This is a genomic window from Bradyrhizobium sp. CB82 (assembly GCF_029714405.1).
Taxonomy (GTDB): domain Bacteria; phylum Pseudomonadota; class Alphaproteobacteria; order Rhizobiales; family Xanthobacteraceae; genus Bradyrhizobium.
In genome coordinates this window covers 343,955-400,494 of sequence record NZ_CP121651.1, presented here as the reverse complement: position 1 = coordinate 400,494, position 56,540 = coordinate 343,955, and the positions used below count along the sequence as shown (strand labels likewise).

General features: G+C 60.2%; 51 protein-coding genes and 7 pseudogenes (2 of these 58 running past the window's edge). 23 read left to right on the top strand and 35 right to left on the bottom strand.

The genetic code is table 11. The features are described from left to right. A protein-coding gene (locus tag QA640_RS45805) for an IS1182 family transposase (RefSeq protein ID WP_283043836.1) crosses the window boundary here: on the bottom strand, nt 1-693 show its 5' portion. It extends 747 nt beyond the left edge of the window; 693 of the gene's 1,440 nt are visible here — the first part of the coding sequence; its start codon is at nt 691-693; the stop codon falls past the left edge of the window. A gap of 115 nt (nt 694-808) precedes the next feature. After that, a complete protein-coding gene (locus QA640_RS45800; RefSeq protein WP_283043835.1) occupies nt 809-1,099 on the bottom strand; it encodes a cupin domain-containing protein in 291 nt (96 codons plus the stop codon). A 230-nt stretch (nt 1,100-1,329) separates the two neighbouring features. Here QA640_RS45800 and QA640_RS45795 point away from each other — a divergent pair, with 230 nt between their 5' ends. The 3 genes from QA640_RS45795 to QA640_RS45785 all read left to right on the top strand — a co-directional run bounded on the left by QA640_RS45795 (nt 1,330) and on the right by QA640_RS45785 (nt 5,960). Next, the gene (locus QA640_RS45795) at nt 1,330-2,604 is read left to right on the top strand and encodes an IS256 family transposase (protein WP_283043834.1); all 1,275 of its coding nucleotides are present in this window, start codon (nt 1,330-1,332) and stop codon (nt 2,602-2,604) included. 256 nt (nt 2,605-2,860) lie between these two features. After that, nucleotides 2,861-4,237 (top strand): CoA transferase, encoded by a 1,377-nt coding sequence (locus QA640_RS45790; RefSeq protein ID WP_283043833.1) that lies wholly within the window; start codon nt 2,861-2,863, stop codon nt 4,235-4,237. A 121-nt stretch (nt 4,238-4,358) separates the two neighbouring features. After that, entirely contained in the window at nt 4,359-5,960 is a 1,602-nt protein-coding gene (locus QA640_RS45785) for an FAD-binding oxidoreductase (RefSeq protein ID WP_283043832.1), read from the top strand. Between the two features lie 391 nt (nt 5,961-6,351). Here QA640_RS45785 and QA640_RS45780 read toward each other — a convergent pair whose 3' ends face one another. Next, nucleotides 6,352-8,130: an adenylate/guanylate cyclase domain-containing protein gene (locus tag QA640_RS45780; RefSeq protein ID WP_283043831.1), complete on the bottom strand. Its 1,779-nt coding sequence runs from the start codon at nt 8,128-8,130 to the stop codon at nt 6,352-6,354. Between the two features lie 266 nt (nt 8,131-8,396). Here QA640_RS45780 and QA640_RS45775 point away from each other — a divergent pair, with 266 nt between their 5' ends. Further along, on the top strand, nt 8,397-8,624 hold the full coding sequence (locus QA640_RS45775; RefSeq protein ID WP_283043830.1) for a hypothetical protein: 228 nt from the start codon (nt 8,397-8,399) through the stop codon (nt 8,622-8,624). Nucleotides 8,625-8,968: 344 nt separating this feature from the next. Here the strand turns inward: QA640_RS45775 and QA640_RS45770 are convergent, their stop codons facing one another. Next, a complete protein-coding gene (locus QA640_RS45770) occupies nt 8,969-10,291 on the bottom strand; it encodes a hypothetical protein (RefSeq protein ID WP_283043829.1) in 1,323 nt (440 codons plus the stop codon). 93 nt (nt 10,292-10,384) lie between these two features. On the opposite strand from QA640_RS45770, the gene QA640_RS45765 reads away from it, so the two are divergent. Further along, nucleotides 10,385-10,978, top strand: a complete 594-nt coding sequence (locus tag QA640_RS45765) for a hypothetical protein (protein WP_283043828.1) — start codon at nt 10,385-10,387, stop codon at nt 10,976-10,978. Here the strand turns inward: QA640_RS45765 and QA640_RS45760 are convergent. Beyond that, on the bottom strand, nt 10,967-13,633 hold the full coding sequence (locus QA640_RS45760) for an EAL domain-containing protein (protein WP_283043827.1): 2,667 nt from the start codon (nt 13,631-13,633) through the stop codon (nt 10,967-10,969). The two genes, QA640_RS45765 and QA640_RS45760, sit on opposite strands and share 12 nt — an antisense overlap. A gap of 332 nt (nt 13,634-13,965) precedes the next feature. Here QA640_RS45760 and QA640_RS45755 point away from each other — a divergent pair. Then, nucleotides 13,966-14,097, top strand: a pseudogene (locus QA640_RS45755) (integrase); the annotation flags it as partial. A 1-nt stretch (nt 14,098) separates the two neighbouring features. Here QA640_RS45755 and QA640_RS45750 read toward each other — a convergent pair. Continuing rightward, a pseudogene (locus tag QA640_RS45750) lies at nt 14,099-14,716 on the bottom strand (recombinase family protein); the annotation flags it as partial. Nucleotides 14,717-15,473: 757 nt separating this feature from the next. On the opposite strand from QA640_RS45750, the gene QA640_RS45745 reads away from it, so the two are divergent. From QA640_RS45745 to QA640_RS45735, 3 genes are all read left to right on the top strand, one after another. Next, nucleotides 15,474-16,748 (top strand): IS256 family transposase, encoded by a 1,275-nt coding sequence (locus QA640_RS45745; protein WP_283037679.1) that lies wholly within the window; start codon nt 15,474-15,476, stop codon nt 16,746-16,748. A 226-nt stretch (nt 16,749-16,974) separates the two neighbouring features. Next, nucleotides 16,975-17,178 (top strand): hypothetical protein, encoded by a 204-nt coding sequence (locus QA640_RS45740; protein ID WP_283043826.1) that lies wholly within the window; start codon nt 16,975-16,977, stop codon nt 17,176-17,178. A gap of 379 nt (nt 17,179-17,557) precedes the next feature. Then, on the top strand, nt 17,558-17,785 hold the full coding sequence (locus tag QA640_RS45735; RefSeq protein ID WP_283043825.1) for a hypothetical protein: 228 nt from the start codon (nt 17,558-17,560) through the stop codon (nt 17,783-17,785). 455 nt (nt 17,786-18,240) lie between these two features. Here the strand turns inward: QA640_RS45735 and QA640_RS45730 are convergent, their stop codons facing one another. The 5 genes and pseudogenes from QA640_RS45730 to QA640_RS45710 form a co-directional block, all read right to left on the bottom strand. Continuing rightward, nucleotides 18,241-18,468, bottom strand: a complete 228-nt coding sequence (locus QA640_RS45730; protein ID WP_283043824.1) for a hypothetical protein — start codon at nt 18,466-18,468, stop codon at nt 18,241-18,243. 66 nt (nt 18,469-18,534) lie between these two features. Beyond that, nucleotides 18,535-18,792, bottom strand: coding sequence for a hypothetical protein (locus QA640_RS45725; RefSeq protein WP_283043823.1), 258 nt, complete (start codon nt 18,790-18,792; stop codon nt 18,535-18,537). 25 nt (nt 18,793-18,817) lie between these two features. Next, nucleotides 18,818-19,024, bottom strand: coding sequence for a hypothetical protein (locus QA640_RS45720; protein WP_283043822.1), 207 nt, complete (start codon nt 19,022-19,024; stop codon nt 18,818-18,820). Between the two features lie 1,018 nt (nt 19,025-20,042). Continuing rightward, a pseudogene (locus tag QA640_RS45715) lies at nt 20,043-20,663 on the bottom strand (transposase); the annotation flags it as partial. Nucleotides 20,664-21,107: 444 nt separating this feature from the next. After that, nucleotides 21,108-21,290: a hypothetical protein gene (locus tag QA640_RS45710; RefSeq protein WP_283043821.1), complete on the bottom strand. Its 183-nt coding sequence runs from the start codon at nt 21,288-21,290 to the stop codon at nt 21,108-21,110. Between the two features lie 101 nt (nt 21,291-21,391). On the opposite strand from QA640_RS45710, the gene QA640_RS45705 reads away from it, so the two are divergent. The 4 genes from QA640_RS45705 to QA640_RS45690 all read left to right on the top strand — a co-directional run bounded on the left by QA640_RS45705 (nt 21,392) and on the right by QA640_RS45690 (nt 27,297). Continuing rightward, nucleotides 21,392-21,601 (top strand): hypothetical protein, encoded by a 210-nt coding sequence (locus QA640_RS45705; RefSeq protein WP_283043820.1) that lies wholly within the window; start codon nt 21,392-21,394, stop codon nt 21,599-21,601. 1,055 nt (nt 21,602-22,656) lie between these two features. Then, nucleotides 22,657-23,823, top strand: coding sequence for a peptidase M15 (locus QA640_RS45700; RefSeq protein WP_283043819.1), 1,167 nt, complete (start codon nt 22,657-22,659; stop codon nt 23,821-23,823). 121 nt (nt 23,824-23,944) lie between these two features. Then, nucleotides 23,945-25,441: a L,D-transpeptidase family protein gene (locus tag QA640_RS45695; RefSeq protein WP_283043818.1), complete on the top strand. Its 1,497-nt coding sequence runs from the start codon at nt 23,945-23,947 to the stop codon at nt 25,439-25,441. Nucleotides 25,442-26,022: 581 nt separating this feature from the next. Beyond that, nucleotides 26,023-27,297: an IS256 family transposase gene (locus tag QA640_RS45690; protein ID WP_283041364.1), complete on the top strand. Its 1,275-nt coding sequence runs from the start codon at nt 26,023-26,025 to the stop codon at nt 27,295-27,297. A gap of 32 nt (nt 27,298-27,329) precedes the next feature. On the opposite strand, the gene QA640_RS45685 is transcribed toward QA640_RS45690, so the two are convergent. Then, nucleotides 27,330-27,971, bottom strand: coding sequence for a hypothetical protein (locus QA640_RS45685; RefSeq protein ID WP_283043817.1), 642 nt, complete (start codon nt 27,969-27,971; stop codon nt 27,330-27,332). 687 nt (nt 27,972-28,658) lie between these two features. On the opposite strand from QA640_RS45685, the gene QA640_RS45680 reads away from it, so the two are divergent. Continuing rightward, nucleotides 28,659-28,964, top strand: a complete 306-nt coding sequence (locus QA640_RS45680; protein ID WP_283043816.1) for a hypothetical protein — start codon at nt 28,659-28,661, stop codon at nt 28,962-28,964. 58 nt (nt 28,965-29,022) lie between these two features. Here QA640_RS45680 and QA640_RS45675 read toward each other — a convergent pair whose 3' ends face one another. Together QA640_RS45675 and QA640_RS45670 are read right to left on the bottom strand one after the other, a co-directional pair. After that, nucleotides 29,023-29,250, bottom strand: coding sequence for a helix-turn-helix domain-containing protein (locus tag QA640_RS45675; protein ID WP_283043815.1), 228 nt, complete (start codon nt 29,248-29,250; stop codon nt 29,023-29,025). A 477-nt stretch (nt 29,251-29,727) separates the two neighbouring features. Then, entirely contained in the window at nt 29,728-29,916 is a 189-nt protein-coding gene (locus QA640_RS45670) for a hypothetical protein (protein ID WP_283043905.1), read from the bottom strand. A gap of 43 nt (nt 29,917-29,959) precedes the next feature. Between QA640_RS45670 and QA640_RS45665 the strand changes: the two genes are divergently transcribed. Further along, nucleotides 29,960-30,505, top strand: coding sequence for a group II intron maturase-specific domain-containing protein (locus QA640_RS45665; protein ID WP_283043875.1), 546 nt, complete (start codon nt 29,960-29,962; stop codon nt 30,503-30,505). Between the two features lie 375 nt (nt 30,506-30,880). Here the strand turns inward: QA640_RS45665 and QA640_RS45660 are convergent, their stop codons facing one another. After that, complete coding sequence (locus QA640_RS45660; protein WP_283043814.1) at nt 30,881-31,057, bottom strand: hypothetical protein; 177 nt, start codon at nt 31,055-31,057, stop codon at nt 30,881-30,883. Nucleotides 31,058-33,094: 2,037 nt separating this feature from the next. Here QA640_RS45660 and QA640_RS45655 point away from each other — a divergent pair. Continuing rightward, nucleotides 33,095-33,274 (top strand): hypothetical protein, encoded by a 180-nt coding sequence (locus QA640_RS45655; protein WP_283043813.1) that lies wholly within the window; start codon nt 33,095-33,097, stop codon nt 33,272-33,274. Nucleotides 33,275-33,909: 635 nt separating this feature from the next. On the opposite strand, the gene QA640_RS45650 is transcribed toward QA640_RS45655, so the two are convergent. The 12 genes from QA640_RS45650 to QA640_RS45595 all read right to left on the bottom strand — a co-directional run bounded on the left by QA640_RS45650 (nt 33,910) and on the right by QA640_RS45595 (nt 45,515). Beyond that, nucleotides 33,910-34,167 carry a hypothetical protein gene (locus QA640_RS45650; RefSeq protein WP_283043812.1) on the bottom strand — a complete coding sequence of 86 codons (258 nt, stop codon included), beginning with the start codon at nt 34,165-34,167 and terminating at the stop codon, nt 33,910-33,912. A 938-nt stretch (nt 34,168-35,105) separates the two neighbouring features. Next, nucleotides 35,106-37,070 carry a hypothetical protein gene (locus QA640_RS45645; protein ID WP_283043811.1) on the bottom strand — a complete coding sequence of 655 codons (1,965 nt, stop codon included), beginning with the start codon at nt 37,068-37,070 and terminating at the stop codon, nt 35,106-35,108. A gap of 10 nt (nt 37,071-37,080) precedes the next feature. Next, nucleotides 37,081-38,154, bottom strand: coding sequence for a sn-glycerol-3-phosphate ABC transporter ATP-binding protein UgpC (ugpC, locus tag QA640_RS45640; RefSeq protein WP_283043810.1), 1,074 nt, complete (start codon nt 38,152-38,154; stop codon nt 37,081-37,083). A gap of 3 nt (nt 38,155-38,157) precedes the next feature. Then, nucleotides 38,158-38,997: a carbohydrate ABC transporter permease gene (locus QA640_RS45635; RefSeq protein WP_283043809.1), complete on the bottom strand. Its 840-nt coding sequence runs from the start codon at nt 38,995-38,997 to the stop codon at nt 38,158-38,160. Further along, nucleotides 38,994-39,872, bottom strand: coding sequence for a sugar ABC transporter permease (locus QA640_RS45630; RefSeq protein ID WP_283043808.1), 879 nt, complete (start codon nt 39,870-39,872; stop codon nt 38,994-38,996). Before QA640_RS45630 ends, QA640_RS45635 begins: the two co-directional genes overlap by 4 nt. A 96-nt stretch (nt 39,873-39,968) precedes the next feature. Next, nucleotides 39,969-41,417, bottom strand: a complete 1,449-nt coding sequence (locus QA640_RS45625) for an extracellular solute-binding protein (protein ID WP_283043807.1) — start codon at nt 41,415-41,417, stop codon at nt 39,969-39,971. A 63-nt stretch (nt 41,418-41,480) separates the two neighbouring features. Beyond that, nucleotides 41,481-42,419: an NAD(P)-dependent oxidoreductase gene (locus QA640_RS45620; protein WP_283043874.1), complete on the bottom strand. Its 939-nt coding sequence runs from the start codon at nt 42,417-42,419 to the stop codon at nt 41,481-41,483. Between the two features lie 107 nt (nt 42,420-42,526). Beyond that, entirely contained in the window at nt 42,527-43,306 is a 780-nt protein-coding gene (locus tag QA640_RS45615) for an aldolase/citrate lyase family protein (protein WP_283043806.1), read from the bottom strand. A 49-nt stretch (nt 43,307-43,355) separates the two neighbouring features. Then, the gene (locus QA640_RS45610; RefSeq protein ID WP_283043805.1) at nt 43,356-43,619 is read right to left on the bottom strand and encodes a hypothetical protein; all 264 of its coding nucleotides are present in this window, start codon (nt 43,617-43,619) and stop codon (nt 43,356-43,358) included. A gap of 7 nt (nt 43,620-43,626) precedes the next feature. Next, the gene (locus QA640_RS45605) at nt 43,627-44,337 is read right to left on the bottom strand and encodes an FCD domain-containing protein (RefSeq protein WP_283043804.1); all 711 of its coding nucleotides are present in this window, start codon (nt 44,335-44,337) and stop codon (nt 43,627-43,629) included. A 523-nt stretch (nt 44,338-44,860) separates the two neighbouring features. Continuing rightward, a complete protein-coding gene (locus tag QA640_RS45600; RefSeq protein ID WP_283043803.1) occupies nt 44,861-45,154 on the bottom strand; it encodes a recombinase RecT in 294 nt (97 codons plus the stop codon). Between the two features lie 28 nt (nt 45,155-45,182). Then, nucleotides 45,183-45,515 carry a hypothetical protein gene (locus tag QA640_RS45595; protein ID WP_283043802.1) on the bottom strand — a complete coding sequence of 111 codons (333 nt, stop codon included), beginning with the start codon at nt 45,513-45,515 and terminating at the stop codon, nt 45,183-45,185. 233 nt (nt 45,516-45,748) lie between these two features. Here QA640_RS45595 and QA640_RS45590 point away from each other — a divergent pair, with 233 nt between their 5' ends. Together QA640_RS45590 and QA640_RS45585 are read left to right on the top strand one after the other, a co-directional pair. Next, a complete protein-coding gene (locus QA640_RS45590; protein ID WP_283043801.1) occupies nt 45,749-45,985 on the top strand; it encodes a hypothetical protein in 237 nt (78 codons plus the stop codon). A gap of 311 nt (nt 45,986-46,296) precedes the next feature. Next, a pseudogene (locus QA640_RS45585) lies at nt 46,297-47,349 on the top strand (IS256 family transposase); the annotation flags it as partial. A 316-nt stretch (nt 47,350-47,665) separates the two neighbouring features. Here QA640_RS45585 and QA640_RS45580 read toward each other — a convergent pair. Next, nucleotides 47,666-48,883, bottom strand: coding sequence for an IS110 family transposase (locus tag QA640_RS45580; protein WP_283043873.1), 1,218 nt, complete (start codon nt 48,881-48,883; stop codon nt 47,666-47,668). A gap of 261 nt (nt 48,884-49,144) precedes the next feature. On the opposite strand from QA640_RS45580, the pseudogene QA640_RS45575 reads away from it, so the two are divergent. After that, a pseudogene (locus QA640_RS45575) lies at nt 49,145-49,372 on the top strand (IS256 family transposase); the annotation flags it as partial. A 182-nt stretch (nt 49,373-49,554) separates the two neighbouring features. Then, nucleotides 49,555-49,764, top strand: coding sequence for a DUF2934 domain-containing protein (locus tag QA640_RS45570; RefSeq protein WP_283043800.1), 210 nt, complete (start codon nt 49,555-49,557; stop codon nt 49,762-49,764). A 351-nt stretch (nt 49,765-50,115) separates the two neighbouring features. Here the strand turns inward: QA640_RS45570 and QA640_RS45565 are convergent, their stop codons facing one another. The 4 genes and pseudogenes from QA640_RS45565 to QA640_RS45550 all read right to left on the bottom strand — a co-directional run. Next, the gene (locus tag QA640_RS45565; RefSeq protein ID WP_283043799.1) at nt 50,116-50,289 is read right to left on the bottom strand and encodes a hypothetical protein; all 174 of its coding nucleotides are present in this window, start codon (nt 50,287-50,289) and stop codon (nt 50,116-50,118) included. 91 nt (nt 50,290-50,380) lie between these two features. Beyond that, the gene (locus QA640_RS45560; RefSeq protein ID WP_283043798.1) at nt 50,381-50,548 is read right to left on the bottom strand and encodes a hypothetical protein; all 168 of its coding nucleotides are present in this window, start codon (nt 50,546-50,548) and stop codon (nt 50,381-50,383) included. A 186-nt stretch (nt 50,549-50,734) separates the two neighbouring features. Continuing rightward, nucleotides 50,735-51,580 (bottom strand): annotated as a pseudogene (locus QA640_RS45555) (ISNCY family transposase); the annotation flags it as partial. 152 nt (nt 51,581-51,732) lie between these two features. Continuing rightward, nucleotides 51,733-52,064 (bottom strand): annotated as a pseudogene (locus QA640_RS45550) (hypothetical protein); the annotation flags it as partial. Nucleotides 52,065-52,276: 212 nt separating this feature from the next. On the opposite strand from QA640_RS45550, the gene QA640_RS45545 reads away from it, so the two are divergent. Further along, entirely contained in the window at nt 52,277-52,576 is a 300-nt protein-coding gene (locus QA640_RS45545) for a transposase (RefSeq protein WP_283043797.1), read from the top strand. A gap of 314 nt (nt 52,577-52,890) precedes the next feature. Here the strand turns inward: QA640_RS45545 and QA640_RS45540 are convergent, their stop codons facing one another. Then, a complete protein-coding gene (locus QA640_RS45540) occupies nt 52,891-53,091 on the bottom strand; it encodes a hypothetical protein (RefSeq protein ID WP_283043796.1) in 201 nt (66 codons plus the stop codon). An 889-nt stretch (nt 53,092-53,980) separates the two neighbouring features. Here QA640_RS45540 and QA640_RS45535 point away from each other — a divergent pair. After that, nucleotides 53,981-54,307 carry a hypothetical protein gene (locus QA640_RS45535; RefSeq protein ID WP_283043795.1) on the top strand — a complete coding sequence of 109 codons (327 nt, stop codon included), beginning with the start codon at nt 53,981-53,983 and terminating at the stop codon, nt 54,305-54,307. Between the two features lie 156 nt (nt 54,308-54,463). On the opposite strand, the gene QA640_RS45530 is transcribed toward QA640_RS45535, so the two are convergent. Beyond that, a complete protein-coding gene (locus tag QA640_RS45530) occupies nt 54,464-54,673 on the bottom strand; it encodes a hypothetical protein (RefSeq protein ID WP_283043794.1) in 210 nt (69 codons plus the stop codon). Nucleotides 54,674-54,772: 99 nt separating this feature from the next. Beyond that, the gene (locus QA640_RS45525; RefSeq protein WP_283043793.1) at nt 54,773-55,675 is read right to left on the bottom strand and encodes a LysR family transcriptional regulator; all 903 of its coding nucleotides are present in this window, start codon (nt 55,673-55,675) and stop codon (nt 54,773-54,775) included. Between the two features lie 239 nt (nt 55,676-55,914). Between QA640_RS45525 and dctA the strand changes: the two genes are divergently transcribed. After that, on the top strand, nt 55,915-56,540 hold the 5' portion of the coding sequence (dctA, locus tag QA640_RS45520; RefSeq protein ID WP_283043792.1) for a C4-dicarboxylate transporter DctA. The gene runs 709 nt beyond the window's last position; only the first 626 of its 1,335 coding nucleotides appear in the window; it begins with the start codon at nt 55,915-55,917; its stop codon lies off the right edge, out of view.

The window sequence follows — 56,540 nt, the reverse complement described above, 5'->3', positions numbered from 1 at the left end:
GGTCAGCGAGATCTGTTGATCTGGTGATGCCAGCATCGCCTCTTCGTAGGCTTCGAGCTTGTGCATCTCGCTCTTGAGCTTGGTGAGCTTTTCCTTCAGATGCGCCGTCTTCGCGGCGAGAGTCTCAGATGGCTCCTGCAGATCTGCCGTGTCGAGCTGTGCGAGATAACGCGAGACGCTCTCCTCCAGTTGCTGGCGACGGCGCTCGACCTTGCCCTTTGTGAAGTTCTTGTCACGCGTGTTGACCGCCTTGAACTTCGATCCGTCGATGGCGACGCTCGCCTGCGTCAGCAATCCCATCCGCCGGCAAAGCTCAACGAACTTCGCGCACACCTTCCTGATACCGAGGCCGTTGTCGCGACGAAAGTCGGCGATCGTCTTGTCGTCGGGCGAAAGCCGTTGTAACAGCCAGATCACCTCGAGATTGCGTCGTGCCTCCCGCTCCAGCCGGCGGCTCGACTGGATGCGGTTGAGATAGCCGTAGATGTACAGCTTGAGCAGCACCGCTGGATGATAGCCGGGTCGCCCGGTCGCCGACGGTTCGATGTCCTCAAAACCCATCTCGTCAAGATCAAGTGCTTCGACAAACGCATCGACAACGCGAACAGGATTGCTCTCACCGACCCAATCATCGAGGCATTCCGGCAACAACGTCGATTGATTGCGATCCGCGCCTTCAATGAACCGTCGCATCGACCGTCTCCGAAAAACCCAGAGACGATCTCTATCTGACTCGTTGTTTTCACGCAGCCAGGGTCAATCTCGACATTCTCGCAGTTGGCCGGCGAGATCCGATTGCGATAAGCGCTCACTCGAAATGGACGGCGAGCCAGACCGTTGGCTGTTGTGGCTCCGTCCACTCGACGCGATGGCGTTTCCTTGCAGGGATGAAGACGTAATCCCCCACGCCCAGCGATCGCGCGGCAAGCTCGCGTTCGAACTGCAATGTGGCGCGCCCTTTCAGCACGATCACCCACTCGTTCCGCGCCTGATCATACCAGAAGCCCGGCGGACTAGTTTGCCCCTGCGATATAATGCGCTCGATCTTCAAGCCAGGCTGCGCGAGGATTTCGCTGAACGCCTCTGGCGGCCGAAACATCCGCCACATCCGCGAATAGATTGCCTGGCTGGATTGTCATCGATATTCGCACGCCTTTCCAGAGCCGAATTACCTACAAGCCCACGTAGCGCCCCATTCAGGTCCGTTCAACGGAGCATAGCAGACTGGATTTGCTCACGTTGAGTTCTTCGCATTTTGTGAAGAGGTCGGCGTTGCCCACCTTGAGCCGGTAGGCTCGGGGTGCTGATTCCACAAAGGAGAGCAACGCCATGACGAGAGATATCACACCGGCTGGTTGGCCGGCGACCGGGGCTGTGGACGAAGCGTTTGCAGAAGTGCGGGCGAGCTTCGATCGGTTCTGCCTTGCGGCAGGGATCGAGGCGCTCGGCACGATGATGGAGGCGGATGTCACGGCGGCCTGCGGGCCGCGCCACGGTCGCGATGCGGGGCGGCAGGCGCACCGTTGGGGCCGAACGCGGGGCCGGATCGGCTTCCACGGCGGCAAGATCGAGGTCGAGCGCCCGCGGGTCCGGGGCGTGGACGGCCGCGAGGTCACGATCCCGAGCTGGGAAACGGCGGCGCAGGAGGATTGGCTCGGTCGCTGGGCGATGAACCTGATGCTGATCAATGTGTCGACGCGCCGGTTCGGCCGCGCTGTCCGGCTGCCCGAGGGTGACGTGCCGGCACCGCCCGGATCGGGGGTTTCGAAGTCGGCGGCCTCGCGGAGGTTCGTCGCGCTGTCGGCGGCGCGGCTGGCCGACTTCATGGCTGCCGATCTGTCCGCGCTCGACCTTCTGGTGGTCCAAATCGACGGGCTGCATCTCGGCGACGATCTCGTGCTGGTGGCCGCGATCGGGGTTGACGGCGAAGGCAACAAGCATCCGCTGGCGCTGGTGGAAGGGGCGACCGAGAACGCCGCAACGGTTCAGGCCCTGCTGGACAACCTGGTCTCGCGCGGGCTCGACCCGACGGTGCCAAGACTGTTCATCGCCGACGGCGCGAAGGCGTTGTCGAAGGCGATCCGCCGCACCTTCGGTTCGGCCGCTGCGATCCAGCGCTGCCAGATCCACAAGGCGCGCAACATCATGGAACGCCTGCCGAAAGAGCATCATGCGGCCACCCGTCGGGTGCTGCGCCAGGCCTGGGAGCTCGATGACGCCGACAAGGCTGAAAAATTGATCCGCAATCTCGCGCGTCGACTCGACCAGCAATGGCCCGGCGTAGCGGCCAGCATCCTCGAAGGCCTCGACGAAATCCTGACTGTCGTCCGGTTGAAGCTGCCGAAGGAGCTTCGTCGATCGCTCGCTTGTACCAACATCGCCGAGAACATGATGGGCACCATTCGCCGCGTCACGCGCAACGTCAAACGCTGGCGGGATGCCGGTATGGCCTTGCGATGGGTCGCGGCCGGCATGATCGAGGCCAACAAGGGCTTCCGACGATTGAAGGCGCATAAGCAATTGTCGGTTTTGCGTGCGGCCCTTCAAGCTCGCCACAATCGCATGACGATCAACCCCGTTGCCCACGTCACGAGGGCCGCGTAACATTCATTCCGGCAACGTCGGCCCGACTTAGTTCAACAGCGATCGGGACATCCCCTAATGTTGCGTCTTACACCGCAATCAATAATGTTGCGTCGAAGGGGCGGCATTCGGGACGCCTCGACTGGCAAAGTTACGCCCGAAAAATTTCACTAGTTCTTCAGCGTGAGAAATTGCTCACGTGCTTTTCAGTGTCCCTGCCCGTAACGAACTTGCTTGAACCCAAGTTTTACTGGTGCATTCACCGACGGGGGTGTGCATGCCTCACGATCCAAGGATTATCCGCGACGAGAGCAAGATCGAGCAACTTCGGAGTTCTATCCCGACTTGGATCAAACGCCTGGAGCGACCGAAGACGCCGTGCATCGTGCCAGCGTTCGGGCCATTGGAAGGCATCCGCGCGGTCGGCACCGGGCAGTTGATCGCTCAACCCTATATTGGCACCAAGCTCGCCGAGTTCGGCGCCGAGGTTATCCACGTCGAAAAGCCGGGAGGCGACGTGTTTCGCTTCACCGCGCCGCAGTTGCAGCGGGGTCCGCGCCCCCATGGCGGCGACGAGGCCGAAGTCACGAAGAACAAGTTGTCGCTGGGGCTCGACTTCAAAAAGGCGCGCGGCATAGAGCTCTTAATGGCGCTATGGAAGATTTCCGACGTCTGGATGGAATCCTCGGCACCCGGCACATGCGAACGCAACAGTATCACCAACGAATTGGCGCTCGCGGTAAACCCGAGCCTCGTGATCGTGCGGGTCAGCACCTATGGTCAGTACGGAAAGCAAGACTATCTCGGGCGACCGGGTTATGACGCGATTGCGCAAGCGTATGGCGGCATGATGAACTTGACGGGTGACCCCGCGGGTCCGCCGCAGCGTGCGAAGTCCTATACCGGCGACTATGTGACCGCGCTCACCGGCTGGGCAGCGACGATGATGGCGCTGTGGGAGGTTAAGAAAACCGGGCGAGGCCAGGTCATCGATCTCGCGCAATATGAAGCGGTCGCGCAGACCAACGGCAATACGCTGCCGATTTTTACCGGAGAGGGTACGGTCTACGGGCATACCGGCAACCGGCCGGCGGGTTTTCAACCTTACGACACCTTCAAATGCAGCGACGGCTGGGTCTTTATCGGGGCGCTCGGCGGTGCGATCTACAAGCGCGTGCCCAAGTTCCTCGGTCTTGACCCCGTCGAATACAGCTACGACGAATGCTCGAAGGATGCCGCGGCGGTGAACTCCAAGAAAGGACGCGAGGTCGACCGACGGCTGCGCGACTATTGTGCTGCACACACGGCGCTTGAGGTGGAGACCGCGCTGAACGCTGCGCAGATAGGTTGCGCTCGCGTGTTCAACGTGCGCGACCAATACAGCGACGAGCACTACGCGGCTCGTGATATGACTGTGCCGGTGCTCGATCGGCAGTCGGGCGTGCCGATCCGAGTCTTCGGCGTCGTACCGAAGATGTCGCTGACACCTGGGCGTATTTGGCGCGGCGCGCCTTCGATCGGCGACGATACGACCGATATTCTGTTGACTATGCTGGGCCTATCGCACGCTGAGATCGATGGATTGTATGCCGACGGGGTAGTGCACCGCACAGATCCATTCACTGAGCCGCAGGTTGCTCCGGCCAATCCGTAGCAACGTGAAGCCTTGGGCGATGCCTGGTGCCAAATAGTCGCGAGTGAACGCGATATGGCGCCGGGCAGGCGAGGCGTAATATCTTCCAGACGAAAATCCCGGTGAGAATTGGAGACCTGAGATGGCGACGCGCGGGCTGAAACTGGTCGGCTGGGGCTATGAAGGCGACGAGATCACGGAGGTCGAGCGACAGACGGTGATATCGCGTATGTGCCAGCGCTTTGGCGGCGAGTTCGAGATCCGCGAGGCGCCCGGTGAAGACGCTGTTGCCCTGCACGCACCGCGGCTGCCCGTTCCAGCTGAGCTTTTTGCTTTCACAACAGATTCGAAGCGCGATCGGCTGCTTCACACCTACGGAAAGTCCTATCCCGACTATGCCCGCCAGTTTCTAGGCGACTATCGCAACGCACCGGACATCGTCGCCCGGGCTCGCTCCGAGGCCGACATCGTTGCCGTCTATGACTACGCCGGGCGGGTGAATGCGGCCGTGATCCCCTTCGGCGGCGGCACTTCCGTATGCGGTGGCGTTGAGCCAGAGGTCGGCAGCACGTTCAACGGTACCATCAGCCTCGACCTGACGCAGCTCGACGGGATTCTGGAAGTCGACAAGACCAGCCGGGCGGCGCGTATCCAGGGCGGGATCCGCGTGCCGGCCATGGAGAACGAACTGAAATCCTACGGCCTGACGCTGCGGCATTTCCCGCAGAGCATGGAACTGGCCACGCTCGGTGGCATGATCGCGACCCGGTCGGGCGGCCATTTCGCTACACTTTATCACATCGACGATCTCGTGGAAAGCTTGAGGACGGTATCGCCGGCAGGCGTCATCGAGAGCCGGCGCCTGCCGGGTTCTGGCGCAGGCCCGAGCCCCGACCGCTTGATGATCGGCTCGGAAGGATCGCTCGGGACCATCACAGAAGCGTGGATGCGCCTGCAGGCGCGACCGACATTCCGGGCAGGGACGGCTGTGTTGTTCGACGATGTCTTCAAGGCGGCCGAGGCGGTGAGGGTGATCTCGCAAGCGTGGCTTTTTCCTGCCAATGTCCGGCTCCTGGATTCGCGCGAGGCCTTCAACAATGGGTTCGGTGACGGGCAACAGTCCGTTGTTGTGCTCGCTTTCGAGAACGCCGATCACCCCGTCGACGCGTGGATGGACCGTGCGCTCGCAATCACAAAGGATTTCGGCGGTCAATTCGATCACGACGCTGCAAAGAGCGGCAGCGGACACCGCGCCGGTGCAGCCGAGGCCTGGCGCAACGCCTTTATTCGCATGCCGCACCACATGAAAATTGCCGTGGAGATGGGGATCATCAGCGATACCTTTGAGAGCGCAATCACCTGGGAGCGATTCCCCGAATTCTACAAAGCGATCGTTTCGGCAACCGAGAACGCCTGCCTCAAGGCGACCGGCCAAAAGGGCAGCGTGTCTTGCCGCTTCACCCATTGCTATCCGGATGGGCCGGCACCGTATTTCTCGTTTCAGGCAAAGGGGCGGCACGGCGCACTTGCTGAGCAGTGGCTGGAAATCAAGAGTCGCGCGTTTGATGCAGTGATCACCCATGGCGGAACGGTGACACACCACCACGCGGTCGGACGTCACCACATGCCATGGTACCGTCGTCAGCGGCCCGACCTTTTTGCTTCTGCGCTACAGGCAGCGAAGGATCGTCTGGATCCGAAGGGACTTTTGAACCCGGGCGTGCTCTTGGCGGTACGGTCCTGAACCGAATGCGACCATTCACTGTCCGCTGCGCGCGCAGTCGGTGGGCCTAAATCAGGAAAACACAGGCATCACGACACTCGACCGCCGTCAGCTGCAGCATCGGAAGCCGCTGGTCGGTCGCTGGCCGAGTTCTTCCATAACTTCTCATTTGCGAAATCCGATTGTGGACCCGAAGCGGACATTTGGTCAGCCTATGAGGGCAGCGATGGGTTAAATGCAGAAGTGCGTTAGGCGCTCGCCGCAAACAAGTCCCAACGGCCCGAAATCCCTTTGAGCTTGTGCGGTTCACGGTGACCTTGCCCCCAAGTTTTATCCAGTCCTGAGTTCGCTCTGGCTGGTGGATTTACCCGGATGGGGCTGGTGTAGCGCGATACTTGCAACATAACTGATGTCAACCCTCCGGCACCCCTGCTAAGCGCATACCATCCCGAATACGCGCTCCTTGGGCGCGGAAGGTCGGATCGTCACTCATTCGTCGCATGCGGCGGATCGTAAAAGTAGGGTTGAGCGTCAAGCCGGTGCGTACAGCTGCGCGCCCCTCATCAAACATCTGGAGAAACACAAGTGCAGCGCCCAAGTGAAAGTGCGCAATGGGATTATTGCGGTTGGCTTCGATGCTGCGACGTAGCCACGCAACGGCCTCGACGTCGGCGCCATGCATCAATTTGGCGATACCGACCCAATGCAGCCAGCGGTAAACACCTGAATCGCGGGGAGACAGACGTAGCGCCTCCTGAACGTGGGCTTCCGCTTCTGCAGCGCGACCGATAAATATCTTGGCCGAGCCGATCGTAGCATGCGCTTCCGCTAGACTCCGGTTTAACTCCAGAGCTCGCTCGCATTCGGCGATTCCCAGGGCTGCTCGGTTCGTACCGATTTTTGCACCTCCCAAAAGCAGGTGGGCCAACGCATGGTCTGGCGCGAGGGAAAGAGCCTTCGTTGAGGCCGCTTCGGTCACCGCAAAATGTGAAACCTTATCGTCGGTGAGAAAGCCGATAGACATCAAAGCGTCAACCTGCGCCAAGCCCACCAGCGATTCGACGCCCTCCGGATCGAGCGCCAAGGCCCTTTCAAAAAAGCTGCGCGCTTGGGCCAAATGGTCGGGAGTTGGCCCCTTGTTGAGCCAAGCCATACCCTGAAAATATAGATCTAAAGAGTTAGGGTGTGCCGAACGCTCCGCCCGACGCGCCTCGGCCTCGACAAGTTGAGTATTTAGGGCGTTAGCGAGTCTCGATACGATCTCGTCCTGCACATCGAAAAGATCGGCAATCAGTTTGTCGAACCGTTCGGCCCACAGATGATTACCAGTTCCGGCGTCGTTCAATTGTACATTTACCCGGAGTCTGTTGCCCCGCCGCTGCACCGACCCTTCAAGCACGTAGCGAACGTTTAACTCGCGGCCCACCTCCTTCAGATTGACCGCCCTGCCTTTGTATGTGAATGCGGTGTGTCGACCGATAACGAACGATCCACGGATTCGCGACAAATCCGTGGTTAGACTTTCGGTCATGCCGTCAACAAAGTAGTCTTGCTCTGGATTGGCGCTGAGGTTCGCAAAGGGTAGCACAACGATTGAGAGGCGAGGCGCTGCAGGCGCACCCCACCATTCGCGATCCGCGAGTATAGTTGCGCCGGGGTCCCCAACCATGGCGTAGGCCCGGACCAGGCGGGAGATGTTCTTGAGCGTCTGTTCGCCCATATCGACGAACTCAACTCCGACTTTGCCTCGGACTTGATCGTAAGCAGAGGAGGCGAGGCAGATACCGCCGGGCTCTGCGATGCTCTCAAGCCGGGCCGCAATGTTAACGCCGTCGCCAAAGATATCATGGGGCTCGACGATTACATCGCCGATATTGATGCCCACGCGGAAAGCTATGCGGGTGTCTTTCTCTCCAACTGAAAGCTCTCTGATGCGGGTCTGGAACTGCACAGCAGCTCGAACCGCTTGGACCGCGCTCGGAAACTCCGCTAAGAGCCCGTCCCCCGTGTTCTTCACGATGCGGCCACCGTGTTCGACGATCGCGGGGTTAACAATGTCCGAGAGGAGTTCTGTCAGCCTCGCATGCGTAGCTTCTTCGTCATGGTGCATCAGACGCGAATAGCCGGCCACATCGGCCGCCAATATCGCAGCCAACCTGCGCTCAACCCTGACTGGTCGTTCGTGCACCATGCATGCAATCCAACCCCTGGGTCATCGTACGATGGATCAATCGCAGTGCCAAAGTGTTTTGACCGAATTTTCGAAGTCTGACGTCGCCGTTTTGCCCACGCCGCCTGGGTCGGGACGGGAAAATGCCCATTCTGCGGCTGCGATGCTTGCTTTCAAGAGCAACGCGGACCTCGCTCTTGGCACGGAAGCCGCCGCTGCCACGAATTCGCCTCTGAGCGATCGGCTAATTCCTCCAGCCACATGCAGCGATTCGCGCGAGGCATTGGATGACCGATCTGATGCTCTGGAATAGGCTAACGCGCAGGGAGCAGCGAGTTATCATCAAGCTGTTCGGCGGTGGGTCCTTGTATGGCAATAGTCCGATCGAGACTGCTAATCTCATGCGGCTGGGTCTTATCACTGAACGGGGGCTGACCTCGGTAGGCCTCGAGGTATTCATCGCTGCTTTCAAAGCGCAACGTGAAGCGAATCAACCGGAGTTAGCGGAGATCTGACGGTATTCAACGGAGTTGCCAAAATTTCTGGTTCAACACCCTGAGTCGACGTGACCGAGATTTGGATTGAGCCGCGGCGCACTCATAATGCCAGTTCGTGCGCGTCGAGGTGTTGTAGCGTCGCATGATGTAGCCATCGGACCTTAGGTTCGAGCACGCTGTTTAAGAAAACAAGCTTTCGACTTCGTACCTCGCGCGTCGATCACTTGTCCTGCGGACATTGTTCGAAATGAGGGCGCTGGACAAGTGGCTGATGCCGTGCGGCGGATTCAGCGTGGCGAGGATGGAACGAGAGCTTAGGAGCTATCGAGATCGTTGCGTGACGAATGAACTCGCGCGGCGGATCATCCGGCCGTTTCTGGCTGAAACCATTCCGGCGAAGGTCCTAGGATGGCCTCGACCTCGGGCACAGAGCTGCGATCGAGTGCGGCCACGAGGTGAGCGAGATTTTCGACGATCTGTCGCCACCGATCGGGGCCGCCGATCGGAAACTGGCCAACGAACTCGACGCCGCGCACCATGCCTCGAGCCGCCTGGGGCGAGAGCGGCAAATTAAGTGTCGCCCGGAAGCCGGGACTGTTCTCCTGGCCTTTCGAGAGCCCGATCACCTGAATGGAGGCGTTGACGGTGCTGCCCCAGCCTCCAATGTCCACGCGGAGCTGGACCACGAGGTTGCCTGGCGTGCGTCGCTGCGGCATGAAATTTCCATGTTCGCCCCGGCAGTCGTAGCCCATGGGGGCGAAGGCCTTGACCAGCTCGGGCTTTTTAGGACCTGTCGCGGGAATCCCAGAGAGCGTTGGGCTGTGCGCCTCGCTCTCGGCGTGATGCGGCAAGTCGTGCGGCACCTGCTGCAACAGCTCGGTCATTCTTTCGCGATGGGCGCGCACCACGGCCCGAATGGCTTCGCCCGTCTCCGATCTCAACGCCCCGTGCGGAGCGGCTTCGGCGGCGGCGTTGCCCGCTTCTGTTACAGCCGGCGCGGTCGCAAAGGGCACCTGTATGGTCTTTCGGACTTTGCCGCAGGCCAAGAACACGGCCTGGACGTTCGCCGGCGGAGCCGGGAGCTTTTTTGCCGTTGGATCGGCCTCGACGAGGCGCAGCGCCGCGAGCGATCGCTGGCGGCCATTGACCCACCAAGAATCCGTCACGCTGACGCCTGCTGACGTCGGGTGACCAGCGAAGACATCGACACCCGCGCGCGCCAGCATGCGGATGCTGCGCGGGTCGGCTGTGGGCGGAAGCTCCGGCCCGTCCGAAAACCCGGCGGCCTTGAAATGCAGCGTAATCCGGTGACATGGGAAGGACCTTGGAACACCGTGCGCGATCTCTCTGAGGATCGCGAAATCGATCGGCGCCACAGCGCCGCTGTCGGTCAGGTTCGACATCACCCTGGTCTCGTGGCCGCGCGCCGCGGATCCCGCAAGACTTGCAAATTGCGCCAGCTCCGGCCAGCGCTTGAGGATGCGTTCGATGCTCGACACGCGCTTGGTGCCCATGAACGTTGTGATGGCGCCGAGCTCGGGGCTGTTGGGCGGGTCCGAGATCGAGAAGCGGATCACGGGCTCGCCGAAACCGGCCGCGACAAAGGCCGCGTGAACGCGCTCGACGACATCGCCAAGCGGCTGTTTGCGGCTCGCCGCGAACGTCGTGAACACGGCCATGAGCATAGGCGACCTCCCGATGGGCTTGACCTGCGCGGCGCATGACAATTCTTGGTTAGCGCAAAATGCGTCTGATTTCCATCGCAGCGCACATAGTGATTGGCGACGACGCAGAACAATCTCAGGGTGGCGCTTTTCACGCTCGACAAACGTGAGAGCGGCACATCGCACCTCGACGAGGCAGTCGCCGCCTATCGAGCGGCGCTGGAGGAAAGGACACGCGTGCGCGTCCCGCTCGAATGGGCGACGACGCGGAACAGCCTCGGCAATGCACTAGTAAGCCTCGGCGGGCTCGAAAGCGGCACATCGCGTCTCGAGGAGGCAGTCGCCGCCTATCGCGCGGCCCTCGAGGAATGGACCGTCGAAGCGACCCCACATTGGCATGAACTCACTCAACAAAACTTGGCGCGCTGTCTTGCTTTGCTGGAACAACGCCGCGAAGCTACAAGCTTCGCGCGCAATTCAAGATTGAATACGGCCCGACAACGCATCGCCTTTGCGGAACTTCAATTGTGGTCCCCGCGAGTGTCGCTTCTTGGCCCAACGCGGACGTCCGACCCAAATGCTGTAGGTCCGCTGAAACGTATCAAAGCGGCCATCGGCCAATGGCCAACTTACTCCATAACATCTGATTTGCGAATGTTCGCTTCTGATCGGACGCGGTCACCAGTCCTGAAGGGCTTAGGCCGCTGAGGCTTGCTGAGTCGAAAGCAGCCGCTTCAGCCGGGATGCCGGGATTGCCGGGCTGAACAGATAGCCCTGCATTTGGCTACAGCCGAGCCGTCGCAGGATCTCGCGCTGCGCCTCGGTCTCAACGCCTTCCGCGGTGGTTGCCATGTGGCGAGCCGCGGCCATATGCACAACGGCCTGGACGATCGGCGAGGAATCTTCGGGCTCACCGATATCGCTGATGAAGCTACGGTCGATCTTGATCTTGTCGAAGGGAAAGCGGTGCAGATAGCTCAATGACGAATAGCCGGTACCGAAATCATCGAGCGCGATGCGCACGCCGAGCTCGCGAAGTTGCTGTAGGATCGTGAGTGCCTCTTCGTCATCGCGGATCAAGACTGTTTCGGTAACTTCAAGCTCCAGCCGTCCCGGCGCCAGGCCGGATTCGTTCAGTGCAGCGGCGACCTTGAGCGCCAGTGTCTTCGAGCGGAACTGCACCGGCGAAACGTTGACTGCGACCCGGATCTGGCCCGGCCAGTTCGCAGCCTCGGTGCAGGCCTGTTTCAGCACCCATTCGCCGATCTCGCCGATCAGTCCGGTCTCCTCGGCGAGCGGGATGAACTCTGCAGGCGAAACCATGCCGCGTTCGGGGTGGTGCCATCTGAGTAGCGCCTCGCAGCCTGTCACGACATTCGCCGCGAGATCGACCAGCGGCTGGTAGTGCACCTCGAATTCGCTATTGGCGAGCGCCTGCCGCAGATCGAAATCGAGCTGACGTCGCTGCCTAACCTTGGCGTCGTATTCCGCTGCAAAAAAGCGGAATGTGCGGCGGCCATCGGATTTCGCGGCATACATCGCCAGATCCGCACGCTTAAGCAATTCGTCGAGATTGTCGCCATGTTCCGGCGCGATTGCGATGCCGATGCTGGCGTCGATCGGAATCTCCTGACCCTTGCAGTTCACGGACGCGCGCAGCGTTTTCAAAATCTGATCCGCCAACACCGTCAACTCGGCTCGGTCGCCAGTGTCCGCCTTGATGACCGCGAATTCGTCACCTCCAAGCCGCGCGACAAGATCGTGCGGGCCAATGCAGCTGCGCAGGCGGTTTGCGACTTGGCGCAACAGCTCGTCGCCGATCTCGTGCCCGAGCGAGTCATTAACGCCCTTGAATTCGTCGACGTCGATATAGAGGATCGCGAACGGCTTGCCCTCGGCGAGCTCCGCCACCCGGCGTTCCAGGTGCCCGCGCATCAGCACGCGGTTGGGGAGATCGGTCAGTGCGTCGTAATGCGCCATGTGCGCGATTCGTTCGTCGGCGCGGACACGCTCGGTGACGTCTTCATGGGTGGCAAGCCATCCGCCCGAGGCGCTCGGTTGGTTCCTGACCTCGATCAGCCGGCCGTCACGGGTCTCCACGACGGAGCTCTGCAAGCGGCCGACGGCAGCCAAGATGCCGTCGCAATAGGAATCGACGTCACCGGAGAATGGGCCGGTGTCGTGCCGGTGCTTGATCACGTCGCGGAAATAGGCGCCCGGCTTCACCACGTCGGCCGACAGCCCGTACATCTCAATATAACGGCGGTTGCAGACGATGAGCCGCTCGTCCTGGTCGAACATCAGGAGACCCTGCGTCATCGTGTTCATCGCGGTATCCAATCGCTGCTTCTCGATTGAAAGCCGCCTCGTCATCTGGCGGAAGATCAAATAGAGCGTTAGGACCAATAGCCCGATCGATACCACCGCCACGGCAACGAAGAAGTTTGTCTGCGTGCGCCAGGTCATGAGCGTCGCATCTAATGTCCTGGTCGCAACCACGACCAGCGGCTCGCCGGTGAGCATCTGCGAGGCGACCAGTCGATCCTTGCCGTCGATCGGGCTTGCGAGCTGGGTGGTGACGAAAGGACGGTCGAAGACAGCCATCTGCTCAGCCGAACCTTTATGGAAGTTTTGGCCGATCATCGCTTCGACATGTGGAACGCGTGCGAGCAACTGCCCATTCTGATGGTGCATCGCGATGGAAGACTCTCCGCTAAGACCTGTCGAGGCGAAGAACTCTTCCAGCAGGTCCGGTGTGATCGCACGGGACACAACGCCCAGGAATTCTCCGCGGGGGCCAGAGATGCGTCGGGCGAAAACAATCGCTTGCCCGCTGCCGAAACGACCGGGAACGACCTCGACCTCTTGCTGTGAGGCCGGATCATTTTTCAGGCGGTTGAAATAGCCTCGATCGGAGATCTTGATATCGGCGACCGGCCAGCGCTTCGACGAGTTGATCAACACACCATTGGAATCGAACACATTGGCACCGGCGACATCGGACCAACCGCTGGCCTTGGCGCGCAGCACCTCATGCATGGCGAGCGTCGCCATTTCGCTCCGGAACGTGTCCGGGGAATCGATGCCATGGCTTTCGAGCTCCGCGATAATGCTCTTCTGCAGTACCGAGAAATCTGCAAACTCACGGTCAAAATGCCGCGCAAGGAGTCGCACGGTGCTCTCGAGGCTGTCGCGGCCGCTTTCGATCGCGCTCCGACGAAAGCGATCGACAGTCAGCGCCGTGCCGATCGCGGTCGCGGCCATTAGCACGAACCCGCCAACGATCAGCCAAGTCAGCGGCGCCCCGCCCCAGTGACGAACCAGCGCGCGCATGCGCGCCTTGAAACGGATTGACGTGCTCATGCAGCCCCCTGTGGATGCAAAATGCACAAGACTCCACAAGACCTCGTTACCATCGAAGGTAACGAAATCGTAAACGATTACATGACTTCGGTGCTGCTCGAGTCGGCCCGCGGTGACGCGTTGATGTGCGTTCCGTTTCCTCTCCCGGCATATTAAAACGCTGATGCGGCGGATGGGGATAGAGGCGCTAAACTAAGAAGGCGGCTGGCCAGAAAATAACAACGGCAGCGGTGGTCGCCAGTGTGTCCTTTGTGCGCTGACTGCCGTCCTCCCAATGGCGTCCGATCAGCATCATGCCGACAGGGAGCCCCGCCGACATGCCTGCCGGAACCGGCAGGCAAATGCATCCGTCTCAGGCGCAACAATGGCTATTCCCGGCCGAGAGCGCCACAGGACACTTGTCGGAAACAAAGGAGGATCGAGAGATCTTGTCAAAATGGGTCAATGACCTGCGCCAAACATTTCGTAGGCGCCAGCGTAGATCGGATTGGTCAGGATGTGGCGGATCGTGTTATAGACGGGTAACTTCCACTCGAGGTGACGGCCCTCGGGGCCACGGCTGACGACTGCAGGCAAGGCGATTCGCTCTTGCCGTAACCATAGGTGGACCTGGCGCAGCGTCTGCATCTCGGCGAACTTGGCGAACACGAGTGCGAGCGCCTCCTGAATGCGTCGATCAGGATCCTTCTCGATCTGATCGTGGGAGACTTTGATATAGCCGATGGCAACGTTGAGGAAGAGCTCACCCCTGCGCGCCTTCTGCTTCAAGGCCTCAAGCGAGCGCTGCCGAAAGATCGACAGCTCCATCTCGCTCATTGTGCCCTTCATGCCGAGCAGAAGGCGATCATTGGGGTGGCGCGGATCGTAGACGCCATCCTCATCGACGATCAGCGTTCCAACGAGCCCGCAGAACTCCAGGAGCGTATGCCAATCCCTGCCGTTGCGGGCCAGCCGAGAGGCTTCAATCGAGACCACCGCGCCAACTCGCCCTTCGCAAATCGCGGCAAGCAGCTTCTCGAACCCGGGACGCGCGGTGCCGCCAGCTACCGCTTGAAGGAAAAGCGTCGTAGCGGGCTTTTGCAGAAGGCCGCCGCGCCAGAAGCTAAATCGGAGAAAAAGCCGTGAAGCAAGCCGCTCGCTCGCTACGGCGCTATGGGGGCGCGCTCCGCGAGCGGCTTGCTCCACATCCGCCAAAACAACAAGGGGGTCACTTCTTCATGTCGCTACGGGGTTAAATCCGGACGTCGCTTGACACCGCTCTCGTGCAGCTCGAGCCAGCCGCGTTCTGCTTCCGCGGATTTGCAACAGCGCGGTTTTACCGCAACTGCTGCCAGCGAGAAGTGACACGTTTTGTCTTTTACACCGATAAAACACATTCAGGTTGTGTCGCTGAGAGAACCAAAGAAGATCGAGTGAGGGGCGATCCTCAAAATTTTGGCCCCGGCTCAAGGGGGCTGGAGCTAGGGCCAAGTTTCCGGACCGACCGTAACATCGGCCCAGGCAGACAACATGCCTTAAGGGCGCCCCACATGCGATTGAGCAATCGGCGTAACTCGGATTTGCCGCAATGGCGCTAGGCCAAAGACCTAATAGATGAGCTGCAGAAACTCGATCCGGAGACGCTGGTCGTCACGTCCAGTCCTGACGGCTTCGCTCTGTATGAGCCGACATTCGACCGCGAATGGATCACGATAGACCGGTTCGGTTGTCCACAGCGCGCCATGTCAGGCGAGCCCGGAGCCGGGATGTCCCGGGTTCTGTTGAATTTCTGAAGAGGTCGGCGTTGCCCACCTTGAGCCGGTAGGCTCGGGGTGCTGATTCCACAAAGGAGAGCAACGCCATGACGAGAGATATCACACCGGCTGGTTGGCCGGCGACCGGGGCTGTGGACGAAGCGTTTGCAGAAGTGCGGGCGAGCTTCGATCGGTTCTGCCTTGCGGCAGGGATCGAGGCGCTCGGCACGATGATGGAGGCGGATGTCACGGCGGCCTGCGGGCCGCGCCACGGTCGCGACGCGGCGCGGCGGGCGCACCGTTGGGGCCGAACGCGGGGACGGATCGGCTTCCACGGCGGCAAGATCGAGGTCGAGCGCCCGCGGGTCCGGGGCGTGGACGGCCGCGAGGTCACGATCCCGAGCTGGGAAACGGCGGCGGAGGAGGACTGGCTCGGTCGCTGGGCGATGAACCTGATGCTGATCAATGTGTCGACGCGCCGGTTCGGCCGCGCTGTCCGGCTGCCCGAGGGTGACGTGCCGGCACCGCCCGGATCGGGGGTTTCGAAGTCGGCGGCCTCGCGGAGGTTCGTAGCGCTGTCGGCGGCGCGGCTGGCCGACTTCATGGCTGCCGATCTGTCCGCGCTCGACCTTCTGGTGGTCCAAATCGACGGGCTGCATCTCGGCGACGATCTCGTGCTGGTGGCCGCGATCGGGGTTGACGGCGAAGGCAACAAGCATCCGCTGGCGCTGGTGGAAGGGGCGACCGAGAACGCCGCAACGGTTCAGGCCCTGCTGGACAACCTGGTCTCGCGCGGGCTCGACCCGACGGTGCCAAGACTGTTCATCGCCGACGGCGCGAAGGCGTTGTCGAAGGCGATCCGCCGCACCTTCGGTTCGGCCGCTGCGATCCAGCGCTGCCAGATCCACAAGGCGCGCAACATCATGGAACGCCTGCCGAAAGAGCATCATGCGGCCACCCGTCGGGTGCTGCGCCAGGCCTGGGAGCTCGATGACGCCGACAAGGCTGAAAAATTGATCCGCAATCTCGCGCGTCGACTCGACCAGCAATGGCCCGGCGTAGCGGCCAGCATCCTCGAAGGCCTCGACGAAATCCTGACTGTCGTCCGGTTGAAGCTGCCGAAGGAGCTTCGTCGATCGCTCGCTTGTACCAACATCGCCGAGAACATGATGGGCACCATTCGCCGCGTCACGCGCAACGTCAAACGCTGGCGGGATGCCGGCATGGCCTTGCGATGGGTCGCGGCCGGCATGATCGAGGCCAACAAGGGCTTCCGACGATTGAAGGCGCATAAGCAATTGTCGGTTTTGCGTGCGGCCCTTCAAGCTCGCCACAATCGCATGACGATCAACCCCGTTGCCCACGTCACGAGGGCCGCGTAACATTCATTCCGGCAACGTCGGCCCGACGTAGTTCAACAGCGATCGGGACATCCCCCCCGGAGCGGTGCAGGCCCTCTAAGCCTCCGGGAAGTTCTCCTGCACATAGAGCTTGATGCGCCCGCCGATCGTATCGTGTTTGGTACGTCTGGTTCGAACGCCGGGACCGGCGCAACGTTGTAGGAGGCGGAGATGAAACCCATCAAAGACGAAAATGATCCGAACAATCGTGAACGAAGCCGGCGATGAAGTGGGCCAGACCAACCTCGACGGCACGCTTATCAAAGGGCACCACCAAATCGACGCCGAGCTAAAGCTCCACCACAAACTGTTCTTCAGGGCCAGCGGCGCGCTGACAAAGATAAACTGCATCACCATTGACCATACCGCGCACAAGATCACGCTGGCGGTGGACGGCTTTAGTCGGGCTTGAGCCCGTGATGGGCGCGCCTGTTTGGCGTGCTTGGGCCGGCCGATACCAGAAGACCGCTGCGGTCGGCCCGATGGCGGCCAGCACAATCAGGATGGCGAATGCGAGCAGGCAGCTTTCTGCCGTACACGTTCATCGCGACCTCCGGTCCAGATACTGTCTGAATTTATTTCCCGAGGCTCCGCCAGCGGCCGTGAATTCCCTGGAGCGGTTTTCCACTATCCCGAACATAAATGTCCTCGGTCCGGCAAATCGCACCAGCGGTCTTGTGTGGTCGGAACTTTAGTAGTTCTGGGCGCACAGTGAGTCATGGCAAACACCGAGGGCGATCGCGAGCTTCGGAGGCTTCGGCTCGGCCCTCGATGATACGCGCGACGCCGAGATGGCGTTGCATACTGCGGAGAACGTCGTCAAACTCGCACGGCAGGAAATCTGTAGGGATCTTGGCATTCTTCCAGGCGCTCCGCCAAAGTCGCTGGCGGCCAATCTGCCGAAGCCGCGCGACTTAAACTGTCCGTTCGATCCGGTGCCCAACACTGCGCTCTATCAATCGCAGTTTGACGAATTGGAGCGGAAGTCTACGAGCTCGTTCACGACGCGCCGTACCTGAAGAAAGATGCCATGACCGACGTCGTTCGCGTGCTGAAGCATGGCCCCGGCGGTGGCTCGTGGCCCATTGCGAGCGAAGACGATTCGGAGCGCGGGATCTAACCACGCTTCGATGCGTACCAAAACCGACGCGAGGCCGCCTAAGTCACACACGAATTTTCTGACTGCGGATGTACCAGCAGCAAAACCACTATAAGGAGGGTTGAAATGCTCAACAACGAAGAACGCTCCGGCATCACGCTGGAGCTTTCTTTTGAGTGGCATTGATCTCCTTGATGACTGGCCCGATCGATTGCTTGGGCGAGCTGCGGCGCCTCGTCGATTGATAGACTGCAATTGCCAGGAACAGGCACATCCCAGCGCCATCAGCGGCGATTGAGATCATTTCGAACATGCTAGGCCTCGAACTAGTTGTTTCGAGAACAACGAGCTGAAGCTACTAGCGGCCTCGGGGGTCTAATCAAAAACTTGGCGGGTCACGAGGGTGGTCGCTGCATTCTGTTTCGCAATTACGTCGAGCATCGCTCCGAAAATTATCATCGGCAGGTAAAACATAAGCATGACTGTATCCTCCATTGGCGAGTTCAAGACCCAGATCTCAAGTAGGATGCGTGCCATTGATACGGCGATCACCAGCACGTCAATTGCAAGCCAGTCGTGCGATACCTCTAGCAGTTTGTTCATTCATCGGATTTGCGCGGCTGCACCAACCGGTTTCGATCAGGACATTGCATCGAACGCATGGGCGATTCAAAACCAAGCTGAATTGAACGCCCCCACCTGTGCACAGTCAAAAACGATCTTGCCGGAACCTGCAATTTCAGCTTCGGCTGAGGCTTCGCAGCAACTAATGCGGCCGTTGTCGGCCCTATCGGCGAAACGCCAAGGAGAAGCGCGCCGGCCACGCAGGCCGCGAAAATTAGAAATGCCCATCACAGCGAATAACTCCGACTCACCATGGTCGGAAATTAGGCTCATAAATCCCTCCGGCTTTTGCTCGAGCGGCAACGTGCCTCGTTGCGCAACCGGTATGCTAAGGCCGCGGCTTCAAATAACGCGACGAGAGCGGGAGGTGAAAAATCTTGAAGCCTTTTATTTCAGGAAACGCCTCTGCTGCGTCCACGGACACCAGGGCCGCGACGGCAGCCGGCACCTCACCATTGAGCAGCCGATCGATCGCCGCCGTGTGCCCTGCGCTGAGATGGACCACCGGACCTCCTGCTGCCACGATCGCGATCATGATATCAACCCTCGATGCGAGATACCTGTCATCGATAGCAACGTCGGTAAGGGCGAATACCGACGGGATCTCCGGTCGAACTATTACAACGGCAACCAGGGGCTCTGTGTCAGGCGACGCGCCTGCAATTGGGTCGGCCCCGTCACGTGCCGCTGTTGCGGCCGTGACCGTCATTCGCTCTGCAACCGCCGTCGCGGCCGCCACCTGCTCCTGTATCGTCCTGCTATTGGAATTCGGAGCGGGCCCCACGGTGGACCGCGGATCCGCGACGTTTAACCCTGTCGTACCGAGACCTGCGGCGGGGGCGCTGCTTTTGCTCTCGAGTTCCGTCTTCAATGAAGGAGGCGGGAGCGGGACGCCGGTTGCGGGAGGCTCTGCCTTTGCCGTGGTGACAGTAGGTTTCGCCTTCTTGGTAGCGAGATGTGCCGGCCCCTTGTCACGGGTACGATGAGCCGGCTGCTTTTCGGAGGTTGCCGCAATGGTAAACATGGCCGATTTTGTTCGGCGATTGGTTTTGGATGACGCGAGTTTAATCGGCTGATCGGCAGCCGTCCTATTGGAGCAGGCGAAGCCATGTTTGTCAGCGCACGATTCCACGGCCGCTTGGGGCGGTGGTTGACGACTACAGCCGACCAAGGTCGCGGCCAGCGCGATGATGAGAGGTGTTCTCAAGCAATCACCCTAGAGGATGAATTTCTGCCGGTATTCTCTCTGCGTATTGATCTCCGCGCTGATCGTTATCTTTTGTGCGAAAATGTTAAACGAGCATTAAGCGTCCGCCGCCCGGTAAGAGAAACCGCCGTATGGTTAACGCCAGGGGTGGAGCGCGTCACATTGGTTCGCGCGGCGGATCGTGCCCGCTATAGCGACATTCTCCGACAGGTAGGGCTGACAGAACACTGATCTTCAAACCGCAAGCGAGTCGCTGGCCCAACACCGCCAACGTCCGCAACGGGTCTTGGCCGTGTAAAAACGGCCTTACAGGGCCGTCAGTCTTGAAGCCAAAACTGGGCCGGCCTCAGGCCGCGATCAGCGGCCTGATCCCGAGGATATTCATTGCTCGGGTCAGATTATAGGCCAGAACCGAGAGGGCCTCGGCGGCTACCTTTGGGAGAGTTTTGGTCAGGAAGTGCGTCGCTCCCATGCGTGCCTTCATCGTGCCGAACGGATGCTCGACAGTCTCGCGACGACGGCGCATAGCGAGCGGGTTCGCATCGAGCCGCTGCTGCACTGCGTCGAGCAGATCCTCGTGCTCCCATCGCGTGATCCGTCCGGCCGGACAACGATAGGCGTCTTCCTCCGGTAAATAGACAAAGTCCTGCTTATCGAAGCGTCCGTCCGACTTGGCGCCTGAAGTCATCGGCTTGGGCAGAGTTACCGTGATGCCGGCCTCGTGGCAGGCGAGGATCGCCGGGCTGCTGAAGTAGCCGCGATCGGCAACGGCCTCGAGCGTCTCAGTGTTCAGAACAGCCTTCGCCTGCCTGGCCATATTGGCAAGTTGTGCCCGATCTGAGCCGCTGTTCGTCACCTCATGCGCGATGATCAGGTGATGGTCGGTGTCGACGGCGACTTGGACATTGTAGCCGACAACGCCGGATCCGCGGCCACTGGTTGCCATCGAACGGCTATCCGGATCGGAAGTGACGCTGCCCGAAAACCGGCTGACCTCGCGTTCACCATCGAAGCGAACTACGAAAAGCCTTCAACGGGGTGCAGGCCACCTTACGGCATTGCACTTCTTCTAGCGGAGGCTCTCATCGGCGGGGCACTGAGTCCCTTTTTATAGTGGAAGCGCCGGCGACCCTATTCGGAAGTCGAGGCTGCAACCGCCGGGTGGAAAAGCGCCGTTCGCCGGTGGCGGGGATGCGCAACTTGCTACCCAAATTGCTACCCAACCAGGTGGCACGGGCCAAAACGGGGAGGGACGAACGGTTGCCTCCCCGCTAAGATTTGACTGCTCTTTGTGATTACCTGAAGCAGCAAGGTACTGGCCGGTACGGAGGTTCGAGAACTGCAAAACCGTTTACACCAGTTCAATTCTGGTCGTGGCCTCCAACAATTACAATTACTTATCCGCACTATCTCAAGTCGTTTTTTCTGTGAGCGTTTTGTCATTAAATTTTCGGTCGGTAATCTCGGCCGGATAGTTGTTCGCCATGACCAGCAGGCCCGCGCGCTCCTCGGGCATGGTGCTGTCGTCGGCCAGCTCCAGGCAAAGCCGTTCGTACCGCTTCAGATCGTCGAGGATGTTCTGATCCCGCCCCATGGGCGCGGATAAGACTCCCCCGGCGAGTCACTCGTCAAGGCTGTCGTACCGTATATTTCCCGTCTCACGGTGACCGGCCCGAATCGTGTGATCATGCGGGCATGACGGACGACGAGAAACGGGCGGCCCTTATCAACGAGATCCAGGCGTGGCGCGACGCGGTCCTCGCTCATCCGGAGGGCTCGCCCGAGCGTCGAGAATTTCAGAACAAGATGAAGCTGACCGAATGGAAGCTGAAGGAGCTCGGGCCTCCTCAGCATTCGCTTGGCGTCGACATCAAGCTTGTGCCCCCGGAAGAGCCGCAGGAATAGGTGTGGTGCGTTGCTGGGGGAGGGCTGCCTTGCATCAATCCGTCGCAAGGCAAGTCGCCTCGAATCGATGGAGATCAAGATGAGCTAAAGTCAAAGACTGCGAGGCTGCTTCGGCACCGGCAACGAGCCCCGGATGACGTCTCCGCACCCGACGCGGAAGATCCTCTTTCGGCCGTGCCCGACGTGCAGCGGGACCGGCAAGGTTCCACCCCATAATCGACCGGTGTTCAACGTCGCCACTTCGTGATGCCGTACACATCCCGAAGCCGATAAGGGCAAAGGAGCGAGCACAGAATCTAGCCGGACAGGCGGGGTGGGAGGGTGATATCCGCCAGGGTCCATATATTGCTGGCCTTCCCAGCGAGGGCGATCGGTCCTTCCTGATTGGGTGGAAGCAGGACAACAACGGCACGACCTTCATTGTCTCTCCTTATCGGCTGCCGTGGCTGGAAGCTGCGGGCTACAAGGCGATAGAGGGTTAAGCAAAAGCGGGGGGCTTCGGTCCCGCGCTAACTCAAATTCGATTAGGCGCACCATATGGCGACAAGGTCGCGCCACAGCCATTACGGAAGAGTGTACCCAGAAGTATGAGCGAGAACGGGGGCTGATGAGGCCCCCGTTCTGCCGCCTCAGCCGGCGCGCATGGGCCGTCAGCGCTGGCGGTTCGCTTTTCCACACCCACGACGCACAGGGCCTCACGGGCGACCGGAGGAGGGCGACGATTTTCTCACACCCATGGATTCGGTAAACAAGAAGAATTGTTCTGGGCGCAGCCCCCAGAGGCGTTTGCTGGCCACGGGGAATCCGCTGGCGAGTTTTTCTGGCTTGCCGCCACGGCTATGCGGATGCGCGTGCGACCGGTTCGAGAGCCGGTCCCGCGGCGGTGACGCCGCGTATGGTTAACAATGTGTTGCCAGTTGCCTTCAGGCAACACTCGCGGAAAAGACGGATGATCAGCATTTTTGGCCATTGCGAGTCCATAACCTGATCCGACAATCCCGAGCGTCACATCTTGGCTGTGCAAGCTAGCTCCGCAGGAGCCTTGGAGGCTGGGAATGAAAAACTCGCGGCGAATGAAGACAGCGGGGTTGTGCCGGACGGTCGTTCTCCCGAGCTGGATTGTCGCCTGCCTTGCTGCTTTCGGTTCGACCAGAGTCGAGACTTGCGGTGCGCCAGCCGTCGAGCGCACCGCACCTGTTGTCGTCGCCGACGCCGCGCCCGGCGCACTTCGGGCAACCGTCGTCGGCCATGCGGCTGCCGCTTTCGCCGAGGAGGCAACCGCAGGCAGATCGGAGACGGTGGCCGCCAGCGATACCACGACAACCTCGCCCGAGGTGGAAGCGATTGTCGAGACCGCGCTGACCAATCCGGCCGAGGTGCTGCCGCCTCAAGCGCAGCCCGTGGAAGTGTCGACGGCCAGCACGCCGGAACCGGAGCCGGGCGACGCAAGCAAGGGTGAGATCAAGCCAACTGTCGGCTCCATCGAAATTCTTGACGAATGCTGGAACGTCGACGTCTGCATCGACCGCTTCCTGTGGGCGCTCTATCAGCGGGCGCCGAAGGAGGACACCATCAAGGTGCCGGAACAGCAGAAGGTGACGGTTAAACGGAAGGGCAGGATGATGACGGTCTCGAAAACCTTCACCAGGCTCGTCGATGAGGATTTCGCCTGGAAGGATCCGAAGGCGGCCGAGCGAGCCGGCATGTCCATGCAGGACTACGTGATCGGCGGCATGGATCGGAGCTTCAAGCTAAAGCTCTTTCATGCGCTTCACGCCGCGGAGCAGGCCGGCCTGTCGCCCGGCATCACCAGCGCGTTCCGCGACGACTACCGCCAGTCGATAGCCAGCGGCCTCAAGGCGGCCAGCAACAGGTCGTTCCATGGCGGCAGCTTGCGCGGCGGCTATGGCCATGGGCTGGCGGCGGATGTCGTCAGCGTCACCGGCGAAACACGCGACGAGCGATGGACGTCCTCGGAAAAACTCTGGAAGTGGCTCGATGCCCACGGCAAGGAGTTCGGCGTCGGGCGACCCTATCTCAATCGGGATCCGCCGCATCTGGTGCCGATCGATGGCCACGAATATGCTGCGCACAACCACGGGGCCAAAACGCGGCTGGCGGGACCGGATGTGAAGAAGCACAATCGGCTCGCTGTGCGCGATAATCGCAGCCGGGCGAAGCCGCCGAAGACCGCGAAATCAGCGAAGGGGCGAACGATCTGACTCCCGATGCGCGATATCCGCTTTGTGCCGGAGGTGATGCTTGCAACCGGGAATAATTTCCGAGGCGGCCAGACCGGGCATGGAGCTAATCTCCTCCCCTGGCGTCACTCGGATCACAGGGATGCGCATGACCTTTGGGCTTGCGAGCCGGAAGCAGAATCGGCGGTCGCCTGCAGGTCTTGCCATTGCGGCGCTGGCCCTGCTGTTCGCAGCGGGAGGCGCCGCCGGCGCCCGTCCGGTCGAGTCCATTGCCTCGCGCCCAACTGGCGACCCGGTCCTGGCCATCGTGTCGCTGCAGCGGCAGCAGATCACCATTTATGACGCGCAGGGGTGGATCCTGCGGGCGCCGGTGTCGAGCGGCCAGAAGGGACGCGAGACGCCGTCCGGAATCTTCAGCGTCATCGAGAAGCAGGCGGAGCACTATTCGAACCTCTACGACGACGCCTCGATGCCTCACATGCAGCGTCTCACATGGTCCGGCATCGCGCTGCATGGCGGGCACTTGCCGGGATATCCGGCGTCGCATGGCTGCATCCGGATGCCGTTCGATTTCGCCAAACGCCTGTTCGACGCGACGCAGCTGGGCTTGCGGGTGATCGTGGCGCCGACCGACGTGGCGCCGGTCGAGGTCGTTCACCCGCTGCTGCTGCGGAGCAAGCCGGATAGCAGCGCCGCAGCCTCTGCCAGTATCGCCGAAGCGAAAGAGGCGGCCAGGAGAGATGAGCAGGCGAGGGGCGCGGTCGCAATGGCCTACCGCGAGGCGATGCAGGCGATGGTGCCGGTGCGTTCGGCGGAAACGCTGAAGGCGCGGGCCGTCGCGCGACAGGCCGCCGTCGAGGCTTCGCTCGGCTCCGCAAGCTCGGCCGAGGCCAAGCAGGATTTAGAGGACGCCAGGGCGAAGGTGGCTGCCGATATCGTCCAGCTGGACGTGAAACTGGCCGCCGTCAGGGATGAGCTGCAACAGAAGGCCGATGTGCTCGCGGCGGCACGCGAGGCCGCCAAAGCCGCCCAGGCCGCGCGGGCCATGGCGTCAGCGGCAGCGCGCCAGGCCGCCCGCGAGCTCGAGCCGATCTCGGTCCTAATCAGCCGCAAGACCCAGCGGCTTTATGTGCGGCGCGGCTTTGAACCAGTCTACGAGAGTCCCGTCACCGTCACCGATGCCGACCGCCCGATCGGCACGCATGTCTTCACCGCAATCGAGCGCGCCGGCGGCGAGAACGGCGCGCGATGGAATGTCGTCTCATTGGAGAGCGGACGGTCACGAGTCGCCGAAGTCGAACACCGTCCTCCGGTGGCCCCGGGCAACGCGCTCGATGTTGAATCGCCGCCCGAGCCGGACCGCGCCAGGGCCGCGCTCGACCGGATCGTCATTCCGCAGGAGGCCCTCGATCGCATCGCAGGCATGACGCCCGGATCGTCCGTGATCGCCACCGATGAAGCCTTGAGCCCGGAAACCGGCAAGGGCACCGACTTCGTGATCGTGCTGAGCGACGAACCGCAAGGCGGCATCAAGTTCCGAAAGCGCCGTCCGGCGCCCACGTATTACGGCTACGAACGTCCGCGCGATCGCCAGCTCTATTGGGGCTCGCCGATGAGGAGTCCGTTCTCGATCTGGTAGGATCGACGCTCGCAGCCCTCTCACACCTCCGCGCGGCGGGTTTGTTGTTTCGCCGCGTTTGATCTCGCTCAAAAGGGGGTTGTGAATGTCGATCAGCTAATGCTGAACGTGTGGCCGTTGTGCGACGATAACAAGGCGCACGCGCTGCCAAGATGCCGATGAGTGAGAGAGTATCGAACATCCGCTTGAGCAGATCACACTTGCACTGGACTTTGATTATCGCTCGTAAGCGGAGACTGTGCCACCACGGGCTGCCACTTATGGGCAGGCATGGACCTGTCTGTCATAGCCCCTGTAAGTCCCAGATGCTGGATCATACGTTCGATAATGTTGACAGTTAGAACTAGCGTTTTGGCTCAGGGCCCGCCGCCGTTGAAGACCTGTTTCTGTCGCTTTATCCTCTGACTCGCTTTTCAGTAGTGCGGCACCATCCGACTGTTTCACTGGGGGGCGAGTCCTCAACCGTAATCGATTTCTTCTCTGGGGATGTCCCGGGTTCTGTTGAATTTCTGAAGAGGTCGGCGTTGCCCACCTTGAGCCGGTAGGCTCGGGGTGCTGATTCCACAAAGGAGAGCAACGCCATGACGAGAGATATCACACCGGCTGGTTGGCCGGCGACCGGGGCTGTGGACGAAGCGTTTGCAGAAGTGCGGGCGAGCTTCGATCGGTTCTGCCTTGCGGCAGGGATCGAGGCGCTCGGCACGATGATGGAGGCGGATGTCACGGCGGCCTGCGGGCCGCGCCACGGTCGCGACGCGGCGCGGCGGGCGCACCGTTGGGGCCGAACGCGGGGACGGATCGGCTTCCACGGCGGCAAGATCGAGGTCGAGCGCCCGCGGGTCCGGGGCGTGGACGGCCGCGAGGTCACGATCCCGAGCTGGGAAACGGCGGCGGAGGAGGACTGGCTCGGTCGCTGGGCGATGAACCTGATGCTGATCAATGTGTCGACGCGCCGGTTCGGCCGCGCTGTCCGGCTGCCCGAGGGTGACGTGCCGGCACCGCCCGGATCGGGGGTTTCGAAGTCGGCGGCCTCGCGGAGGTTCGTAGCGCTGTCGGCGGCGCGGCTGGCCGACTTCATGGCTGCCGATCTGTCCGCGCTCGACCTTCTGGTGGTCCAAATCGACGGGCTGCATCTCGGCGACGATCTCGTGCTGGTGGCCGCGATCGGGGTTGACGGCGAAGGCAACAAGCATCCGCTGGCGCTGGTGGAAGGGGCGACCGAGAACGCCGCAACGGTTCAGGCCCTGCTGGACAACCTGGTCTCGCGCGGGCTCGACCCGACGGTGCCAAGACTGTTCATCGCCGACGGCGCGAAGGCGTTGTCGAAGGCGATCCGCCGCACCTTCGGTTCGGCCGCTGCGATCCAGCGCTGCCAGATCCACAAGGCGCGCAACATCATGGAACGCCTGCCGAAAGAGCATCATGCGGCCACCCGTCGGGTGCTGCGCCAGGCCTGGGAGCTCGATGACGCCGACAAGGCTGAAAAATTGATCCGCAATCTCGCGCGTCGACTCGACCAGCAATGGCCCGGCGTAGCGGCCAGCATCCTCGAAGGCCTCGACGAAATCCTGACTGTCGTCCGGTTGAAGCTGCCGAAGGAGCTTCGTCGATCGCTCGCTTGTACCAACATCGCCGAGAACATGATGGGCACCATTCGCCGCGTCACGCGCAACATCAAACGCTGGCGGGATGCCGGCATGGCCTTGCGATGGGTCGCGGCCGGCATGATCGAGGCCAACAAGGGCTTCCGACGATTGAAGGCGCATAAGCAATTGTCGGTTTTGCGTGCGGCCCTTCAAGCTCGCCACAATCGCATGACGATCAACCCCGTTGCCCACGTCACGAGGGCCGCGTAACATTCATTCCGGCAACGTCGGCCCGACGTAGTTCAACAGCGATCGGGACATCCCCTCTTCTCTTCCAGGTCTCCGCGTACCTGTGCCAATTCAGCGGCCAGCGTCTCCGCCCTGTCGTGCTCCTGCTGGAGAGACCGCCGCAGCTCCGTCGTGACGCTCTCGATCGATTGTTTGGGTTGCGCCACTTCGCTGGCTGCGTTGCTGCCGTGTGAGGGGGCCAATCCCGTCGTCGTGGTCGTGGTCGTACCTCGCGCCTTTGCGGCATCGCCTTCAAGTGCGGTAGTAGAGAGCACCTGAAAACGCGGCATTGCCCGCTCAAGATAAACCCCGCCAACGACACCTGCGATCACCATTGCGGCAATCCAATAACGCGGAGATGATCCTCCGCGCTTGTGTGATGCCATCTTCCGAACGTTCTCTGCTGCATTGGATTTGAGCGAGCCGGGTCCCGCGTCCAGCGCATCGGCTCCCAGCGACTCAAAAAAGCAGTAGCTTGGGTACCAATGCGAGGGCGTCATATCGAGTGTCTCGTCGTACTCGCCGATCCATTCCTCGGTCTCAGGACACCAGCGAGCAACTGCGAGGCTTCCGCTCGCTTCATCTTCGAGCACGATGATGTGCCCATTCTTCGGTGCGATCTCTATCGGATATCGCATGAGAAAGAACCCCTTCATGCGCTGCCTCTGAAGAAAGCCGCGCCGCTTTTAGCCACCAATTTCCAACTGTGATGAGCGCCGTACTTAGAATGCACAGCCAAGCGACCATAATTATGGCTAAGCAATTATGGCTAAGCGCTGCGGAACTTGCCTGCCGAGGTGTGCTGTCTTTTGATCACCCGAACCGTGCTGATTGAGTTTAACGTGAGTTAACGACGGCCCCCTGGTGCTAGCATAGCCTCCATTATGCTCGGCTTAGCTGTTGCGTTTGCACTGCTGGGAGTGGGTTTTGCCGCGGGTTATGTCACGCGAGGAATTGTCTCGCGCAAACGACGGGCCGTCTATCTGGCATACGCGCCGTACTCAGAGCCTTCGCGTAGGGGCCCTTCAGCCAAAGAGCAAGTGCACGACAGCATCTTCAGGCTGTCCACTTCACCGCGTCTCCATGTGGTCGAGGGGAGCGCGTCCAACGAGGCTCCCAAGCCGATTGTCGGTCAGTAACGTAACCATGATAGCGGCCCGCATTGGACAGCAGCACCAAGGTTGATCGGTTGATCGCGGTCGATTGCCTCGGTCTCGCGCTGACCTTGATTCTGCTTTGGCGATTCTGGTGACCCCATCGGACAGCCGACTCTATTCAGGTGCGTCAAAATGCGTTAGTCTGCAGCTGATTAGCTCATCATTGCGTTCTGGTCGGAGATATTCATGGCTAGGCGAGCAGTATCGCGCGACGATTTCCGAAGCTTTTTCGCATTCCATGCATTCGCCGCAGAACTCAATAAAAATCACGACGGTGCATCTCGGTTGCTAAAGCTATTTACGTCGAGTCGAGATATTTGTGATGACCTCCTCGATCTATGGTCAGAACGCGCCGAGGCACTTGGTCCAGAAACGGTGGGCGGCGTGCTGAACCCCCGCGTGCATGCTGTGGCCGACGGCGATATCAATTATGATCATGCGAGCGCGTTTCTCCACGCCTTGCTCAAAACGTTGGATCAGACACAACACTAAAGTCGTGGGGCAGCACGTTAGCTAACGATCGCTCGGGGTCGCTATCTCTGCGTACTTATCATTCACCGCCTTGGTAGCACTCGCAAACTGCCTCCTGCAGACGGTTTACATCCAGAATGTGGATTTTGTCTCGCTTATATTCGATCAATCCGGCTTCTTGCAGCGTTTGAGCCGACAACGTGACACTCGTCCGTTGCGCGCCAAGCATCTCGGCCAAGAACTCTTGGGTAAAGTTGAGAGTACCGGAGTGCTTGAAAGGGTAAAGATCATCCAGATCAACGCTCATGCGGCCACTATCTCGAATACGTATTGAATCTGCCGTGCTTCACGCCGCGAATGTATCCGCGCGACACCCGCTCTACAGCGAGGCAGAGAGCTTCGAGCAGTTGCATGCGTCATTAAGGTCGAGGGCGGAACAGCTCCAAGTATCCAGAGCGGCACTCGATGAGGAGACGGGGCTGGCCGACGGGTTTTGTTCCAAGTTGCTCCAACCAGTCCCGAGCAAGAGCGTTCTCGGACGATTGACGCTCGAGCCGATTGAAAGCGCTGGGCGTGCGCATGGTCATCATTTCAGATCCGGACTCGCCGGCTTCTCGAGGCGAGTTGCCGCAGCGCTCGGCGCTCCATGTCCGTCTTGGCAATGATTGCCGGCGTTCGAAGGGGGGCAGGACGGCAAAACCGAAGTCCACCCAAAAGAGGCTGCCGCGGCCTAAGCGTGGGAAGCCGTATTTGGGGTGCTGAGGACTTAGTAGCGACCGAGCGGCTAAACATCAGACGCAGCTGTCCAACGCTCCATCACGCGCAAAACGATGCTGGCGAGCAAAATCCCGAGCAATCCGCCAATAACCTTTTCGGATGCATCCAGCAATCTTCCGTGGCGATCCGGCGTCAGCGTTTGCAAAAATTCGAGCACCACCGCGCTACCAAGCACGACGCCGCACACCAGCTTCATCCGCTCCGGGTACCGGCTCACACGCTGGGCAGATGACTGGGTTGTGACCTGTCGGACTCGAGCGGAGGCGGAACACGCCTTGGCGCGAGCAGGAAGGATTCTCGAAACGCTTGGTGTGACGCTCAACCGGGAGAAAACCCGGATCGTTCACATCGCACATGGCTTCGAGTTCCTGGGATTTAAAATCCAGCGGGGGAAAGCTCGATACAAGCTGACCCGCGACCGGATCAAATCCAAACTGAACCGGCAGAATCTCTATGCCATTCCCACACAGAAGTCGGTGGACCGATTCAAGGATCAGATCAGGGCCTTGACCAAGAGGCGGATGCCTCTGCGTCTGGGCGAATTGATCGAGACGATCAACCCGATCATCCGAGGATGGGGAAACTACTACTGTCGCTCCCATGTCAGAAAACGCTTCCATCAACTGGATGGTTGGATCGTCCGAAGGCTCTGGTCGCACCGCACCAAGCGGTGGCGGAACGCAGCCTGGAAGGAATATCCGACGAGACGGCTGCGTACAGAGTTCAAGCTGGTAGGGCTGGTCTCACTGATCCCTTCGCTTCAGGCCGCGAGAGCCCGTTCATGAAAGCTGGATGCGGGAAAACTGCACGTCCAGTTTGTGCGGCGGACGGAGGCCAGCGCAAGAGCAATCGAGCGCGCCTCCTCCGACCCGACAGGCGGAACGAGTTTCGCTGAAGGCCCGAAAGCTGGAAAGACGCTTGGATGTGGAAACTTCGAGCTGGCCATGCGGCTGAAAATCCAGGGCACTGGCCTTCGGCGCAGCGGGAATGGGTGAAGCCCGGACGGCGCGGCGCAAAGGGCTGAAGCCAGCACGACAGAACCCACTATCTGAGCCTCTGGCACGAACGCAAAACAAACCGCTCGTGCTCAATCCGGTGAACCGCCGTATACGGACCCGTATGTACGGTGGTGTGGGAGGGGAGGAGTCGCGAGACTCCCCCTATCCCGATTCACTTCTCCTTACCCTTCTCAACCCGCTCAACAGTTCAGGCGTATCCAGCAAATCAATCAGTTGCTGAATTGTGGTAGCTGGATTACGCGAGCCCATCTCACGGTGCTCGCGCAGAATCTTGCCAGCCTCGCGCAATGTCGAAGCGAGCAATTTCTTATCCTTCATCGGTCCCTCGCCAGTTTTCGCCGCCCCCGACGATGTTCTCTGAGATCGGGATTAAACACCCGCTCAGCTTGGCGGTTCAAGGCACGCATGATGCCGATCCGGGCAAACATGCTCGCCCCCCGGAGTTCGATCACCAGCATCAGAGGCCCGCCGGTTCACGCTGGCGGGCCTTGTACTCGGGTTGATCACGTGGATCGCAAATGAATACACCGAATGTTCTATTCGGGCCGGCAGTCACAACTCGCGCGCGCATGCGGCATAGTCGCACCTAGGTTGCTTTTCTTTGCGAAACCTCTGAACAGGGTATCTAATAATGGTTGAACTCTGAAGGCTTAGAATTTGGGGTTTATAGTCATGCGTCACGTTTCGAGGCGACGACACCCCGAGAAACCAAAGCCCTTCACGTGGGTCGTCCTGTACGGAGGCATGTCCGTTGAGTGTAGCGACGAGGCCGGCGCGAAGAAATTGGCGACCAAGCTCCGCCGGAAAGGCTACCGGCTGGCAGCTCGAACAGCGGATGGTGTATCGCCCTCCTGGCGAATTGATTCCGAGGAGCTGGACGAGTGGCTGAGCCGGGAAACCAAAGCCGGTTGATGGAGGCCGGACTGGCAGGCCGCTTCTGCAGGGGGCGTCGGTCGCGCTTTGCTTTATGGCTTCACTTTCTGCCAATTATAATCGGGCAGTTCGCAAGCAAGTTTGCTTGGCGGTTCCGTTGCCGTTGGAATGCACCAGGCAATCTGTCCAGTCCATCGATCGAGCCGAGCAACCCCGACCCGCCCGCACATTTCTGCGATGCTCCAGCGTGAAGTGAACATGATCGCGCCCGTCAAGATGACGGCACCAAGCATGACCGCCGCAGTAGTGAACCGCTCGACGAACCTCGTTACCATCACGATCGCATGCCAAACCTCGCCGACAAGGCCCAGCACATCACGAGCGGGCAGCCTTACTTGTGACAGTCGGAGCTGCTCTAACTGGAGCTGGGTCGCTCTCTAAAGATTGTCCTGTCCACCAGCAGTCAGAAGCCGCGCAGCTCGTTCGGCTTGTTCTTTGGTTAAGCCCTCCGCTAAACTCATCCCAATAAGTGCTGGCCCCTTCCGTTCGCGATCGTAAACCATCCAGCCACCCCTGCCTCCCTGCCGCACGATGAATCTGATCTGCTGAGATTCCTTGTCGCCCAATGTGTTTCCTCAAATAAGCTATGAAAAAGCGACCGTTGGGCTCGAAATACAGGTCCCGGCAGCGCTTTATTCTCGAACTGAGCACTGAAATCCCAGTTGATTTCACTGTGCAATGGCCATGCCACAAGGTGTGACGCGCTGCCGCGCCTCAAGGGAGGTACCTCTTCATGGCGATAGGAACAGGTGGCAATGGGCGGTGTTCGTTCTCATGCTTCGGTCCTGCCTGACACACCATGACCGAACGCGGTTGAGCACTTGACGGCCCCAGCATCCCCCTGGCTGGGGTCGTTTTGGGTCTAACCGCGGCACGAGAACAAAAGGGCCTGCCGGTTCACGCTGGCGGGCCTTTCTCGTAGCGCGCTATGCCCGCACTTTAGGGAGCTTCTTCGCGATAGCTTCTACCGCATTAGGGAATGCGTTTTGTACAGCGTCGATCGTTGACCGACAGTGTTCTCCGCAACGTTGCGGATCTTTCTTGAAATTGTTCAGATACGCGTTAGTGAAAACCGCAGGGATCAGCAACGTAACGAAGAGTAGTCCTTTGATGGACGACCGAGATGGGCGCTTCATGACTTTCTCCTCCCGCGAAAGTCGCAGCTTGCAATAGAGCCACAAAAAGTCATGTGAAGTAGCTCACACCGCTTGGGGCCACTCAACGGCCGCCCCCTGCCATCCCCGGAGCCTAGCGTCACTTGACCGTGTTCCGATGTCCCATCGAGGGGCTGGGCGGCTTATCCCAGTTGAAGTTCGGCCGGACGTCGGCACCGCGGCGCCCGCAGGCAGTGCAGGTAAAGCGTGGCTCGACTTGCCGCCTTGGGGTTTGTTTTGGTAGATACCTCCCGGGCTGGGAGGGAAAATGTTTCAAATTGTCCGTAATGCCGTCATGGTGGTCGTCATCCTGACCGGAGCCGCCATCAACATTTACTTTGAGTTGCTAAACCCATACGTCGCCTGCGGATCGGCGCTCGTGGCGGCCTATGTTTCAGGCATGGTATTGTCGAACGCCTGTTCATCCGCCGGGCCTACGGCAAGATGACACGTCTCTACGGGGACGATTGGGCCAAATGACAGGACGTCGCTACTCTTGCGCGCCGCCTTTTTGATCGCTCATCCATTGGGCGTTGCTGGCAGGGTGATGTTGACCGATCCGCTCGCTCGACGTCGGATAGCCTCATCTCATCCTGGCCAGCGGTCGGCGCTGAAGGCAACCAAGTGGCTGCAACGGTAGTCGGCGCAATAGACCGACGCCCCGCGCCCCCATCTGGCGCATGTCGCCGAAGGCTCCCAAGTGCTGCGAGCTACTGCCTCTCGTGGGTGGCGACGACCATCCCTCGAGGGCGTCGGCAGTCCGCGCGGCTCACGCGCTCGCTTTCGCGCGGCCGCTGCGTACGAAAACCATTTGTTTTCCGTATGCCGCTCTCCGGATTGTGATGGGGTGGTCCGTCACCTTGAATGGCGTCGATGTGCCGTTCTGGGCGAGCTGGATTGCCGTTAAGCGCAAATGCGAAGTGCGGCGATGTCCGCGGTTGTGCTGCGAGCTATGATCATGCGTCGCGCAACACGTCGCAATAGGAACAAATGGGGACGGCGCTCGAAGGTGGCGGTATCCACCATGAAAAAGGCCCGGCAAGATGCCGGGCCAATTCCCGATATCCACCACTCAGAGCGCGTCTACAGCGCGCAGATGTCCGAGAGCGCCGGCGCCAGATTTTGATTTATGCATTCAGTGCTCCGCTTAGAGAACTCGAATATGGCGCGCGTCGGCATCGTGAACCGCTCCGGGCCGTCGCTGGTCTCCAGCACGAGCAGAACGGTGTCGGTTCCGAGGTACTGAAAGCGGAGAGATTCAATGTGGGGGATGAGAGATGCAGACATGGCTTCCTCCAAAGTTGACGCAAAACGTTGAGTGGTGAGGAAATTCCTCACCATGAGCGGATTGGTCTCCTTTGTGGAAGTTGCCTCTGCGAAGGCATGCTGCGCTCATTGGTCTGAGCTGTCAACGTGCACCTGATAGGTGCACTACCTCATCACAGCGGTTGACCTTGCGCTGGTGCCGCTCGCCTACGTTACTACAAGGATTAGCGACTTCATCTCCGGACGCGATCGGCGCAATGATCCCGGCATGAGGCCTCAAAAGATCACTTTCGGAGACATGCGCGAGATTGGCGTGCAAGGCGTCCTGATCTATTGCGCGGACTACCGCTGTAGCTTTAGCGTGGCCTTGAGCGCCGCTCGCCGGCCCGATGTGCGGACGTTCGACCTGATTTCGACTCCGGCAAGCCGCCAGCTTCTGTAACGGGATATCGAAATACGAAATGACCAAGGGCTGGGGGCGGCCATTTCACGATCCGATCACGGTGCCGGGCGGCGGCAAGCTGGTCACCTTGCGGGATGCCGGCAACTACATCGCGGAGCTACGGCTCCTTTCGCGAGATCGCGACACGGAGCGTGTCCATGTCGCTGGCCCAGGAAGGGGGCGCGAAGCTCATCGAGAAGCCCACGATGCAGCGCGACCCGACGCCTGGCGCCGTAATGGTCTCCAGCCGGATCGGTGGGCGGCCATGTCACGCTCTGTGAGAGCAAGGACGCCAGGCAGTACTGTTGCCGCAGAGGCAGACCAGTCGGACATGGTCAACGCGACCAAAATCGCGAAGTCGGCCCGTGAAGGCCATCCGCGGGCCGGCCGGCGTGCCCGCTCCGACCACTGCCGCAAGGCTTGGCGCCACCGGCAACGCCGTCGCCGCCGGCAGCGACATCAACATCGGGCCCTGGTATCCTACCAACTATATTCCGACGGGTGCTGCATCAAAGCGGTCGCGCAATCCCTCTGAGATGATCGGCTTGCAGTCTAGTGCGCTAACGGGAGATCAGGCGCTCTTGATTCGGACAATCCCATAGGACGGAAGCTCAAAACTTCCAACCCTGCGGATGAACGTGCTGTTGCTGTCGAGCCAGGCTGGATCGTGCACCGCCGCTTCAAAGCTTCTTTCGTCGAGAACGTCCACTCTTGCAGTGCCATCGAAGCCCTGTACCTTCAGGCGCCTGATCTCGCCTGAGAGGTTGGCAAGCCAAAGGACATTTCCAGCCTTGTCGCGATGCGCAAGAGCGGCAAGCTTTGACGGTGCAGACGAATCCGTGTCGATGGATCTTGCTCCGCTCGCTGCGGCAAGTCCTGCAACAACATGGTAGATGGGGAAGAGTCTGGCCTCGCGGCCGTCGAACCACGGCTGGGTATGGGGCAGTTTGCGATAGATCATCCCTTGCGAACCGGTGGCAGAGCCGAGGGCGACGGCGTCGACACCGGCTCTTGCCGCCGCCGACAGATATCCGAGGCTCCATGCAGCGGCGAAGAGGCCGCGCTGTCGGGGATCTTTATCGGAGAGACAGACCCGCCTGTTGTTGGGGTTTGGCGCAACCGCTGCGCCATAGGGGTTGTCACGACATGGAATACCGGTCGGTCCGATCTGATAGGGTACTTTGCCGATCATGGCGCGTGCTGAAGCGAAGATCCACGGAAGAGTCTCAAGCGTCTCCATGACCGAGATGTCGTCTGGCGCATGTACAATGGGGCAGCCGGTGTGCGTGATGAAGTCAAACACGCCCTTGGGGACGGGCTTGCGGTTCAGTTCGGTGAAATAGGAGAGCATGCCACCGCCAAGCACGGCATTCGGAAAAGAGGCTCGGGCCGCCGTCGCCATTTCCTCGTAGGTGGGCCCCCAGGGTCTCGGTGTGTTGGGTTGAAAAGATTTGAGATCGTGCATTTGGGTGACGACAACGGACGTTGGTGTGAGCCCCGCAGCATTCACTGCGCTCGCGATCGCAGGCATTTCCTTGTCGGCCGGCTCCCTGGCCGGCAAAATGATCTCAAGTGTGACCGGAGCTCCTGTTTGCCGTGACAGATCGCGGAAGCTTGCAGCGGCCTCTTCCTGTCCTCGCTCGCGCCCGTCGATCTGACAAACGAGCGCCTGAGGCCGCGCCGCAGCGATAAGGTCCACGGCCTCGAGCGCCGCTGCGGCTTCTGCCATCGGCACGCCGACGCCGATTTGCGGAATGCGGCCTTTCGTGCCCCCAAGAGTTACGGTCGTGGCGGCAGCGGATGCCCTTGGTCTCGATTTCGGCGGCTTGCCTGAGACGGTGAGGGTGATTGACTGGCTGAAGCTCTTACCCCTCTCCAGCGTGTACGGCCAGGGATCGAGCAGCGAGCACACATAGGTCTTGTAGGAGGCATCCATCCAGTTTCGATGGTCCTCCATTTCGAACTTGTTTCCCTCCATCAGAACGGTCACGGCAACGCCGGGCAACGGCCCGTGCTTAAGTGAGCGGATTTCGAAGATGGGTTGACCGGGGCTGATGAATTTCGGAAATTTGCGCCTCTCTCTCTTCCCATCCGTGTGCACGACGTCAACCGGTCGTCCAACCGTTCCTGCAAGCGGATGCAGCACGACAAAGCCTGTCCGATTGGTAAGAAAGTCAAAGAGTGGCGTTGCTTCTGCCGAAAACCTCAGTGTCCCATCATCGCTTGCGTCGATCTTCGCGGAGTAATGGATCGCCTGGTGCTGGTCTCTACAGGTGGCATGATAAGCGACGGCAAAGCTGTTCTTGTTTTGGCGGATCTTCAGGTTGTCGATTGCCGGAGCATAGGTACCCCAGTCCTTGTCGCGCACGAGATAGGCAATTCCGCGCAAGACTTCTTCGCCGTAATAGCGGATGTAGCGCAAGGCGCCGCTGTCGAAGACTGCCGAGATGGGACCGGCTCTCAATTCGCGGCGTTTGCCGTCAGGGGCTTCGGTTCCGAAGAGCTTGATTGCGCGGCTCGGCTTCTTCTGGGCCATGGCGGCTTCCTCAAATGACCTTGTCAGTTTGTGGATCGATCAGAACGGCGCGGATCATGTCGATATCGATGCGGACCTGTTCGCCCGTGGCGGTGACCTCGTGAGCCGCGAATTCCGCGGTGATGCTGCTTCCGCCGAGCGGCATGTTGACCTGCACCCGCGAGCCTGTCGGTTGGACGAGCTCTATGGTGGTGACCAACCGCGCGTGACCCGGCGCGGCGCTCGCACCCGCCTTGGCAATGTGCTGGGGCCTGAGCCCCAAAACGACGGCCTGGCCATTAGTCGCGTTGCGCCCGGTGGGCAGGGGGAGCCTCGTTCCGTCGCGAAGGATCACTTCGCCGGCTTCGATGGTAGCGGGAAGGAAGTTCATCTTTGGGCTGCCGAGGAAGCCGGCCACGAAGCGCGTTGCCGGCCGCTCGAACAAATCCAGCGGCGCGCCGAGCTGTTCAATCTTGCCGTCACGCAGCAGCGCGATGCGGTCAGCGAGCGTCATCGCCTCGATCTGGTCGTGAGTGACGTAGATGATGGTGCGGCCAAGCTCCTGATGGAGCCGCTTGATCTCAACCCGCATGTCGTCGCGAAGCTGGGCATCGAGATTGCTCAGCGGTTCATCGAATAAAAAGAGCAGCGCGTCGCGCACGATCGCGCGGCCGATCGCGACGCGCTGGCGCTGACCGCCAGAAAGTTCACGCGGAAATCGGTCGAGAAGTTGCGCGATGCCGAGCATGTCGGCGGCACGCTTCACGCGTTTGTCTATTTGGGTGGACGCAACTTTCCTCGCCCGCAAGCCAAATGCTATGTTCTCGTAGACGTTGAGATAGGGATAGAGCGCGTAATTCTGGAACACCATCGCGATGTCGCGATCGCGCGGGCGGGCCCACGTGACGTTCTTTCCGCCGATTTCAACTGTGCCGGCGCTCGCTTCCTCTAGTCCGGCGATGGTGCGGAGCAGGGTTGATTTACCGCATCCCGATGGGCCAACCAGTACCGTGAACTCGCCCGAGGGCACCTCAAGATCGATTCCCTTGACGGCATGGTATGTGCCGTAGTGCTTGTGAAGTCCGGTAATCTTCAGGTCCGACACGAGTTAACCCTTGACTGCGCCCATGGATATGCCGCGGACGAGATAGCGCTGCAGCGTTGCGACGGTGATGAACACGGGAATGGTCCCGAGCACCGACATCGCGGCGATCTTGGACCAGAAGTTCGACTGGCCGCCGAAGTAGTGCGTGACCTGGACCGTGTAGGTCGTGACCTCGGTGCGGGTGAGGACCAGTGCAAACAGAAAATCGTTCCAGGAAAAGACGAAAGTGAAGACGGCGGTGGCGAACAGTCCGGAGCGCGCCATCGGAAATACCACCTTCCATAGGACCTCCCAGCGGTTGCAGCCGTCGATGAGGGCGCTCTCTTCGAGCTCCAGCGGAATCTCCTCGATATAGCCGCGCATCATCCAGATCACATACGGCAGGCTGAACGCCGTATAGAGGATGATGAGCCCGATGTAGGTATCGACCCAGCCGAGCCAGACGTAGAAGAGGAAAATCGGGAATGCGATCGCCACGGGAGGCATCATGCGCTGCGATATGATCCATACGCCAAGGTTCTCGCCGCCTGTCTTGAAACGCGCCAGTGAGTAGGCGGCGATGGTGCCGAAGATCATGGCGAAGAAGGTTGATACCGAAGACAGTACCAGGCTGTTGCCGACTGTTTTGGCATCGCCATCCTTGAACAGGACCGCATAATTGTTGAACTGGATGCTCTTCGGATACCACACCGGCGGAAAAGAGAAGATCTCACCTGGCGTCTTGAACGAAATGGCAAACAGCCAGTAGATCGGAAAGACGAAGATAATGACGAGAACCATTGCGATGAGATAGCGCAAAACGAGCTTCGTTTCCTTGCGGCGATGAAACGGTACGTCCTTCATTTTGCCAGCCCCATGCGCCGAATGGCCCAGGTCACGATAACGGTGAGAAGCGCGATGACAAGGAAGGCGATCGCCGCCGTATAGCTCGACTCGAACTGCTTGAAGCCCTGGACATAGGTATAGACCGAAATGGTCTCGGTCATCGTGCCGGGACCGCCCGCCGTGAGCGCCCAGATGATGTCGAAGATGCGGAAGAGGTCGAGGCCACGGATCAGAATGGCGATCGACATGACTGGAAAGATTGCGGGGAGGACAACGTAGCGGAAGCTGCGCCAGAACCGCGCTCCGTCAATCTCAGCGGCCTCGGTCAATGAGCGATCGACATTGGAAAGGGCGGCGAGCAAGATCAGGAACATGAACGGTGTCCACTGCCAGATCTCACAGAAGATGATGGCGGGATAGACGAGTCCGGGGTTGACCGTCCACAGAGCCGGCACAGGGTGACCAGCGAACCAGCCAATGATCTGGTTGATCGGACCAAAACGGTTGTCGAGCAGGAGGCGCCATGTGGCGCCGGCGACGATCGGTGAGATGATTGTTGGCAGCACGAGCAGCGAAACCAGAAGCTGGCGACCGGGTAAGTGGTCGAGAAACAGATAGGCCATGGCGAGGCCGAGGAGCAGCTCGATGGGCAGGGCTATGATCATGATAAGCACGGTGTGGAGGAGCGACTGCCAGAGTCTGGCGTCATGAAAGAGCTGGACGTAATTCACTAACCCGGCAAAGGATGTGTCGGTCTCCAGCATGGTGACGCGCATGAAGCTCACCACCAGGGAGAAGATCAGTGGAAAAAGGCCGACCAGCAAGAGCAGGAAAATGGCCGGCGAGATCAGCCAGTATTTGAAGTTGCGGTCGGGATGGGCGATAGCGGCCATGGCTCAGGTCGGGATGAGTTCCGCTTTGGTCTCGTGCTGTCGTCGACAGCGGGCGGACCCTCTCCCGCTGGAAGGCGGGAGAGGTGAGAGGCGTGCTTATGTTTTTGGATAAGCGCCGGACTCAGCGGCCCAGGCCGTATAGACCGTCTTCTGCTTGTCGATGCCGATTTTCTGCGTAATGTCGTTCCACTCGGCTGCTGCCGCATCGAGGATCGTCTTTGGATCGTCGCCCGCCCAGAGCTTTGAAATCGCCTGGCGCATGACCTCCTCATATTTGTCGGTTTGCAGGAGCGACAGATCGAGAAGGCCAGTCTGCGAGGCCCGCTTCAAGGCAGCCAGATAGTCCTTGGCGTTTGGCCACAGGGCGAGATAGCCAGAATCCGTATAGTGCGAGTCGCGGAACGGATCGCGTAGTGTATAGGGAAGCTGAACGCGCTGGCGGCTCACATCTTCGCTGTTGAGCCACTGGATGAAGAGATAGGCCGCATCCTTGTTCTTCGAGGTGGACGAAATCGACAACGCAAAACCTGCTGCGAGCTCGGGATGTCCTCCCGGCGGCAAGGCGTACCCCACCTTGCCTGCGATGGTTGTCTTCGGGACCCAGTTCAGTGCCTCCTGGTCCGTACCATAACCCTCGGCCCAGCGCCCATAGGGTGGCCAGGAGATGGTCATGGCCGATTGGCCTTGCAGGAAAGTCGCGAGATTCTCCACAAAGCCGAACTGCTCCACGCCTGGCGGCATGAATTTGTTCTCGTTGCGCATGGCGGTGAAGACTTTAACGCCGACATCGGAGTTGATCGTGGCCTTCATGGTGTCAGCGTCGAAGAACTTGCCGCCCTCATTGCGAAAGCGTTCCTCGAACATGTACATCGCATAAGGAGGCTGTCGGAAGAAGGAGGCGCCGTAGATACCCTTGTCCTTTAGGACGTCCGTAAGACCAGCTCCGACGACATCGAAATCCGCCCAGGTCTTCGGCACCGCGAGGTCTTTGCCTGTCTTCTCCTTGAAGGCCTTCTGTACGGCTGGATCCTCGAAGAGGTCGCGCCGATAGTACATCAGGAAAACGTCACCATCGTCGGGGAAGCCGTAGATCTTGCCGCGTACTTTCATCTGGTTGTCGCGATAGGTCGGTGCAATCGTCTGTAGCTCGGAGGCGTAACCGTATTTCTCGACATAGGGGTCGAGCACCTCAAGCGCGCCGGCCTGGGCAAGATCGGGCATCCAGGCAGGGATCACGTTGAGAGCGTCATAGGCGCCGGCACCCGACCTGTAGTCTTGCATGATCTTGGTGAACATCTCGGCAGTCGCGACCTCGACCACCTTCACATCCATCCCGGTCAACTCTTTCCACTTCGGACCGGAGAAGTGAGTGGGATCGAGCGACTGAAGGCCTGCCTCCCAGACGATCGTGATTGTGCGTCCCTTATATTGCTGGGCGGCCTTGACGGCGGTGTCGGCAGCCGATGCGGCCCATGCCGGCCGCGCCATTGTCGCGACGAGGCCGGCACCCAGACTGATCTTTCCGAAATCACGTCTATTGATCATCGTGTCCTCCCGTTCCTTGATTGACATTTCAAATGTCCCTCGCTCGTTTGCGGCGAGGATTCCTCAACTCCCAAATTGGCGGCGGTACTCCTCTAGTTTGCGTTGGAAGTTCGGTTTCTCGAGGACCGCGCGATTGACGATACCGCGCGGGATTCGGCCGTGCTGAATGTCGAGCACAGCCCTGACGTCAGCTGCACCATTTTCGGCGAAGCACTGATCGGTCCAGCAAAGCGCGTGTGGCGTCACGATGACGTTGTCGAGCGCAAAAAGAGGATCGGACGGGTCGGTCGGTTCTTGCTCGAACACGTCGAGGGCCGCGCCAGCGATCCGCCGTTTCGCTAGAACGTCTGTGAGCGCCTTTTGATCGACGATTGGTCCGCGCGCAGTATTGATGAAGAAGGCGGTTTTCTTCATCAGGGCGAGACGGTCGGCGTTCACGAGGTGGCGTGTCTCGGCCGTCAGTGGACAGTTCACCGTAACGACGTCGGCTCGGGCGAATACGTCGTCAAGACCGACGAGTTCGACTCCGAGCCCGGCCGCCAGCCTAGTGTCCGCAAATGGATCATGAGCGATGAATCTCATGTCGAACGGCTTGGCGAGCCGGAACAGCTCAGCGCCGATATTGCCGACACCAATCGAGCCCAACACCTTGCCGACCAGGCCAAAGCCCATATGCTCGCCGCGGGCCGAAAAGCCTTCTGGACCTTGCCGGGCGAGCTTATCCTTCACCATCAGCTTCCCGGCGAGTGCCAGAATGAAGGTCATGATCGACACAGCGACAGGGCGGCGCACGCCGTCCGGCGTGATCGCCAACGCGATGTCCGCGGCGGTACAGGTCGGCACATCCACCGTGTCATAACCGACGCCAAAGCGAGCGATGATGCTGAGCCTGCCGCTTTTCGGTGCGCTTTCTGGCCCAAAGCGGTGAGCCAGCAGGATAAGTGCGTCGAAGTCCTCAAGATCGTTGCTGCGCAGAGGATCGGCGTTATCCAAATAGGCCATTTCGACGCCGGGGTGCTCCAGCAGAGGCTTCAGATCGAAATCGGGATAGACGGTCGAGCCGTCGGCTTTCCTGAAATCGCCCGAAAGGGCAACACGGAATGGCGCGTTCATGTCATGCATCCCTTCCGCAGGGTGGTGATTGCGGCGGCCAGCGCATCCCGAAGCACCCACACGTCACCCGAGTAGCAGCAGAAATCGAAGCCCTGCTTGTAGAGCGATATTCCGACGTCGGTGGTCGGTACAAGGCGGCCCAGTGATTTCTTGTGCTTCTTGGCAGCCGCAATCGTCTGCTCAACTGCCTTCAGAAATTTCGGATGATCGAACTGGCCGGGGACGCCAAGCGATACTGACAAATCGAAATGGCCGACCCACAGGCAGTCGACGCCATCGACGGCAGCGATTGCGTCGGCATTTTCGGCACCTTCAGCAGTCTCGATTTGGCAGAACAGCGTTGTTCGCTCGTTGGCAGCCGCAAGCTTCTCGAGCACCGGGCCCTGCCCATAGGCATCATGCGCAATACTCAAGGCAACGCCACGTCGCCCGTTCGGATAGTACTTCATGCAATTAACGACGGCCTCCGCTTCTGCGGCAGTGCCAACCATCGGGATCATGATCCCTTCCGCACCCGCGTCGCAGGCGCGCGCGATGTGATGATATTCCTTTGAAGGCACGCGGACGATGGCCGGTACCCCCGCGGCTTCGAAATAGCGTGCAGCACTTTTGACGGTTTCGAAGCCAAAGCCCGAATGCTCCAGGTCGAAAAGCGCGAAATCGCAATCCGCTTGTTTGAGAATATGGCCGATTCCCGGAGTGGCAAACTCGATGATGAAATGTCCGAGCTTGGCCTCTGGCGTGCGGGTCATTTGCTTGAGTCCGGCACGAGCCATTGTTCATCCTCCCGTTTGGCGTCTGGTGTTCGGTCCCTCGAAGTTGAGATCAAACCCAGCCAACGTTCTTGTTCACGATCAGGTCGGCGCAGCTCCCGTTGAGTGTGGAGAAGCACGGTGGCTGATAATGCGTGTCGAACGCCGCTCGACTATTGTAGATCTCGCAAAGCGGGGCGCGTTCGTCCGCCCATGGATACGAGGCCGGCGAAGCGCAATCGCCGTCGCCCAGTTGGCGCTCGCGTGAATTCTCGTCGATGAGCTTACGGAATACAGCCATCGCAGTCGGCTTTGGCTTGAACCCGATGGTGACCACGAGCCGTTCACTTGGCCGCCCTCCGGACTTTCCAGTAAAGTTTGCCAACCTGATCGAGGTGCGAGCGCATGCGGGCATCGGCAAGTTCCGGATCGTGTGCTTTGATCGCTTCGAAGATCGCAACATGCGCATCGAAGGCGACCCGGTTCTGGCCGGGATAGCTGAGCGTCACACGTCTTTGGTCGACGAGCCAATCGATGATGGCTCGGTGCATGACCACATAGATAGGATTCTTGGGGATCGTAGCGATCGCGTAGTGAAATGTTATATCCGAGTCCTCAAAGCGTTGGATGTCGCCAATGGACTTGTAGTTCGCGTCAAGCGCATCGCTCAGGTAGCGGATATCCTTTGCTGTGGCGTTGCGTGCAGCATCACGTGCCAGGCCGGTCTCAAAGAGGGCACGCGCATCTTGGAAATGACGGACGCCGTTGTCGTCGGAGAGCAGATATTTGGCACTGCTCGAGAGCGACGTCATAACGACTTCAGCATTCGGGGCTGTGATCCGTGCCCGCGAACCCGCCCGGAGATCAACAAGCCCCGCACGCTGCAGATGAAACAGTGCCTCGCGTATCGCTGTCCGGCCAACGCCGAACTCCGCCATGAGCTGACGTTCTGATGGCAACTCGGCACCAGCCACCAATTCCCGATCGCGTATCCTCTGCTCGAGGATATCGACAACCTGCTCAAAGAGACGCGATCGTTTGAGCGGAGGGGACATTGGTATACCTAGTATACCAATCTACGCTAGGTCCTGCTGATGCCGCTGTCAATAAGCGTGGTGATCGACGAGACGTTTCGGAGGAGGCAGCTCTTGCCCTCTAGCGCAGCAAAGGTCGACACGCAGGCCTTCGATGCAACGCGCGGATCGGCAGCCTTTCCCAAAGTGGACTACTTAGGGAGCGCCGCGCTGAATGCCAAATCGCGTTGATCAGCGATGTATACTCGAATTTCTTGTCATTCTCAGGCCCATCTGCCAATCGCCATGAATGCCGATCGTTACCGGGACCCGAAGGTTCACGCGAAAATCCTTGCGTGGGACAACGATCATGCCGTCGCGAGCAGTATTGGGGCCTCCCAATCTGGTCTGCCGGAGAATCCTCGGGACGAGATCGGCCTTTACTTGGAGGGCTCCAGTGTCGCGACGCAACTGCTGGAGAGGGTCGAGCTCAGCTCACGGCCTGAGGTGCGGAGGTCGCGACTGGATATTCGAGGACCGATTTCCGTGTCGCAGGCTCCCACATTCATTTTGGCGAGACATCGCGCGCGGCCTCAGACGCGACGGTGAAGCCCGCGTCTTCCATCTCGTCGCGGCCGTACATGCCGGAGATGACATCGGGCGCATACATGCGCGCCCAATCGCGGCTCATGTTGTAGAACAGTTGAAGGTCGGGCTTGATGTCCCACAGCGGCGAGCCCTTGATCCGACCACTGTCGTTCCGCTTCGGGCGCAACTTGCCGAGCGTGAACTGATCCGGCGCGGCATCGAGCGGCGGGAAATAGCGCGGCTCCTTCTCGCCCTTGAAGGTCGCCCCCACCCGTCACCGCCGCATATCGCCTTCGCCCTCATAGGCAACTTGCAGGCGCGTGGTGATCGGCGCGCGCCTCGATCACGGCGTGAAACATCTGGCTCTCGTAGGCGATCTGCTCGACCTTCTGGCCGCCGACGAACTGCTCGACGACATAGGTCCACATCTGAGCTATAGCAGCTTCAGCCAGCGCACGACTTTTGTAAACAAGCGTAGGAACTCCGTTAGGGGTTGGCTTAACGTCCACGACTTTGCACGTGTTCGTCTCTTTGTCTTGAACGAGGTAATAGCTCGTAATACTTGGGTCGGCGACGGCGGGAGCGGTGATCGTCACGGCGATTGTCGCAACTACGATGTAAGGAAAGCGCATGGTTATTTCTCCTCGCTAAGGGATGCGCATACGAAATATCCAGCCGTTGGGTGGCTCCTTAAACCGAAGCTAATCTAAACTCGACCACCTATTACCGATGTGAACTGCTTCACATGCGTCCATTGTTGATCGAACTGCCGATCTAGGTCATGGTCCCTGGCATAAAACAGCGGATCGCTACGTATGGATAGCCTTCGTCGTCTGTATCGCCCTCGAAATAGACAGGCCAGACCATGGTTCGTTCGGCTTTGTTAGGCTCGGTGATGACGGCATTGTCCGGTGATCTGCGTTGGCGCGTCCAGCTTCTCGACTCCGACATCCAAGAGGAGGAGAAGCTGACGGGTATCTCCGATCCCTCCAATAGCGCGTACCCGATCCTTGCTCAAAATCTGAGTACCAGACACGGCAATCTCTCGGCCACAATCATGATGCTAGAGACCCGGTTGGCCGAAACGGACATGGCCGCTTAGTTGACAAGGCGCCGGTGACAGACTGCACCGGACCCCTGAACTGAGCATGCGCTTTGTTCCAGGCTTCATAGGCGAGCCGGTCAGCCTGCTTGCGCGCCTGCGCCGCTCGTTCCGCTGATGCCAGGACAGAGCCGCCGTAGATAGTCTCTCCTGAGGGCCAGAGCGGTCGGTTATGGTAAGCCGCAACGGATTGTAGATAACGAGGAAATTGGCGGAGCTATGCGGGAAAGTGGGTGATGACGGGTTGAGAGAGGCGGCGTATCGAGGCCGGTGTCGAGCCTGCCAGAACCTCTCAAGGAGAGCGATACGCCATGAACGAGACTACCAACATCCTGTCCTTTCGTCAGCCCTCTGCGGTTGACGATCCACTGACAGAAATTCTGCGGAACGGAGCCCGTGAGCTGCTCGCTCGGGCCGTCGAGATCGAGCTGCAGGCATTTCTGGAGACGACGGCGGAGCTGAAGCTGCCGGATGGCCGTGCCAGGGTGGTGCGGCACGGCTTTGGCCCTGCGCGTAAGATTGCCACGGGGATCGGCGCGATCGAGGTCGCCCGGCCCAAGGTCAGAGACCGCGGTGCGGCCGGAGCTGATCGGATCCGCTTCACCTCGGCGATCCTGCCGCTGTGGGCACGGCGGACGAAGAGCCTGGATGCCCTGCTGCCGATCCTCTATTTGCGCGGCATCTCGACCGGCGATTTCCAGGAAGCGCTTTCGGCGCTGCTCGGCAAGGATGCGCCGAACCTGTCGCCATCGGTGATCTCAGGCCTGAAGGCGCAATGGCAGGGCGAGTACGAGCGCTGGCAGAACCGCGATCTGTCGGCGCGGCGCTATGTCTACGTCTGGGCCGACGGCGTCTTCCTGCAGGCCCGGATGGAGGACCACAGCGAATGCATGCTGGTTTTGATCGGCGCGACGCCCGAGGGCAAGAAGGAGCTGATCGGCTTCCAGGTCGGCGTGCGCGAGAGCGCCCAGAGCTGGCGCGAGCTTCTGATCGACATTCGTCGGCGCGGACTGCAGGTCGCGCCTGAACTGGCGATCGGCGATGGCGCGCTCGGCTTCTGGAAGGCGATGGACGAAGTCTTCCCCGGCACACGGCGGCAGCGCTGTTGGCAGCACAAGACCGTCAACGTGCTCAACAAGGTTCCGAGCTCCGTGCAGAGCGGCATGAAGAAGGCTTTGCAGGACATCTGCATGGCGCCAAGCCGAGCTGCCGCGGAGCTTGCACGCGAAGCCTTCGCCGAGAAATACGGTGCAAAATATGCGCGCGCAGTTGATTGCCTGGCCAAGGATCGCGACGATCTGCTGGCGTTCTATGATTTCCCTGCGGAGCATTGGATCCACTTGCGAACCACGGATGAGATGGACAAGCGATTTTTTATGACCGCCGCGATGACGATTGCGGAAATCGCGTACGTCCATTCTTTTGTTCGGCCGCGCCGCGGGCCATTCTTCCGTCCCGGCCACCGGTCTCGCAGCCGCCGCGCGCCGGGACGGTCAAGGCTGGCCGCGTTTGCGGCCACCGCACGGCTTGGCCTTGACCGGCCCGAGCACGGCGGCATGCTGGCGTGGAACGCGACTGCATTCCTGGCTGGCACTTGCCGTCAGCGGCGGTTATGGTTGTCGGGCGCGGGCGACCTCGTGGCGAAGCGTGACGCGTCGGCTGCAAGCGTCACCGGACTGCCTATTTTGTCCTGCCGAGCTGAGGCGCCCGCGCGCCGGGTTTCGGCCGCCGCGGTTTCCATTGCGACACCAATCGTTCGTAGCTTCGCTCCGCCTGGGCGGCAATCAACATCTCACGGTCGCGCAGCGCCTTGATGTTGTAGGCATAGGCTGGTCCACGCCGGCTGCCCTTCTGTTGCGGATGTCCAGCTTGAAGTTGCATCGCGCGGGTCTTGTTGGCGACCAGCGCCGGGCGCGCCAACAGGTAATTCTCGCCCTTCGTCAGCAAATGCCAGCAGAGCACCGTGAGCTTGCGAGCCACGGCCACCGCGGCGACCTGATGGCCACGCCGGGCGCGGATCCGCACGAAAAAAGCATGCAGTGGACCGGGCGCCTTGGCCGCGGCCCAGGCCGCCTCGACCAGCATGGCGCGCGCGTGACTGCGGCCGATCTTGCTGATGCGACCGTGATGGGCGGCTCCCAGTCCCGACTGCCGCACCCGCGGGTTCAGCCCGAAATAGCTCACCAGCTTCTGCGGGCTGTTGAACCGGCTGATGTCGCCGATCGCCGCCACGATGCCGGCGGCGACCGCCAGATTGACGCCGGTGATCGTCATCAGTCTGTTGACCGCGGAATCCTCGATGGCGTCCTGCGCGATCTCGCGATCGAGCAGAGCCAGGTCGTCCGCCAGCCGGTCCAGCTCACGGACGTGCCGATCGATGGCCGCGCGCTCATCGTCCGGCAACTGGTGAGCGGCCAACCAGGCCCGGCCGCGGGCGTTGAAGAGATCGCCATGCGGGCACTTCGGGATCAGGTGTGCATGCAGGATCGAATGCACCTCGTTCTTGAGCCGCGTGCGATGCCGCACGACCTGGTAGCGCCGCGCCACCAGTCTGCGCTTGCGTTCGGTCTCCGCGTCAGGCGTCCAGATCTCCGGCAGGTAGCCCGCCGCCTGCAGACTGGCGAGCGTACCAGCGTCAATCTTGTCGGTCTTGACGTGAGCCTGGGCGATCGCTTTCACCTGCAAGGGATTGGCGATAATCACCCGCGCCACGAATGGCGCGAGCACTCGCGAGACCGCCATGCTGTTGCCGGTCGCTTCGACCACCACCTCATCACTGGCCAGCAAGGTCTTGCCAAATCCCTCCAGCGCAGTCCGCGTCATATCGATGCGACCCGCATGTCGAAGCCTGCCGTTCTCCCAAAACACCACCTCCCCGAAGGTTCGGTGGACATCAATGCCAATTACCCGTCGCATTCGCACCTCCTGCCGGACACATGACGGGAGCTGCGGGCGACACGACAACTACGGATTCGCGCTCCCAGCGCAACCGGGCGAGTCGCAGAGGCGGCCAGCTACTAACTCGAGCTCTCGGCTCATCGTGTGCATCGGCCTGCCCGCACTTCGTGCTCCCGGTGCCTCTGTCCCGATGGTCGCACCATATGCCACGAGGTAGAACGCCGCGGCGGAACATTGGCACCGAGGCATCTCATACCGGTTACAAATCCGATCGAAAGCGTGTTCGCCACGGTGCGGCACCGGACGGTTCGGACCAAAGGATCGCTGTCGCCGCAGACCGCGAAGCTGATGGTGTTCAAGCTCATCGATGCTGCGTCCAAAACCTGGCGCCGATTGAAAGGAACAAATCAGTTGCCGAAGATCATCGCCGGTGTCAGATTCGCCGACGGCATCGAGGTCATTCCGACCCAGCAAAGCCACGCCGCCTGATCGGCTCCGTCACCCAGATTCAGGCATAGCTCAAATTGGCGCGACAACCCGCGTTTGGCGTCCAATCGGTTCGGTAACTTTTCATTAACCATCTAGGATCATGGTTGAGCATTGGAAATCGGGGCTGGAGTGGGCGACAAACGACGGTCTGAGACGAATTAGGCCGACAAGGAGTGAATTAAATGTACGATCCGGAACAGGCCGTTCGTGAACGTGCCTATCATCTTTGGATTGAAGGTGGCTGCCAGCATGGACACGCCAACGCTCATTGGCTGGCAGCCCAGCGCGAGGTTTTGAGTGCGTCGCTGAGCAACGCTTCCGAGCAACCTCTTGCGACGAATGCGAAGAGCCCACGTAAGGCTGCCGCGAAGAAAAAGAAGTCCGCGGCTTAAGACCGTGGCGCTGCGACAAGCCCCGGGAACAAGCGCTTTCGATGGATCGGTGTTGCCTTCCGCCGTTGGAAAATATTGAGCGCGACGGTCTGATGCGTTTTACAGCCGAGGCATTTGACTCAGGATATTGATAGCCTGCATTAAGACCATAACCTTAAGACGGGCGATGGCTGGGCGGAACGCAAGCATGCGTTTGTTCTAGGCTTCGCAAGCAAGCCGATCGGCTTGCTCGCGTGCCTCGGGGGCCATTCGGACCCGGACGGGTTTTCACGCGCCTCGACTACGCAAGAAGCGCACAAAGAAATATCGCATCATAGGCTGATGCAGCTCGGCTGGCGTCCGTAGCCTCGGCTAATGACGCTTCATCCTCGTTTCGATCGGCGTCCCGTCGAGCGAATTCAAAGTGGTATTGATGCTCGCCAACAGGCGCCCGATTTCATCTTGCTCGTTCAAGCGGCGCTCCTCTTGCAGCCGCTCTAAGAGCCGCTGCTTTCGCGTGAGGAGTTCCGCAACAGTCGGCGTCATTGCAATCCTCTCAGAAAAAAAGCAGCTCGTACAACCAGCCTGCTCTTACGTAGTCCGTCAGGTGGCTTCCTTGACGGCCATTCGATCTGCATTAGTCGAGCAGGGAGACGATTGTGGGTGTCAGGCAGAAGACGCAGACGTCCGAAATTTTCGGCATGGAGAGATCAAGGCCCTTCCGGTTCGGATATCGCGAGATCAGAAGCCGCAAGACTTTCTCGAATTCGACGGGATCCGTTGCGAGCTTCGCGCGTGCCGCCATCGATACCGTTGTGAACCACCTTACCAGCTACGCGAAACGGGAATGTACACTAATGCGAGTTGTGCTCCTGCCAATGATTGAGCCTTGCGATTAGCGGCCAAGGCGTTGCCCTCAGACAAAGGGTCGGGCGGCCAATATAATTGATTGATTATGTTAGTGCATTGTGTAATCGTCCGTGAATGCCGGCAGGAACGCGTTGCCAGCCTCAATAGTTGAGATGCCGGCCAAACGCATCTCCTTGACCAGGCGGTCCTGCAGTGTGCCGTTGGCTCGTTCCACGCGCCCCTTGGCCTGCGGGACATTGGCACAAATGATGTCGATGTTGAGCTCGTGCAGCGCGCGACCGAACTGCGTCATCCCGTCGCCGCCGGTCGCGCCGACCTTGTTAACCCGGAACGTTGCGTGCTTGTCTGAGTAGAACGCAATGGGCTTGCCGTAGCGCTTCAGATAGGCGGTCGTCGCCCTGAAGTAGTCAAAGGTCGATTCCGTCTCGACAAATTGCAGATGCATCAATCGGCTGGTGGCGTCGTCGATGAAGACGAGCAGGGTGCATTGCGGGCCGCGGTTCTCAAACCACCAGTGTTCGGAGCCGTCGATCTGGACCAACTCACCAACGCAATCGCGGCGATGCCGCGGCTGGTGCACCGGTTTCAACCGCTGCCGGCGGTCCTTCCAAATCCCGTCCACCAGCATCCAGCGCCGCACCGTCTCAACGCCGAGATGCAAACCATGCCGCTCCGCCAGCTTCTCTGCAGCAAGCGTCGGACCAAAATCCACGTAGTGAGTCTTGATCAGCGCCAGTGCCTCGCTCCGTACGATCGCCGGATAGGCTCGATTGCTCGGCTTGCCGCGCTTCTTCGACAGCAGTGCCGCAGCGCCTCCGATCCGATAGGCCTTCAGCAGCCGGAACGCCTGTCGCGATGTTACCTGAAGCAGTTGCGCGGCCTCTGGCGCTGTAATCCGTTCCGCCACGACATCCCGCAACACATGCACCCGGTCGATCTCAGCCCGGCTCATCGACAGCACCGTCATCACTCAAAACCCCCAGGCCCCGTGCCTTAGACAAGTCCGAGCGTGACATCTCTAATGGGGAAGATGGGGGTTCGCATAACATAGATTATGGAATATATTCCTATTTTCCGAATGCCCGAAATCGCTGATTGATCTCCAACCGGCCGGGATTCTTACGACGCGTTTGCGTGTCTTCGCCGGACAGCGTCGCGTTGGCGTCGCCTTCGTTCCCGCTTGCGCCGAACTGGCGCTATAGAAGTCATCGGTGGCAGCGTCGTGGCCAGCATCGGCTCCTCGACTACGCCGACGGCTGGCAGCTCAGTCGCTTGGGCGGGTGCGGGCCGGGCTTCCATGAAATCGAGAACCGAACGTCCCTTGTCGGTAATACGCCAGCCACCATTCATTCGATGAGACCTTGGGAGAAGATATCGAGGTCGGGCACGCGGGCCGCCAATCGCTTCGTGCGTTCGGCCCAGTCCCGTCCGCTGGTCGCCAGAATCGCCATACTCAATAGTTTCAGGCACTTCATGGTTGGCTCCATCTCTTGCTGACCGATCCGGGTGCCGTCTGCGCGAGCTGGCCGGCGGATATCGATCGCTGCTGAACGGTCGCGAGCCAAAGGCGCACTCGGCGGGCCTTAGCCACCCCAGCCCGCAAAGGGATTATGACCTAGCTCTGGTTGGTCATTGTATGGCACCGGCTGATGGAGGGCCCGCGGTGGCGGTGAATACGGCGGCCGGGCCAATCCAGCGGCTGATTGCCGACAAGGCCTACGATGCCGACAGTCTGCGAACGCTTCTCGCCGAGCAGGGCGCCCAGGCGGTCATTCCGTCCACGACCAGCCGCAGCCAACCGATCCCCTACAGCAAAAGGCTCTTTCGCCAGCGCAACTTAATCGAGCGCATGTTCGCCCGTCTCAAGGACTTTCGCCGCATCGCGACCCGCTACGACAAGCTCGCAAGGAACTTCCTCGCTGGCGCCTTCATCGCCGCAGCCGCAATCTGGTGGCTCAATTGAGTCCGGACCCTAGCCCCATCGCTCGCCGGCGCGCTGCCGAAGGGCATCAAGCCTGCCGGCACCAATGGTGGGCGGGCCTGATTAAGTCTCGCAGATTTACTGGCAGAAAAAACGCCGACAGCGTCGGTTGCTCATCGGCCAGATGACCAGCCGTCGCCCACGCAAGGACCGCTGCGGCACCGAAGTGCATCTCGAGAAGATTAGAGCCCGTCACAGGTCTCGCGTCATGTGCAGGTCCAAGTACGAGGATAGACGAAATCTCGAAAACTGCGGCCTCCGGCTTGTTACCGTAGGCTGTGCAGCTGCCCGTCACGTCATGTACGCCACTCTGGTTCGGCGGTAGCAGCCGAGCGAGCCGATACTTTGGCCGCGTCAACACCTGAGGTCTTCTCGGCGCGCCGCTGATAGTCGTCGGCAAGGGCCTTGAGCTGACCTGTCATGGATTGGGCCGCGCGCAGCAAAGTCCGTGCCGTTTCCAAACACTCTTTGCCTCGCTTTGAGATCGGGAACGTCATCATGCCCTCGCGCGGTTCTCTGGCAGCGGGTCGAAGGCAATTTGGAGCCAACCCACCCAATTGCGGTCACTGTCCCGGCGAGTTCTGAAGCGATCGACGCACTTCTTGGAACAAAGCGGAGTGCGCCACGAGTAGTAGCGGACGAGACCAAACTTGCCATCACAGACTGCGCATCGCTTGGCGGCGCCATTTCTAAGACCTTTAGAGCAGCGTGGCATTGTTGTCTCCTCTTGGTTCTATCGTTCGTCGGTCATCCTATTTGCTGTCACACCTGGTGAGGCCGCGCGTTCATTCCGATGCATGCAGCCTAGGACGATCGGGCTCAACGGCTCAATTGAACGTAAGTAAATCTCGGGCATCTAAAGAGGTCACGGAACCATACGAAAGTGTGCCGCAGGTCGCCAAGTGGATGTAGAGCCTCCGGCAGAACGCCTGGCGGCATGACGCTGCCTGATCGGCAAGCAGGATGGCGAGAAGCTGCATCTTTCCAGCGACTCTGTCCCGCTTCCGCTGAGCAAATGACGTCGGTTTTTCTGTGTAGGGTGACAAAAAAGGCCGATGGCGCTGGTTGCCATCGGCCCAATGACCTGACGGCGCCACATTGGCACCGAAGAGCGACTCGGGAGGCAGGTGCTCATGGCAGGTTTCGTGTCGCCCGGGGGACAAGGTTAACGCGTCGGGGAGCGACGAAACCAATCTACATCGCCGCCATCGTCACTTCTGGAACGCAGTTGCCGTGAACGCTCCTGCCACCGAGTTGTATCGCCGGGAGGACCCACTCCCGACCCATTGGCACAAGCACGTTCAACTTTCGACAACGACGTTCGCGAGGCTATTCGGCGGCCCGAATAACTATGCGCAGCATCCGCATAAGGATCGGAGCCGCGCAATGCTGAGGAATTCCATTATGATTGCCTCCGTGGCGGTCATCGTGCTGTCGATTCCAGCACGCGCATCTGAATGCACATCGGCATCTGAAATTGCGGCCTCGCACATCCGCTCGGCCACGATTCTCAGCCAACCAACCAAGCCAGCTCACAACGAACGAATATGCCGCGCCTACGCTACGTCAAACCAACTGGTCACGACGCGCCAAAACACCGCGAGTTGCATTCGAAGCAATGATCGTCAGCGAGATCTCGCCCTGCTCGACGCCGAGATCGAAGCGCTCAACGACGCGCTGGCAAGCAATGCGGCGGCTGACACTTGGCTCTAACGTTGGACGTAATCAACGTCTGGCTCCCATAATACTCGGGTCAAGCCCGCCAAAAGAACAGGCCGGCGGGCGCTACACCGCCGGTCTCTTCTTGCAGCTGCCGACTCACAAGTCGGTTCCGCCGCTGTTCTCGATGCATTAGTAACGCTTTGTGCTCTAGGCTCCCCTGCCGTCCTGTTTGCCAACCACGCAGCGCCATGCAGCCAGGCGCTCAGCCGGATGCTGCTTCATCCACTCGGCGAGCTGCGGGACGCCGACCAGGCATGACTGCATCGAAACGTCGGCGAAATCGGAGGTGGTGACGATTTGCTCGTGACAATTTGCCGGAGAGGCAAGACTGCAGAGCACGGCAATGATCTTGATCATGACAACGCTTCTCCGGCGCTGCACGGCTCCGAGCGGCACCGACTGCCCACCCTGCCCGGTCAACTGCAGATCTCGGAGTCGCGTGTTTGGCCGACGCTCTTACTTGCGCTTGCGGAAGCTCCACGTCTCAAGAAGCATCGCCAGCATGCGGCTCGCGGAAGGCGAGAGGCCGGCACCGCGACGGCGTATGATGCCGATCGTCCTGGAGATTTCAGGGGCGGTCAACCGAATCGCCCGAATGATAGGGTGACCCGGGGCCGGAGTTGCCAGGCGCGGCAGCACGGCGATACCAAGCCCTGCTTCAACGAGGCCGAGCGATCCGGAGAGATGTGCAACTTCATAGGTCCAGCTGAGCTGCTCACCGTGTTGCACGAGTGCATTATCGATCAGTGCACGATTGCCGCTATTGCGGCCGACCATGATGATCCGCTCAGACTTCAAGTCCGCCCAGCTCACGTACTTTCGTTTCGCGAGAGGATGGTCTTGACGGCAAGCGAGCACAAAGGGATCGTCCACCAGCTTGGTGAACTCGATATCGGCATGCGACGCTCCGATGAAATTGATGCCGAAATCCGCCTCGCCGCGCGCCACCGCCTCCAGTCCTTCGTTCGCTCCAATGTCGAGAATCCGGACGCGAATCCGGGGATACGCCTCGCTAAATCGCGCGATCGCGCGTGGCAGAAAATAGAACACTGACGTAGGCACCGCAGCGATCGTGACGAGCCCTGAGCTGCGCGCGCCGAAATCGCGGATTGCGAGTACGGACGTCTCATACTCATCGATGAGCCGTCGCATTTTGGGTAGGAAATCGCGGCCGACCATGGTCAGCGCCACATGACGCGTTGACCGCTCGAGCAGCGGCGCGCCAAGGGTCTCCTCCAGCTTCTGGATGCGTCGGCTGAGTGCCGGCTGGGACAGGTTCAGCGCTGCCGCAGTGCGCACGAAACTGCCCAGTTCGGCGACCGTCACGAAGGCCTTGAGGTCGAGCAGTTCCGCGTTCATTTCGAGCGCTCCCCTTATTATTCCAGTCCTTGAAATAATAGCACAATTCTTTGCATTTCACAGAACGACCTCGACGGGGCAATGCTTCGGGCGGGATTGGCGCCAGCCTTCGACAACGGGCCGGACATCAAGGGTCCCGCCGACACAGCAAAAGCCTGCCGCCAACGAACGGCTCGCGAGCAGATCGCCGACGCGATCCAAAAACAACAAGACAAACAGATAACACAGGGAGAAGCGAGATGCGCGTTGATGCATCAGGCCCAAGCGACGGCACCGCGACGCGAAAGCCGTTTTACCGGTTACTCTACGTCCAGGTGCTCGTCGGCGTCGTTCTTGGCATCGCGGTTGGTCATGTCTGGCCAGATTTTGGCGCAGCGCTCAAGCCGCTTGGGGATGGATTCGTCAAGCTCGTGAAGATGATGATCGCGCCAATCGTGTTCTGCACGATCGTCAGCGGCATCAGCAGCCTGCATGACAACCGCGAAATCGCCCGGACCCTCATCAAGTCGATGGTACTGTTCTATGGGCTGACCGTCGCTGCACTACTCGCCGGACTTGTTGCGGTCTCGGTGCTTGAGCCGGGCGCCGGTATGCACGTCGCAGTCTCTTCGCTCGATCCAAGCGTGGCCGCCCGTTACACCAAGCAGGCTAGTCCCGTTGGTTTCGCCGATTTCATGCTGCACATTATACCGCACTCTTTCATCGGCGCGTTCGCGGAAGGCGAAGTGTTGCCGGTGCTACTCATCTCGATCCTCGTTGCCTTTGGTATTAATCGCGCCGGCAATGCCGGTGCGCCGCTAATGAAGGGTATTGATTCATTCTCACACGCGCTGTTTGCGTCTTTCGGCTTCATCATGAAGCTGGC

Excerpts from the sequence above, each read along its gene's own strand:
- QA640_RS45800 (WP_283043835.1), bottom strand. The coding sequence starts at position 1,099 with ATGTTTCGGCCGCCAGAGGCGTTCAGCGAAATCCTCGCGCAGCCTGGC.
- QA640_RS45795 (WP_283043834.1), top strand. The coding sequence starts at position 1,330 with ATGACGAGAGATATCACACCGGCTGGTTGGCCGGCGACCGGGGCTGTG.
- QA640_RS45790 (WP_283043833.1), top strand. The coding sequence starts at position 2,861 with ATGCCTCACGATCCAAGGATTATCCGCGACGAGAGCAAGATCGAGCAA.
- QA640_RS45785 (WP_283043832.1), top strand. The coding sequence starts at position 4,359 with ATGGCGACGCGCGGGCTGAAACTGGTCGGCTGGGGCTATGAAGGCGAC.
- QA640_RS45780 (WP_283043831.1), bottom strand. The coding sequence starts at position 8,130 with ATGGTGCACGAACGACCAGTCAGGGTTGAGCGCAGGTTGGCTGCGATA.
- QA640_RS45775 (WP_283043830.1), top strand. The coding sequence starts at position 8,397 with ATGACCGATCTGATGCTCTGGAATAGGCTAACGCGCAGGGAGCAGCGA.
- QA640_RS45770 (WP_283043829.1), bottom strand. The coding sequence starts at position 10,291 with ATGCTCATGGCCGTGTTCACGACGTTCGCGGCGAGCCGCAAACAGCCG.
- QA640_RS45760 (WP_283043827.1), bottom strand. The coding sequence starts at position 13,633 with ATGAGCACGTCAATCCGTTTCAAGGCGCGCATGCGCGCGCTGGTTCGT.
- QA640_RS45745 (WP_283037679.1), top strand. The coding sequence starts at position 15,474 with ATGACGAGAGATATCACACCGGCTGGTTGGCCGGCGACCGGGGCTGTG.
- QA640_RS45735 (WP_283043825.1), top strand. The coding sequence starts at position 17,558 with ATGGCGTTGCATACTGCGGAGAACGTCGTCAAACTCGCACGGCAGGAA.
- QA640_RS45730 (WP_283043824.1), bottom strand. The coding sequence starts at position 18,468 with ATGAACAAACTGCTAGAGGTATCGCACGACTGGCTTGCAATTGACGTG.
- QA640_RS45720 (WP_283043822.1), bottom strand. The coding sequence starts at position 19,024 with ATGATCGCGATCGTGGCAGCAGGAGGTCCGGTGGTCCATCTCAGCGCA.
- QA640_RS45710 (WP_283043821.1), bottom strand. The coding sequence starts at position 21,290 with ATGGGGCGGGATCAGAACATCCTCGACGATCTGAAGCGGTACGAACGG.
- QA640_RS45705 (WP_283043820.1), top strand. The coding sequence starts at position 21,392 with ATGACGGACGACGAGAAACGGGCGGCCCTTATCAACGAGATCCAGGCG.
- QA640_RS45700 (WP_283043819.1), top strand. The coding sequence starts at position 22,657 with ATGAAAAACTCGCGGCGAATGAAGACAGCGGGGTTGTGCCGGACGGTC.
- QA640_RS45695 (WP_283043818.1), top strand. The coding sequence starts at position 23,945 with ATGCGCATGACCTTTGGGCTTGCGAGCCGGAAGCAGAATCGGCGGTCG.
- QA640_RS45690 (WP_283041364.1), top strand. The coding sequence starts at position 26,023 with ATGACGAGAGATATCACACCGGCTGGTTGGCCGGCGACCGGGGCTGTG.
- QA640_RS45685 (WP_283043817.1), bottom strand. The coding sequence starts at position 27,971 with ATGAAGGGGTTCTTTCTCATGCGATATCCGATAGAGATCGCACCGAAG.
- QA640_RS45680 (WP_283043816.1), top strand. The coding sequence starts at position 28,659 with ATGGCTAGGCGAGCAGTATCGCGCGACGATTTCCGAAGCTTTTTCGCA.
- QA640_RS45675 (WP_283043815.1), bottom strand. The coding sequence starts at position 29,250 with ATGAGCGTTGATCTGGATGATCTTTACCCTTTCAAGCACTCCGGTACT.
- QA640_RS45670 (WP_283043905.1), bottom strand. The coding sequence starts at position 29,916 with ATGAAGCTGGTGTGCGGCGTCGTGCTTGGTAGCGCGGTGGTGCTCGAA.
- QA640_RS45660 (WP_283043814.1), bottom strand. The coding sequence starts at position 31,057 with ATGAAGGATAAGAAATTGCTCGCTTCGACATTGCGCGAGGCTGGCAAG.
- QA640_RS45655 (WP_283043813.1), top strand. The coding sequence starts at position 33,095 with ATGTTTCAAATTGTCCGTAATGCCGTCATGGTGGTCGTCATCCTGACC.
- QA640_RS45650 (WP_283043812.1), bottom strand. The coding sequence starts at position 34,167 with ATGGTGAGGAATTTCCTCACCACTCAACGTTTTGCGTCAACTTTGGAG.
- QA640_RS45645 (WP_283043811.1), bottom strand. The coding sequence starts at position 37,070 with ATGGCCCAGAAGAAGCCGAGCCGCGCAATCAAGCTCTTCGGAACCGAA.
- QA640_RS45635 (WP_283043809.1), bottom strand. The coding sequence starts at position 38,997 with ATGAAGGACGTACCGTTTCATCGCCGCAAGGAAACGAAGCTCGTTTTG.
- QA640_RS45630 (WP_283043808.1), bottom strand. The coding sequence starts at position 39,872 with ATGGCCGCTATCGCCCATCCCGACCGCAACTTCAAATACTGGCTGATC.
- QA640_RS45625 (WP_283043807.1), bottom strand. The coding sequence starts at position 41,417 with ATGATCAATAGACGTGATTTCGGAAAGATCAGTCTGGGTGCCGGCCTC.
- QA640_RS45620 (WP_283043874.1), bottom strand. The coding sequence starts at position 42,419 with ATGGCCTATTTGGATAACGCCGATCCTCTGCGCAGCAACGATCTTGAG.
- QA640_RS45615 (WP_283043806.1), bottom strand. The coding sequence starts at position 43,306 with ATGGCTCGTGCCGGACTCAAGCAAATGACCCGCACGCCAGAGGCCAAG.
- QA640_RS45605 (WP_283043804.1), bottom strand. The coding sequence starts at position 44,337 with ATGTCCCCTCCGCTCAAACGATCGCGTCTCTTTGAGCAGGTTGTCGAT.
- QA640_RS45595 (WP_283043802.1), bottom strand. The coding sequence starts at position 45,515 with ATGCGCTTTCCTTACATCGTAGTTGCGACAATCGCCGTGACGATCACC.
- QA640_RS45590 (WP_283043801.1), top strand. The coding sequence starts at position 45,749 with ATGGTTCGTTCGGCTTTGTTAGGCTCGGTGATGACGGCATTGTCCGGT.
- QA640_RS45570 (WP_283043800.1), top strand. The coding sequence starts at position 49,555 with ATGTACGATCCGGAACAGGCCGTTCGTGAACGTGCCTATCATCTTTGG.
- QA640_RS45565 (WP_283043799.1), bottom strand. The coding sequence starts at position 50,289 with ATGACGCCGACTGTTGCGGAACTCCTCACGCGAAAGCAGCGGCTCTTA.
- QA640_RS45560 (WP_283043798.1), bottom strand. The coding sequence starts at position 50,548 with ATGGCGGCACGCGCGAAGCTCGCAACGGATCCCGTCGAATTCGAGAAA.
- QA640_RS45540 (WP_283043796.1), bottom strand. The coding sequence starts at position 53,091 with ATGACGTTCCCGATCTCAAAGCGAGGCAAAGAGTGTTTGGAAACGGCA.
- QA640_RS45535 (WP_283043795.1), top strand. The coding sequence starts at position 53,981 with ATGCTGAGGAATTCCATTATGATTGCCTCCGTGGCGGTCATCGTGCTG.
- QA640_RS45530 (WP_283043794.1), bottom strand. The coding sequence starts at position 54,673 with ATGATCAAGATCATTGCCGTGCTCTGCAGTCTTGCCTCTCCGGCAAAT.
- QA640_RS45525 (WP_283043793.1), bottom strand. The coding sequence starts at position 55,675 with ATGAACGCGGAACTGCTCGACCTCAAGGCCTTCGTGACGGTCGCCGAA.